50 protein-coding genes and 1 tRNA gene (1 of these 51 running past the window's edge) are annotated in these 57671 nt (G+C 65.2%); 36 read left to right on the top strand and 15 right to left on the bottom strand.

Annotation, left to right across the window (positions count from 1 at the left end):
• Window positions 1–320 precede the first annotated feature (320 nt).
• A complete protein-coding gene (locus tag DFR50_RS21730) occupies window positions 321–2357 on the top strand; it encodes a peptidoglycan DD-metalloendopeptidase family protein (protein ID WP_245428024.1) in 2037 nt (678 codons plus the stop codon).
• Here the strand turns inward: DFR50_RS21730 and gluQRS are convergent.
• Complete coding sequence (gluQRS, locus tag DFR50_RS21735; protein ID WP_113891369.1) at window positions 2350–3243, bottom strand: tRNA glutamyl-Q(34) synthetase GluQRS; 894 nt, start codon at window positions 3241–3243, stop codon at window positions 2350–2352. The genes DFR50_RS21730 and gluQRS overlap by 8 nt on opposite strands.
• Between gluQRS and DFR50_RS21740 the strand changes: the two genes are divergently transcribed.
• Window positions 3242–3982 carry a DNA-3-methyladenine glycosylase family protein gene (locus DFR50_RS21740; protein ID WP_245428026.1) on the top strand — a complete coding sequence of 247 codons (741 nt, stop codon included), beginning with the start codon at window positions 3242–3244 and terminating at the stop codon, window positions 3980–3982. The genes gluQRS and DFR50_RS21740 overlap by 2 nt on opposite strands.
• A gap of 34 nt (window positions 3983–4016) precedes the next feature.
• Entirely contained in the window at window positions 4017–4712 is a 696-nt protein-coding gene (locus tag DFR50_RS21745; protein WP_113891370.1) for an alpha/beta hydrolase, read from the top strand.
• A 301-nt stretch (window positions 4713–5013) separates the two neighbouring features.
• Here the strand turns inward: DFR50_RS21745 and DFR50_RS21750 are convergent, their stop codons facing one another.
• Entirely contained in the window at window positions 5014–5589 is a 576-nt protein-coding gene (locus DFR50_RS21750; protein WP_113891371.1) for a YceI family protein, read from the bottom strand.
• A 9-nt stretch (window positions 5590–5598) separates the two neighbouring features.
• Window positions 5599–6459 carry a hypothetical protein gene (locus DFR50_RS21755; RefSeq protein WP_113891372.1) on the bottom strand — a complete coding sequence of 287 codons (861 nt, stop codon included), beginning with the start codon at window positions 6457–6459 and terminating at the stop codon, window positions 5599–5601.
• 111 nt (window positions 6460–6570) lie between these two features.
• On the opposite strand from DFR50_RS21755, the gene DFR50_RS21760 reads away from it, so the two are divergent.
• The gene (locus DFR50_RS21760; protein ID WP_113891373.1) at window positions 6571–7500 is read left to right on the top strand and encodes a LysR family transcriptional regulator; all 930 of its coding nucleotides are present in this window, start codon (window positions 6571–6573) and stop codon (window positions 7498–7500) included.
• Between the two features lie 109 nt (window positions 7501–7609).
• Here the strand turns inward: DFR50_RS21760 and DFR50_RS21765 are convergent, their stop codons facing one another.
• A complete protein-coding gene (locus DFR50_RS21765) occupies window positions 7610–9544 on the bottom strand; it encodes a Do family serine endopeptidase (RefSeq protein ID WP_113891374.1) in 1935 nt (644 codons plus the stop codon).
• 243 nt (window positions 9545–9787) lie between these two features.
• A tRNA-Tyr gene (locus DFR50_RS21770) sits at window positions 9788–9872 on the bottom strand.
• Window positions 9873–10062: 190 nt separating this feature from the next.
• Here DFR50_RS21770 and rlmB point away from each other — a divergent pair.
• Window positions 10063–10920, top strand: coding sequence for a 23S rRNA (guanosine(2251)-2'-O)-methyltransferase RlmB (rlmB, locus tag DFR50_RS21775; RefSeq protein WP_113891375.1), 858 nt, complete (start codon window positions 10063–10065; stop codon window positions 10918–10920).
• Window positions 10921–11035: 115 nt separating this feature from the next.
• On the opposite strand, the gene DFR50_RS21780 is transcribed toward rlmB, so the two are convergent.
• Complete coding sequence (locus DFR50_RS21780) at window positions 11036–12031, bottom strand: 2-hydroxyacid dehydrogenase (protein WP_113891376.1); 996 nt, start codon at window positions 12029–12031, stop codon at window positions 11036–11038.
• A gap of 206 nt (window positions 12032–12237) precedes the next feature.
• Between DFR50_RS21780 and DFR50_RS21785 the strand changes: the two genes are divergently transcribed.
• From DFR50_RS21785 to DFR50_RS21795, 3 genes are read left to right on the top strand one after another with little or no spacing between them, the layout of a single operon-like run.
• Entirely contained in the window at window positions 12238–12771 is a 534-nt protein-coding gene (locus tag DFR50_RS21785) for an SH3 domain-containing protein (RefSeq protein ID WP_113891438.1), read from the top strand.
• A 32-nt stretch (window positions 12772–12803) separates the two neighbouring features.
• Window positions 12804–14129, top strand: coding sequence for an ActS/PrrB/RegB family redox-sensitive histidine kinase (locus tag DFR50_RS21790; protein ID WP_113891439.1), 1326 nt, complete (start codon window positions 12804–12806; stop codon window positions 14127–14129).
• A 46-nt stretch (window positions 14130–14175) separates the two neighbouring features.
• On the top strand, window positions 14176–14757 hold the full coding sequence (locus tag DFR50_RS21795) for an ActR/PrrA/RegA family redox response regulator transcription factor (RefSeq protein WP_113891377.1): 582 nt from the start codon (window positions 14176–14178) through the stop codon (window positions 14755–14757).
• A gap of 430 nt (window positions 14758–15187) precedes the next feature.
• Here DFR50_RS21795 and DFR50_RS21800 read toward each other — a convergent pair whose 3' ends face one another.
• On the bottom strand, window positions 15188–15838 hold the full coding sequence (locus tag DFR50_RS21800; RefSeq protein ID WP_147262843.1) for a 3'-5' exonuclease: 651 nt from the start codon (window positions 15836–15838) through the stop codon (window positions 15188–15190).
• A 565-nt stretch (window positions 15839–16403) separates the two neighbouring features.
• Here DFR50_RS21800 and DFR50_RS21805 point away from each other — a divergent pair.
• The 4 genes from DFR50_RS21805 (at window position 16404) to DFR50_RS21820 (ending at window position 22387) form a co-directional block, all read left to right on the top strand.
• Window positions 16404–17576, top strand: coding sequence for a substrate-binding domain-containing protein (locus tag DFR50_RS21805; RefSeq protein WP_113891379.1), 1173 nt, complete (start codon window positions 16404–16406; stop codon window positions 17574–17576).
• A 63-nt stretch (window positions 17577–17639) separates the two neighbouring features.
• Entirely contained in the window at window positions 17640–20195 is a 2556-nt protein-coding gene (locus DFR50_RS21810; RefSeq protein ID WP_113891380.1) for an ATP-binding cassette domain-containing protein, read from the top strand.
• 4 nt (window positions 20196–20199) lie between these two features.
• A complete protein-coding gene (locus DFR50_RS21815; RefSeq protein WP_245428028.1) occupies window positions 20200–21249 on the top strand; it encodes an ABC transporter permease in 1050 nt (349 codons plus the stop codon).
• 70 nt (window positions 21250–21319) lie between these two features.
• The gene (locus DFR50_RS21820) at window positions 21320–22387 is read left to right on the top strand and encodes an SDR family oxidoreductase (RefSeq protein WP_113891381.1); all 1068 of its coding nucleotides are present in this window, start codon (window positions 21320–21322) and stop codon (window positions 22385–22387) included.
• Between the two features lie 189 nt (window positions 22388–22576).
• Here DFR50_RS21820 and DFR50_RS21825 read toward each other — a convergent pair whose 3' ends face one another.
• Entirely contained in the window at window positions 22577–23434 is an 858-nt protein-coding gene (locus DFR50_RS21825) for a 3-oxoadipate:acetyl-CoA acetyltransferase (protein ID WP_113891382.1), read from the bottom strand.
• A gap of 146 nt (window positions 23435–23580) precedes the next feature.
• On the opposite strand from DFR50_RS21825, the gene DFR50_RS21830 reads away from it, so the two are divergent.
• Entirely contained in the window at window positions 23581–24486 is a 906-nt protein-coding gene (locus DFR50_RS21830) for an MBL fold metallo-hydrolase (protein WP_113891383.1), read from the top strand.
• Between the two features lie 160 nt (window positions 24487–24646).
• On the opposite strand, the gene DFR50_RS21835 is transcribed toward DFR50_RS21830, so the two are convergent.
• Together DFR50_RS21835 and DFR50_RS21840 are read right to left on the bottom strand one after the other, a co-directional pair.
• On the bottom strand, window positions 24647–25360 hold the full coding sequence (locus DFR50_RS21835) for an SDR family NAD(P)-dependent oxidoreductase (RefSeq protein ID WP_113891384.1): 714 nt from the start codon (window positions 25358–25360) through the stop codon (window positions 24647–24649).
• 72 nt (window positions 25361–25432) lie between these two features.
• On the bottom strand, window positions 25433–27334 hold the full coding sequence (locus tag DFR50_RS21840) for a flavin-containing monooxygenase (RefSeq protein ID WP_210208999.1): 1902 nt from the start codon (window positions 27332–27334) through the stop codon (window positions 25433–25435).
• A 392-nt stretch (window positions 27335–27726) separates the two neighbouring features.
• Here DFR50_RS21840 and DFR50_RS21845 point away from each other — a divergent pair, with 392 nt between their 5' ends.
• The 4 genes from DFR50_RS21845 (at window position 27727) to DFR50_RS21860 (ending at window position 32180) form a co-directional block, all read left to right on the top strand.
• Window positions 27727–29199: an NAD-dependent succinate-semialdehyde dehydrogenase gene (locus DFR50_RS21845; RefSeq protein ID WP_113891385.1), complete on the top strand. Its 1473-nt coding sequence runs from the start codon at window positions 27727–27729 to the stop codon at window positions 29197–29199.
• On the top strand, window positions 29196–30440 hold the full coding sequence (locus DFR50_RS21850; RefSeq protein ID WP_113891386.1) for an iron-containing alcohol dehydrogenase: 1245 nt from the start codon (window positions 29196–29198) through the stop codon (window positions 30438–30440). Before DFR50_RS21845 ends, DFR50_RS21850 begins: the two co-directional genes overlap by 4 nt.
• Before the next feature lie 104 nt (window positions 30441–30544).
• Complete coding sequence (locus tag DFR50_RS21855; RefSeq protein ID WP_113891387.1) at window positions 30545–31234, top strand: GntR family transcriptional regulator; 690 nt, start codon at window positions 30545–30547, stop codon at window positions 31232–31234.
• Window positions 31235–31460: 226 nt separating this feature from the next.
• Window positions 31461–32180 (top strand): SDR family NAD(P)-dependent oxidoreductase, encoded by a 720-nt coding sequence (locus DFR50_RS21860; RefSeq protein ID WP_113891388.1) that lies wholly within the window; start codon window positions 31461–31463, stop codon window positions 32178–32180.
• On the opposite strand, the gene DFR50_RS21865 is transcribed toward DFR50_RS21860, so the two are convergent.
• From DFR50_RS21865 to DFR50_RS31570, 3 genes are read right to left on the bottom strand one after another with little or no spacing between them, the layout of a single operon-like run.
• Entirely contained in the window at window positions 32174–32491 is a 318-nt protein-coding gene (locus DFR50_RS21865) for an IS1096 element passenger TnpR family protein (protein ID WP_113891389.1), read from the bottom strand. The two genes, DFR50_RS21860 and DFR50_RS21865, sit on opposite strands and share 7 nt — an antisense overlap.
• Window positions 32382–32636: an IS1096 element passenger TnpR family protein gene (locus DFR50_RS33385; RefSeq protein ID WP_113891390.1), complete on the bottom strand. Its 255-nt coding sequence runs from the start codon at window positions 32634–32636 to the stop codon at window positions 32382–32384. The genes DFR50_RS21865 and DFR50_RS33385 overlap by 110 nt, the downstream gene beginning before the upstream one ends.
• 31 nt (window positions 32637–32667) lie before the next feature.
• Window positions 32668–32973 (bottom strand): transposase domain-containing protein, encoded by a 306-nt coding sequence (locus DFR50_RS31570; protein WP_147262844.1) that lies wholly within the window; start codon window positions 32971–32973, stop codon window positions 32668–32670.
• A gap of 292 nt (window positions 32974–33265) precedes the next feature.
• Between DFR50_RS31570 and DFR50_RS21875 the strand changes: the two genes are divergently transcribed.
• The 12 genes from DFR50_RS21875 to DFR50_RS21930 all read left to right on the top strand — a co-directional run bounded on the left by DFR50_RS21875 (window position 33266) and on the right by DFR50_RS21930 (window position 48541).
• On the top strand, window positions 33266–34300 hold the full coding sequence (locus DFR50_RS21875) for a sugar ABC transporter substrate-binding protein (RefSeq protein WP_113891391.1): 1035 nt from the start codon (window positions 33266–33268) through the stop codon (window positions 34298–34300).
• 49 nt (window positions 34301–34349) lie between these two features.
• On the top strand, window positions 34350–35345 hold the full coding sequence (locus DFR50_RS21880; RefSeq protein WP_113891392.1) for an ABC transporter permease: 996 nt from the start codon (window positions 34350–34352) through the stop codon (window positions 35343–35345).
• Window positions 35346–35347: 2 nt separating this feature from the next.
• On the top strand, window positions 35348–36307 hold the full coding sequence (locus DFR50_RS21885; RefSeq protein WP_245428030.1) for an ABC transporter permease: 960 nt from the start codon (window positions 35348–35350) through the stop codon (window positions 36305–36307).
• Complete coding sequence (locus DFR50_RS21890) at window positions 36304–37830, top strand: sugar ABC transporter ATP-binding protein (protein ID WP_113891393.1); 1527 nt, start codon at window positions 36304–36306, stop codon at window positions 37828–37830. The genes DFR50_RS21885 and DFR50_RS21890 overlap by 4 nt, the downstream gene beginning before the upstream one ends.
• Window positions 37831–37890: 60 nt before the next feature.
• Window positions 37891–38649: an SDR family NAD(P)-dependent oxidoreductase gene (locus DFR50_RS21895; RefSeq protein WP_113891394.1), complete on the top strand. Its 759-nt coding sequence runs from the start codon at window positions 37891–37893 to the stop codon at window positions 38647–38649.
• A 445-nt stretch (window positions 38650–39094) separates the two neighbouring features.
• On the top strand, window positions 39095–40297 hold the full coding sequence (locus DFR50_RS21900; protein WP_113891395.1) for an ABC transporter permease subunit: 1203 nt from the start codon (window positions 39095–39097) through the stop codon (window positions 40295–40297).
• Between the two features lie 87 nt (window positions 40298–40384).
• Window positions 40385–41476: a substrate-binding domain-containing protein gene (locus DFR50_RS21905; protein ID WP_113891396.1), complete on the top strand. Its 1092-nt coding sequence runs from the start codon at window positions 40385–40387 to the stop codon at window positions 41474–41476.
• Between the two features lie 70 nt (window positions 41477–41546).
• Window positions 41547–42398 carry an ATP-binding cassette domain-containing protein gene (locus tag DFR50_RS21910; RefSeq protein ID WP_113891443.1) on the top strand — a complete coding sequence of 284 codons (852 nt, stop codon included), beginning with the start codon at window positions 41547–41549 and terminating at the stop codon, window positions 42396–42398.
• Between the two features lie 169 nt (window positions 42399–42567).
• Window positions 42568–43512 carry an ABC transporter permease gene (locus DFR50_RS21915; protein ID WP_147262845.1) on the top strand — a complete coding sequence of 315 codons (945 nt, stop codon included), beginning with the start codon at window positions 42568–42570 and terminating at the stop codon, window positions 43510–43512.
• Window positions 43513–43567: 55 nt separating this feature from the next.
• Entirely contained in the window at window positions 43568–44779 is a 1212-nt protein-coding gene (locus tag DFR50_RS21920) for a substrate-binding domain-containing protein (protein WP_113891398.1), read from the top strand.
• A 76-nt stretch (window positions 44780–44855) separates the two neighbouring features.
• Complete coding sequence (locus DFR50_RS21925; RefSeq protein ID WP_210209000.1) at window positions 44856–47414, top strand: ATP-binding cassette domain-containing protein; 2559 nt, start codon at window positions 44856–44858, stop codon at window positions 47412–47414.
• 50 nt (window positions 47415–47464) lie between these two features.
• Window positions 47465–48541 carry a glycerol dehydrogenase gene (locus DFR50_RS21930; RefSeq protein ID WP_113891400.1) on the top strand — a complete coding sequence of 359 codons (1077 nt, stop codon included), beginning with the start codon at window positions 47465–47467 and terminating at the stop codon, window positions 48539–48541.
• Between the two features lie 58 nt (window positions 48542–48599).
• Here the strand turns inward: DFR50_RS21930 and DFR50_RS21935 are convergent, their stop codons facing one another.
• Window positions 48600–49322 carry a TetR/AcrR family transcriptional regulator gene (locus DFR50_RS21935; RefSeq protein WP_245428032.1) on the bottom strand — a complete coding sequence of 241 codons (723 nt, stop codon included), beginning with the start codon at window positions 49320–49322 and terminating at the stop codon, window positions 48600–48602.
• Between the two features lie 253 nt (window positions 49323–49575).
• On the opposite strand from DFR50_RS21935, the gene DFR50_RS21940 reads away from it, so the two are divergent.
• The 6 genes from DFR50_RS21940 to DFR50_RS21965 all read left to right on the top strand — a co-directional run bounded on the left by DFR50_RS21940 (window position 49576) and on the right by DFR50_RS21965 (window position 55477).
• Entirely contained in the window at window positions 49576–50418 is an 843-nt protein-coding gene (locus DFR50_RS21940) for a transketolase (protein ID WP_113891445.1), read from the top strand.
• Window positions 50411–51397: a transketolase family protein gene (locus DFR50_RS21945; protein WP_113891401.1), complete on the top strand. Its 987-nt coding sequence runs from the start codon at window positions 50411–50413 to the stop codon at window positions 51395–51397. The genes DFR50_RS21940 and DFR50_RS21945 overlap by 8 nt, the downstream gene beginning before the upstream one ends.
• 11 nt (window positions 51398–51408) lie before the next feature.
• A complete protein-coding gene (locus tag DFR50_RS21950) occupies window positions 51409–52194 on the top strand; it encodes an SDR family NAD(P)-dependent oxidoreductase (RefSeq protein ID WP_113891402.1) in 786 nt (261 codons plus the stop codon).
• Window positions 52195–52347: 153 nt separating this feature from the next.
• The gene (locus DFR50_RS21955) at window positions 52348–53970 is read left to right on the top strand and encodes a flavin-containing monooxygenase (protein ID WP_113891403.1); all 1623 of its coding nucleotides are present in this window, start codon (window positions 52348–52350) and stop codon (window positions 53968–53970) included.
• A gap of 71 nt (window positions 53971–54041) precedes the next feature.
• Window positions 54042–54572, top strand: coding sequence for a hypothetical protein (locus DFR50_RS31575; RefSeq protein ID WP_147262846.1), 531 nt, complete (start codon window positions 54042–54044; stop codon window positions 54570–54572).
• 26 nt (window positions 54573–54598) lie between these two features.
• Window positions 54599–55477, top strand: a complete 879-nt coding sequence (locus DFR50_RS21965; RefSeq protein WP_113891405.1) for an N-acyl homoserine lactonase family protein — start codon at window positions 54599–54601, stop codon at window positions 55475–55477.
• 630 nt (window positions 55478–56107) lie between these two features.
• Here DFR50_RS21965 and DFR50_RS21975 read toward each other — a convergent pair.
• Window positions 56108–56647, bottom strand: coding sequence for a polysaccharide biosynthesis/export family protein (locus DFR50_RS21975; protein WP_245428034.1), 540 nt, complete (start codon window positions 56645–56647; stop codon window positions 56108–56110).
• Between the two features lie 365 nt (window positions 56648–57012).
• Here DFR50_RS21975 and DFR50_RS21980 point away from each other — a divergent pair, with 365 nt between their 5' ends.
• Window positions 57013–57671, top strand: partial view of an outer membrane beta-barrel protein gene (locus DFR50_RS21980; RefSeq protein ID WP_113891408.1) — the beginning only. Its footprint extends 763 nt past the window's final position; the window shows 659 of its 1422 coding nt (coding positions 1–659); it begins with the start codon at window positions 57013–57015; the stop codon falls past the right edge of the window.

Genomic DNA, 57671 nt, shown 5'->3' on the forward strand with positions numbered 1-57671 from the left:
GCAGGGAGGAGCCGCTCAGGAAGTTCCCGAAACCGAACCCCGCCCGCCACCGCGTCTCCGCAGCGCCGTCGTCGTCCAGTGGCAGCGATATAGGGCCGGGCTCGAAGGCTGTCAAACACTTTTTTGAACAATTTGTCACAGGCTGGTGACGAGGGGCGAAACCGGGCGGAATTCCGCGCCCGCCGCGCATTCGCCACGGTTCGGCGCGATAGGCCCCGGCGCCGCCTCGGTCGGTTGATTGCCTCGCCGCCGCGTCGGCGCTAACAGATCGGATCGCTTCCCGCGCTCTCGATCGCGGGAACGGAGCGGAAAGAACCGTTTTGACGACAGCTGCTCCCGCCTTTCCTCGTCTCGTCGCGCGGGGCGACCGCGCGGTCGCCGGCATGGAGCTCGGCGTCGAACCGCCCATCCGTCTGGGCGACGACCGCCTCGACCGCGCCGAACGCCGCAGAGCCTCGCTTCGCTGGCTCGCGGGCGCGGCGCTCACGGGCTTGAGCGGCGTCGCCCTGATCGGCGCCGCGCTCTATTTCGATCTCGACAGCCAGTACGATTTCGCCGACGCGCCGGAATTCGTCGCCAACGCGGCGCCGGCCGACTCGCAGGAAGAAGGCGTCAGCGGCGGCAAGGGCGACAGGTTGCTGCGGCCGGTCGACATCGTATCCGACAAGCAGACCTACAGCGTGCCCACGACCCTCAAGGTCGGCGACAAGGAAGTGGTGAGGGCGCGCGCGTTCACCCGTCTGCAGACCACCCTGACGCTCACGCCGACCGGTTTCGCCGACGCGGTGCCGCCGTTCAATCCCCTGAAACTCAGCGACCGGGCGACGACGGCGGACGCCGCGCCCGATCCGGGCCCGGTGCAGGACGACGCCGAAGTGGCGTTCCGCACGACCGACCTCACGCCGCAGGACGCCGCTGGCGCGACCGGCGAACTTTCGGCCGCCGAGGCGCAGGCGCAGATCGTCGAGACCCTCAAGGCAGGCCCCGAGACGCCGAAGGCGCCCCTGCAGCCGTTGCCGCCCCAGCTCATGCTGATGCGGACGAGCCAGGCCGGCGACCCGCTCGCCGCGTCGCTCGCCTATGCGACGGTCGGCAGCGTCAGCCCGAACGCGCCGTTCGCTTCGATCGAAGTCCGCATGATCCCGGAAAACGTCACCAACGTCGCCAAATCGGCCGGGCCGGACGACGCCTCGCCGACGGAGAAACTGGTCGCGATGCGGCACGGCGAATCCTTCGAGGACGTGCTCAGGGCCAATGGCGCGACCCCCGAGGCGGCCGCCGCGATCGTCGCCGCTTTCGGGGTGAAGCGCGGCGAATCCCCGGTCGGCGAGGGGCAGAAGATCCTTCTCCTGCCCGAGGAGCCGGGCGCGCGCGGCGACAGGCCGCGGATCGCCCGGGTCGCGGTCTACGCCGACGACCAGCTGAAGGCGACCGTCGCGGTCGACGATCGCGGAAACTACGCTCCCGTCTCCGCCAGGACCGCCGCCGCGCCGCGCAAGGCGCAGGCCGATTCGGGCGATTCGGGCGGCATGAGCCTCTATCAGAGCCTGTACGAGACGGCGCTGAAGCAGGGCCTGTCCAAACCGATGATCGAGCTCCTGACCCGAGTGTTCGCCAACGACGTGGATTTTCAGCGCTCGACGTCGGCCGGAGACGCGGTCGAGGCCTTCTTCTCGGACCCCGACGACCTCGACCCGCGGCCCGAGCTGCTCTACGCCACCCTCACCGTTCACGATCAGACGTACAAATATTACCGTTTTCAGGCGCCTGACGACAACAGCGTCGATTATTACGACGAGAGCGGCCGCTCGAACCGGAAATTCCTGCTGCGCAAGCCGATCGCCGAGGGCGACATCACCTCGCCGTTCGGCATGCGCTACCATCCCATCCTCGGCTTCACCCGCATGCACACCGGCGTCGACTGGGGCGCGCCGATCGGCACGCCGATCTACGCCGCCGGCAACGGCGTGATCATCAAGGCGGCGTGGGACTCCGGCTACGGGCGCCGGGTCGAGATCCAGCACGCCAACGGCTACGTCACCACCTACAACCACATGTCCGGCTTCGGCCGCGGGGTCACCGAAGGCGCCCATGTCGCGCAAGGTCAGGTGATCGGTTATCTCGGGTCGACCGGCCTTTCGACCGGGCCGCATCTGCACTACGAGGTCGTCATCAACGGTAATTTCGTCGACCCGATGGCGATCAAGCTCGCCCGCACCCGCGAGTTCGACGGCAAGATGCTGGCGGCGTTCAAGCGCGAACGCGACCGAATCGACGCGTTCCGCGCCCAGGCGCCGTCCGCCGCCGCCGAATCCGTCGACAAGCCCGCGACCGGCCTCACCGCCAGGATCAACTGAGCGCGACTTCGAACGCCGGCGCGTCTGCGCGGCCGAAGCCGAGCGCTTGGACCACCTCGGCGGCCGAGATCCCCTGCGCCCGCAGATCGGCGAGCGACGGCGAGCCGCGACTCTTCGCCAGCTTGCCGCCGGCCGGGTCGAGCACGAGACGATGGTGGCGATAGCGCGGCGCCGGCAGGCCCATGAGCGCCTGCAGGAGGCGGTGGACCGAGGTCGCGGCCAGCAGGTCGCGCCCGCGCACGACGTCGGTCACGCCCTGAAGCGCGTCGTCGACCGTGACCGCGAGATGGTAGCTCGCGGCGAGGTCCCGCCCGCCGAGGACGACGTCGCCCCAGGCCGCGGGGTCGGCGATCCGGGTCTCGGCCGCCGTCCCCTCGCCGTACTCGATCCAGGCGAGCGGACCCGCGACCGCGGCGAGGGCGCGGCCCATGTCCAGCCGCCGCGCCGCCTTGTCGCCACGCGCGAGTCGCGCCCGCCGCTGCGCGCCGGTCAGCGCCCGGCACGCGCCCGAATAGAGCGGAGCGCCGTCGGGATCGCGTCCGACGGCGGCGCGCGCGACTTCGGCGCGGCTGCAGAAGCACGGATAGACGAGCCCCGCCTGCTCGAGCCGGGAGAGCCGGGCGGCATAATCGGCCGTGTGCTCGCTCTGGCGCCGCGGCGCGCCGTCGAAACCGACCCCGAGCCAGGCGAGGTCGAAGCGGATGGCGTCCTCGTGAAGGCGCTTGCAGCGACTCCTGTCGAGGTCTTCAATGCGCAGCAGCAGCCGTCCGCCGGTCTCCCCGGCGCGGCGCTGGTTCATCAGCGCGGAATAGGCGTGTCCCAGGTGCAGCGCGCCGTTGGGGGTCGGCGCGAACCGGAAGACGGAGGAAGGGGCGGCCTCGGACATGGCGGACAAGCGGATGCACAAGCCCGGCCGTCGCGCAAGCCGCGGGAAGCCGCCGCCCGGCGCGCGGCTCTATCGTCCCGGGCCGCCGATCGCCGACGAAGCGAGCCTCGGCGCGGCCGTCGAAGCCCTTCGCGCGCAGGATCCCGAGCTGATGGCGCGGCTTCTGGCGGTCGCCGGGCCGCCGCCGCTGCGGCGGCGCGCGCCCGGGTTCGCCGGGCTCGCGGCGATCGTCGTGTCGCAGCAGGTGTCGGTGGCGAGCGCGCGCGCGATCCTCGGCCGGCTCGAGGCGCGCGTGGCGCCGCTCGACGCGGAGCGGCTGGCCGCGGTCGGCGACGAGGATCTCAGAACTTGCGGCCTGTCGGCGGCGAAGATCCGCGCGCTGAGGGCGGTGGCGCGGGCGATCGCCGACGGCGCTCTCGATCTCGATCGCCTCGCGGAGCTCGACGCAGAAGGGGCGCATCGCGCCCTCGTCGCCATCACCGGGATCGGTCCGTGGACGGCCGACATTTTCCTCATGTTCTGCCTCGGCCATCCCGACGCCTTCGCCGCGGGCGACCTCGCCCTGCAGGAGGCGGCGCGACTGGCGTTCGATCTCGAGGCGCGGCCGGACGCGGCGCGGCTCGAGCGCCTGGCCGAGCGCTGGCGTCCGTGGCGGGCGGTGGCGGCGCGCGTGCTGTGGGCCTACTACCGTGCGGTGAAGGCGCGTTCCGGGATGGCTCTCGCCGACGGTTCCAGCTAAGTCCGACGCCGGAAGTCGAAGTGGAGAGATTCCGATGAGCGTTGCGCTGGACGGACCGCGAATACAGGCGAGCGGCGGCAAGGCGACCGCGCTGGTCGTCTTCCTGCACGGCTACGGCGCCGACGGGAACGACCTGATCGAGATCGGCCATCAATGGCGCAAGCTGCTGCCCAACACGGCTTTCGTGTCGCCACACGCCCCCGACCGCTGCGCCGCCTCGCCCATGGGCCGGCAGTGGTTCGCCCTCGCCTCCACGGCGCCGGACGATCCGGCCGGCGGCGCGGAACGCTGGAACGGCGTCGTCAAGGCCCGGGGCGCGATCGACGCCTTCCTCGACGCCGAACTCGCGCGCCTCGGCCTCGACGAGTCGCGGCTGGCGCTGGTCGGTTTCAGCCAGGGGACGATGATGGCGCTGCACGTCGGGCTCAGGCGCCGACGCGCCCCCGCCGGGATCGTCGGCTATTCGGGTATGCTGGTCGGTCCCGAGCGGCTCGGCGAGGCCAAGGCGCGGGACGCCCGCGGCGCGCCGCCGCCGGTGCTTCTCGTCCACGGCGACCGCGACCCGCTCATCCCGGTCGACGCCCTGTTCGCGGCGGCCGACGGGCTGGCCGGCGCCGACATTCCGACCCAGTGGCACATTTCCTTCGGCGTCGCGCACGGCATCGACGGCGGCGGCCTTCAGCACGGCGGCCTGTTTCTCGCGCAGGCGCTTCGCGCTCCCAAGCGCTGAGCCCGCGACCCGGCGCCCGGGCCGTCGCGCGGCCCCCCCAAAAAAAAGGAGGCCGCCTTTCGGCGGCCTTCGAGTCTAGGGAGGAAACGCCCAAGGAGGGCATGTGCAGCGCAACCGCGCCGCACCCGACCTATCTAGTGCTGCACCGCAGCAAAGGCAAGAACTTTCGTTCCAGTTTGCGAGCAAAAGTTGCGGCGCCGATCAAAAATTCCCATCTAATCCTGAAAAGTCAAAGGTTCTTCGGCCACCAGTGATCGTCGGTCCGATTATCTCGAAAACGGGTGGCCAGGGAGCGGCTGTGTCAGCGAATGGCTTCGCTCTCGATGATCAGGTCGACCTTGTCGCCGATGTAGGGAATGTAGGTCTTCAGACCGAAGTCCGAGCGGTTCAGCGAGCCCCTCGCCGAGAATCCGACTGCGTCGGCCTTGTCGGTCGGGCGAACGCCCGCCTTGTTGAAGGCGACCTCGAGCGTGACCGGCTTGGTGACGCCGAGCAGGGTGAGATCGCCGGTGAGTTCGCCGGACTTGTCTCCCGTCTTCTTGAAGGTCTTGCCGACGAACGTCATGTCCGGGAACTCGGCGACGTTGAACCAGTCCGCCCCCTTGAGGTCGGTGTCGCGCGGGCCGAACTGCGACTGAAGGCTCGCCGTCTTGATGTCGACGCTGAGCTTGCTCGCCGCGGGATTGGCCGGGTCGAACGCGACCGCGCCGGTCGTGTCGCCGAACAGGCCGATCATTTTCGAAAAGCCGAGGTGGTCGACCATGAAGAGAACATGGGTGTGGCTCGGGTCGATCTTGTAGTCGGCGCCGGCGAACGCCGGAGCGGAGACGCCGAGAGCGGCGAACGAGGCGAGCGCGAGCGGTGCAAGGAAGCGCATGGGAAGTCCTCAGGTTGCGAGGGGATTGTCGTGACGCAGCAGCAGGAGCGCCACGATCACCGGCAGCGGTGACAGGATGGCCAGCCCGGACACGACCCATGCGACGACGGGACGCCTCTCGAGGGCGGGCGGCAGCAGGCGAGCAGCCAGCGGGCCGAGGAAGGGCGCGAGCGCGATCAGCGCCAGGGCGAAGGGATCGGCGTTGCGAGTGACGAGCGCAATGGTGTCGAGCGCGGCGAGGAGGCCGCTCCCGGCGCCGAGCATCGCCGCAGGACCGAGCCGGCGCGGGGCGAGAAACCCGTCCGCCGACAGCACGGCCGCGCCCGCAGCCAGCCCGAGGCAAAGGCCCACTCCGGTCGACGACCCGCCGAACAGCAGCGCCGGCGCCGACAGCGCGGAGACCGCCGCCAGACCCGCGAGCGCCGCGGCGCCCCCGCCCGAGGGTCGAGGCTCGGCCGCGAGGCGATCGAGGCCCCACAGCGCGAGACCACCGCCGAGGACGAGCGCGGGGAACAGAACGAGGCCGATCGAATCGGGATTGGCCAGCTTCGTCGACCCCACCCATCCGGCGGCGACCAGGGAAGCGAGCCCGGCGAGCGCCCAGCGCGGAAGCGATGCGAATGCGTCGAGGGCCAGCGCCGCCAGCGTCACGGCGACCGCGACATAAAAGACCTTGTTGGCGGCGCCGACGGGCGGGAAAGTCGGAATCTTCTGGTAGGTGACGACATAGGCGACGAGGAAGACGGCGGGCGCGGCGAGCGTCGCCGCCGTGCGCGACCCGCTCAGCCGCGCCGCGGCGGCGAACGCCAGCGCCACAATGACGCAGGCCGAAAGGACGGGCAGGAAGGGGCTGTCGACGATCGCGTCCATGGGCGGTTCCGAGAGAGGCGGCCGGGGCGCCGCCGCTACAAACCGGTACCTTGCTATGAATTGCGGGACAATTTACGATCCTGGCACATAGCTGTTGCGTTTGGAGCAACAATGGACCGATTCGCCGCGCTCGAAGCGTTTGTCAGGGTCGCGGAGACGCAGTCGTTTTCCGAAGCGGCGCGGCGCCTTCGCATCTCGAAATCGGCCGTCAGCCGGAGCGTCGGCGCGCTCGAGACCGAGCTCGGCGCGCGGCTGTTCAACCGCACGACGCGATCGCTGAACCTGACCGAGGCCGGCCGCGGCTATCTGGAGCGGGTGACCCGGATTCTCGCCGACCTTGAAGACGCCGATCGCGCTCTCGGGCGGCTTCAGGCGCGCCCGCGCGGGCGCCTCCAGGTCAGCGCGCCGATGAGCTTCGGGTTTCTCCACCTCGCCCCGGCCCTGCCGGAGTTTCTCGCCCGCTTTCCCGAGGTCGACGTCGAGATGGCGCTCAGCGACCGCTTCGTCGACCTGGTCGACGACGGCTTCGACGTGGCGCTGCGAATCGGCGCCCTGCCGGATTCGAGTCTCGTGGCGCGGCGGATCGCGCCGATCCGGCTGACTTTGTGTGCGAGTCCCGACTACTTCGGCCGGCGGGGGACGCCGCAGGCCCCCGACGAGTTGAAGGCGCACGAATGCCTGCGCAATCGGACGGTCGCGCGCGTGGAGGAATGGCGCTTCGTCGATCCGGACGGAAAGCCGCGCCTCGTCCCGGTCTCTGGCCGGGTCGGCGCCAACAACGGGGACGCGCTGCGGGCGATGGCGCTCGCCGGCGTCGGCGTCGCCCTGCTGCCGACCTTTATCGTCGGCCCGGACCTGAGCGCGGGCGCGCTCGTTCCGGCGCTCGACCGCTTCCTCGCCCAGGACCTCGCGATGAGCGCGGTCTATCCGCACTCGCGCCATCTGTCACCGAAAGTGCGCGCCTTCGTCGACTTCCTGGTCGAGCGGTTCGGCAGGCGGCCGTACTGGGACCCTGTCGATCGCGTCGACGAGACGGCCTGATCCGCCCAGGCGAAAAAAAAACGGGCCGGCCCCGCGAGGGGCCGGCCCGCCGAACGATCCGGCGAAGCGAGCGAAGGGGAGGCGCCGCCTCGACCGGACCGATCGGAGGTTACGAAACCGCGGTGGGCATCGCGATGAAATGCGTACCGTTGTCGTTCTTGACCTGCATCAGCACCGACTTCTTGCCGTCTGACTTGGCGGAGTCGAGCGCCGCGGCGACCTCGGAGGGATGCGACACCGACTTGCCGCCGACCGCCAGGATGACGTCGCCGGTCTGCAGTCCCTTCTGGGCGGCCGTGCCGTCGGGGTCGATCCCGGCCACGACGACGCCGCTCTTGCCGGCCCCCTCGACCGCGGTCGCGGGCTCGAGCGCCATGCCGTACTTCGCCATCGCGTCCTTCGGCCCCCGATCCGGAGCGTCGGCGCTCGCCTGGCGCTCGTCCGACAGCGAGCCCAGCGTGACCTTGACGGTCTCGGTCGAGCCGCCGCGCACGATCGTCAGGACGATGTCCTTCTTCGGTCCCAGCGCCGCGATCTTGCGGGCGAGGTCGTGGGAATCGGCGATCGAGTCGCCGTTGACCGCGGTGATCACGTCCCCGTCCTTCAGGCCCGCGGTCGCGGCGGGCGAATCCTTCTCCGCCTTGTCGACGATCGCGCCCTTGGGTTCCTTGAGCCCCAGGCTGTCGGCGATGTCCTGCGACACCGGCTGGATCTGCACGCCGAGCCAGCCGCGCGCGACCTTGCCGTTGTCCTTGAGCTGCGCGACGACGGTCTTGGCGACGTCGCTGGCGATCGCGAAGCCGATGCCGACGCTGCCGCCTGACGGCGAGAAGATCGCGGTGTTGACGCCGACGACCTCGCCCTCGGCGTTGAAGGTCGGCCCGCCCGAGTTGCCGTGGTTCACCGGCGCGTCGATCTGGAGGAAGTCGTCGTAGGGGCCGGCGCCGATGTCGCGGCCGCGCGCCGAAACGATGCCGGCCGTGACCGTGCCGCCGAGGCCGAACGGATTGCCGACCGCAATCACCCAGTCGCCGACGCGCGGAGACTGCGCGGCGAACGAGACATACTGGAAGTCCGAGCCGTCCTTGACCTTGAGCAGCGCGAGGTCGGTCTTGGGGTCCGTGCCCACGACGCGCGCCGGGATGGTCTTGCCGTCGGCGGTGGTGACGGTGACCTCGGTGGCGTGGTCGACGACGTGGTTGTTGGTCACGATGTAGCCGTCGGGGGAAATGAAGAAGCCCGAGCCCTGGGCCATGCCGGTGTGCGGGCGCTGTTCGTGGCGCTCGCCGTCGCCGAACTGCTGCGGCGCGCCGGGCATGCCGAACTGGCGGAAGAATTTCTCCAGCGGCCCGCCCTTCGGAAAGTTGGGCATGGGCTGGGCGTCGCCCTCGTCGTCGGAAATCTTGGTCTCGGAAATCTTGACCTTCACCGAGACGACCGCGCCTTTGACGTGGTCGACGACGTCGGCGAAGGACGCCGGGCCGGCGGAGGCCATGGGCGCGGCGGCGATGGCGGGATTGGTCGAGAGCGGCAGCGCCTCGATCGTCACGGCGCCGACCGCAGCGACTGCGACCGCCCCGAGCAGCGCCCCGCGCACGGACCGACCCGGACGGACGGAAAACAGATTGCCCACGTGTTTGAACTCCATGACTGTTGAACCTGGACGGACCGGAACGTGTCCGGCGCGATGGAGCCGTTCTACGTTTGCGGCGTTTGCGCTGCGGTTTCGGGGAGATGAACAGTTGGTAAGATCGCTGGGCGTGACGCGGCGGGAAGCGCGCACCGAGGGCCGGGGACGATCGCGGCCGCGCCGGCCTTCGGCGCGGCGCCGAGGCCGAATTGGTTCGCCGAAGCTCGAGGAGCGCACGACATCGTCTCGGTCGAGGGCGTCGTACGCGTCGATCGCCATGCCGTCGGCGAGGGTTTCGAACAGCGCCTCGATCGGGACGCGCGCGCCCGTGACGACGGGACGACCGCTCGACACGGCGGGATCGGAGACGATGAGATCGTCCAACGTCGCCGCCTTCCGGGTCTCGTCGATCATGGCGGCGCCCTGAACATTCGTCCCGATCGCGCCAGCATCGTGACGCCGAGCGAAGCCGTGGGGACAGCCGGTCGCCGGCCCTGGGTCGATTGCCCGGATGACGAGAGGCTCGGGAAGGGTCCTGTTGCTCGAACCCGGCCGCGGCTGAAAAATCAGACCGCCGGCTCGCCCGACGACACAGACCCCGAGCGGACCCGGCCAGGGGTCTCGCGCCAGCGGAAATCGAGGGTGGCGGGGCGAGGATGGTGGGGGAGGTAGGACTCGAACCTACGAAGGCTTAGCCAGCGGATTTACAGTCCGCCCCCTTTGCCGCTCGGGACACTCCCCCGCATCCGGTCGATCCGGACGACAACGCCTCGGGCAGGCCGAGGCGCGGTCGGCGGCTTATCTTTCCTCGACCCTCGGACTGTCAACTGGAAAATCGCGCCCGACGGCGCCGCGATCCGTCGCGCTCACTGGTCAGGGGTCCCGAACCGGCCTAGAGCTTCGTCCCGCACTCGAAGCCGCAAGGGCGTTCCATGACCCGCAACCGCCAAAGGCGCGGCGCCGAGCCGCCCCGGACATCCGACGAGCGCCGGCCCGGCGCTGCGAAGCCGCGCGCCGCGCCGCAGCCTGCCGCCGAAGCCGGGCGGGCGCGCGACCGGCCGCGGGAGCGGCGCGAACCGGACGTCGCCCGGATCTACGGCTTCCACAGCGTCGAGGCGGCGCTGAACGCGCCGCGCCGGGAACTGATCCGGCTCTACGCCACCGCCGCGGCGGCCGAGCGCCTGAAGGCCGCGATCGACGCCCGCGGGGTCGAGACCCGCATCGTCGGCCTGGAGGAGGTGGCCGGCCGCTTGCCGCGCGATTCGGTGCATCAGGGCGTCCTGCTGGAAGCGCGGCCGCTCGCGCCGATCGATGTTTCGGAACTGCCGGCGCGCGGACTCGTGCTGGTCCTCGACCAGATCACCGATCCGCACAACGTCGGCGCGATCTTCCGCACCGCCGCCGCCTTCGCCGTCGACGCCGTCGTCACCACCGAGCGCCACGCCCCGGAACTGTCCGGCGCGCTCGCCAAGTCCGCCTCGGGCGGGCTCGAACACGTGCCGATCTGCTCGGTGACCAATCTGTCGCGGGCGCTGACCGAAATGGGCGAGATGGGATACCAGCGCGTCGGCCTCGATTCGGAAGCGCCGACGACGCTCGACGCCATCCCCCTCGCCCGCCCGCTGGCGCTCGTGCTCGGCGCCGAGGACAAGGGCCTGCGCCGCCTCACCCGCGAGCGCTGCGACGCGCTCGCGCGCCTCGACCTGCCCGGCGCGATCCGGAGCCTCAACGTCTCGAACGCCGCCGCGATCGCGCTGACGCTCGCCTGGGGGAAAGTCGGGAAGGCGTGAACCGCCGCTACCGAAGCGCCGACGCGGGACGACCGGCGCGTCGGCTTCGTTGCATTCCGGGCTTGCGCGCGGTCCGTCGCTCGTCCCCGGCGGCGGCGCGCGCGGGGCGGTCCGCCTACAGCATGCTCGGCAGCACCCGGTCCGGCGGACGGTGGCCGTCCACGAACGTGCGGATGTTGATGATCACCTTCTCGCCCATGTCGGCGCGGCCCTCGTTCGTCGACGACCCCATGTGGGGCAAGAGGGTGACCTTGCTCGCCCGCGCGAGCGCGATCAGCTTCTCGTTGACCGCCGGCGCGTGCTCGAACACGTCGAGGCCGGCGCTGGCGAGTTCTCCCGCCTCCAGCATCCGCACGAGCGCGTTCTCGTCGACCACCTCGCCGCGCGCCGTGTTGATCAGAATGGCGTCCGGACGCAGGTGCTTGAGGCGGCGTGCCGACAGAAGATGGTAGGTGCCCGGCGTGTGCGGGCAATGGATCGAGACGAAATCCATCCGCGCCAGCATCTGGTCGAGCGAATCCCAGTAGGTCGCCTCGAGCGACTCCTCGATCTGCGGCGCGACGCGGCGGCGGTTGTGATAGTGGATCGACATGCCGAACGCCCGCGCCCGCCGCGCGACCGCCTGGCCGATGCGGCCCATGCCGATGATGCCGAGGCGCTTTCCGGTGATCCGGCGGCCGAGCATCCAGGTCGGCGTCCAGCCGCCCCAATGTCCGTCGGGAATGACGTGCGAGCCCTCGACCAGCCGGCGCGCCGTCGACAGAATCAGCGCCATCGTCATGTCGGCCGTGTCTTCGGTCATGACGCCCGGCGTATTGGTGACCGTGATGCCGCGTCTGAGCGCGCTGGTGACGTCGATGTGATCGACGCCGTTGCCGAAATTCGCGATCAGGCGCATCTGGTCGCCCGCCTGGGCGATCATGGCGGCGTTGATGTGATCGGTGATGGTGGGAACGATGACGTCCGCCTCACGCATCGCCTCGACGATCTCGGCCTGCGACATCGGCTTGTCTTCGATGTTGAGGCGGGCGTCGAACAACTCGCGCATGCGGGTTTCAACGAGTTCGGGCAGCCGCCGCGTCACGACGACAACCGGTTTCTTCTTGGTCATGAACGCCGCCCTTTCCGCCCTGCCTGCGCCTTTTTCGCTTTGGCTTCGTCTTCGAACATCGCGTCCACGCCTTCAAGCGGTTTACGCCCCGTTAACGCCGCACGCAGCAAATGGCGTCGCCGGCGACCGGCGGCGGGCTCGCGGGCCTGTCTAACAGATGGCCGGGCAAAGACAAGGATGGCCTCTCCGCCATCGAGGAATCCACGATGAACCGACGCCTCCGCACCAAGCCCACGCGCCGCCTGGCGCTCGCCGCCCTGTGCCTCGCCGCGCTGACGCCGGCTCTGGCTTTCGCCGACCAGGTGGGCACGGTGACCAGGCTGCCGCTGCCGCGCTTCGCGAGCCTCAAGACCGACCGGGTGAACCTGCGCGAGGGCCCGTCCAAGGACCACGCGACCAAATGGGTCTACCAGCGCGCCGGGCTGCCGGTGGAGATCACGGCGGAGTTCGAGATCTGGCGGCGGATCCGCGATTCGGAAGGCGCCGACGGCTGGGTTCTGCACTCGCTCCTCTCCGGCCGCCGAACGGCGCTGGTGACGCCGAACAAGAAGGGGGAGAGTTCCAAGATCTACGCCCGTCCCGCCGCCGGAGCCGACCTCGCCGCGACGCTGCAGTCGGGGGTGATCGTCAACCTGCGCAAGTGCGACGGCGACTGGTGTCAGGTCGACGGAGACGGTTTCAAGGGCTATATCGAGCAATACAAGCTCTGGGGGGTCTACCCCAACGAGAAGATTGAATGACGGACGGGTCGGGCAGCGTGAGTCATCGCGATATGAGCGCAGTCTTGCCGCCCGAGCCGGAGGGCCTCGGACTCGAAGCGCGGCGTCTGCGGCTCAACACCCTCATCGCCCTCAGGTGGCTCGCCGTCGCCGGCCAGACGGCCGCCGTCGTGATCGGCGTGTTCGGCCTCGGCCTCGGCTTCCCGGCGGTCGCCTGCTTCGCCCTGATCGCCGCCTCCGCCGCGCTCAACCTCGCGCTGCGATGGTTCTATCCGAAGAGCGTCCTCCTGAGCGAGCGCGACGCCACGATCTTTCTCGCCTACGACATTCTTCAGCTCGCGGGCCTGCTTTTCCTCACCGGCGGAGTGTCCAACCCCTTCGTCATTCTGCTGCTCGCGCCGATCGTCATCGCGGCCGGGTCGTTGCCGCTCGACCGGGCGCTTGGCCTTTCGGCGCTGGCGCTGGTCTGCGCGACCGCGCTGCTGCGCTTCAACCTTCCGCTGCCCTGGATCGGCGGCGGCGAGCTGGACCTTCCCCCGCTCTATGTCGCGGGGCTCTGGCTCGCGCTCGTGGTCAGCGCGGCGTTCCTGACGCTCTACGCCCATCGGGTGGCCGCCGAAACCCGCCAGACCGCGAGCGCGCTGACGGCGGCCGAGCTCGTTCTGGCGCGGGTCCAGCATCTTTCGCAACTCGACGGCCTCGCCGCCGCCGCCGCGCACGAACTGGGCACGCCGCTCGCGACGGTCGCGCTGGTGGTCAGGGAAATGGCGGCCCAGAAGCCGCACGACGAAGCGTTCGCCGACGACCTGAGCCTGCTCGAGGAATCGGTGGATCGGTGCCGGGCGATTCTCGGAAAACTGTCGGCGCCCGCGGATCTCTCCGGGCAGCCCATGGACGTGTCGAGCCCGGTGGAGCTCGCGGAGCTCGCCGCGGCGCCCCATCGCCTGCTCGGCATCGCCATTTCCGTCGTCGGCGAAGGGCCCGAGCCGCCGCCGAAATGTCCGCGCAACCCCGGAGTTCTCTACGGTCTCGGCAATCTGATCGAGAACGCGGTGAGTTTCGCCGAACGCGAGGTCAAGATCAGCGCCGACTGGACACGATCGACAGTGACGATCGTCGTTTCGGACGACGGGGCGGGATTTCCTCCGGGCGTGCTGTCGCGGATCGGAGAGCCCTACCTGTCGGAACGGGACCGGGCGCGGCGGTCGGAGAAGGCGGGCGGCGGGCTCGGCCTCGGACTGTTCATCGCGCGTTCGCTGCTCGAGCGGTCGCGCGCGAGCCTGCGCTTCGACAACGCCTCCCCGCCCGCGACCGGCGCCCTCATCACGGTGCAGTGGGCGCGCAGCGCCTACGAGGAGGGTCGACGCGGCGATAAATAGTCGATAAGATTTTGCTGGCGAACCTGTTTGCGTTAACACGGACGGTATGGACAAGGACGCATCCCACCAGTCGACGAGCCAGAGTCAGAGCGGCGGGGAGACCCTCGACAAGTCGCTGCTCGTCGTGGACGACGATCGCCTGTTCTGCGACAGGCTTGCTCGCGCCATGGCGGCGCGCGGTTTCATCGCGCGCACCGCCACCAACGTGTCCGAGGCGCTGGCCGCGATCGAGACGTCGCCGCCCGCCTTCGCCGTGATCGATCTGAGGCTTGGCGACGGCAGCGGCCTCGATGTGATGCGCGCTCTCAAGGCGCGGCGTCCCGATTCGCGCGGCGTCATCCTGACCGGCTACGGCGCGATCGCGACCGCGGTGATGGCGGTCAAGCTCGGCGCCTTCGATTACCTCGCCAAACCCGCCAACGCCGACGACGTGGTCGCCGCGCTGATGGCCGGCCGGCTCGACACGCCGGCCGAGCACGACCCGCCGATGTCGGCGGACCGGGTGCGCTGGGAGCACATCCAGCGCATCTACGAAGCCTGCGAGCGCAACGTGTCCGAGACCGCGCGCCAGCTCAACATGCACCGGCGAACGCTGCCGCGGATCCTCGCCAAGCGCGCGCCGAAGTAGGGCGCGCTCCCGGGCCGGGGCGGCCCGGGCGGTCGGCTCGGGGTCGAGGACCCCGATCTGCGCGGGACGTTCTCGGGCAGCGGCCTGCGGGAAGCCGCCGATCTCGGCGGCGACGGAGCGCGACGCCTTCGTCCCCCCTTCAGCGCGCCCCGCCGCCTGCTTCCGCTGTCTCGCCGGGCGCCGACAGCGGTCGATCCGAGCTGTCTCCCGGCGAGACGTCGCGGCTTGCCGCGTGATCATTTCTCTTGCGACAGCGCGACCGGATTGGGCCGCGCCTCGCGGGCTGTGGCAAGGACGATCCACCCTTCCGGCTCGGAGTATCAATTGTCGCGGTCGGGGAGCGACCCGAATGAAGTTTCGACGTTCACACAAGCGTTGCCCCCGGCGCGGCGCCGCGCCGCCTGTTGCGGACGGCGAGACTCCGGGCCTGTCAGGTCGACGCCCATGATCTCGGCGCGCCGCTCTCACCGTGCTTGAGTTGGCGCTCGAGCAGGATGAGCGCATCGGCTGTCATCTCGGCGTCCAGCAAGGCGCCGTGCCGGCCGTCTCTTTCGCTGCTGTCAATCACCAGACGATCGCACATCGCAGTCAGAGACCTGGTGGCGCCTGGGAAAAGCTGGGCGAACAGGACCTGAGTGCATAAGTAACGCTCGTCGGGGTAGGCGCTCTCCCCCCACGCGATCACCTTGGCGCGGGCGAACTCATAGTCGAGAAAACCTCGCTCGTTCTCGTAGGCGTGGGCCACGATCGGCGAGTCTCCAACGAAGTCTTTCACTCTTGGAAGGATGGTCGGGAACCGTGGCGCGTTCTTGAGTTCGGCGGGCCGAATCTTGTGGACCTTGATGGCATCGGGGTTGACTGGCCCATCGGGGTTGACCCGGGAACTCCACGTCTCGCCCTTGCGCCAAATCTCACCTTCGCGCAGCAATTCGACGAAACCGACTTCGATGACGACGCCAGGGGCTTTCCACGCGAAAGGCTGCTTGCGAATGAACTCGGCGCTCGGCGTCGGCTTGCCAGTCGTCTCGGCGTCGAAGACGACCAGCCGATCGAAACCGTCGAGGAAATTCGGCATGTACATCGCGGCGCTCCGAGTCAGCGCCAATTCCTACGCGTTTCTCCAATCGGCGTCACGGCGTCCGACCGAATGTCTCCGGTTTCGAAAACCGGATCGATGAGGACCACGCGAGGTTCGAGGTTTCGGCCCGGAGGGCCAGATCGTCTCTTGTCCCAATCCAGGCGATCGGCGCATCCTGGCGCTGAGGACGGACGGAGCCTTGCGGGTCGCGACCGCGAACGGCGCCAGTGGGCAAGGAAGCGGGTCTTGCTCGGAGACGCGGTTTTCGCCCTGAACGGAAGTTCGGCGGCGTCGCAGGGGTCGGCGCGCCATCTGTCCGTGCCGGGGGCCTCGCCCGTCAACCCAGTCTGATCGGCTTCCGCTGCGGATCGCGACGCCGATCTGGGATGAGCGCTCTGCACCGATCGACCTCCATCGGCGCCGCGGAATTTCCGCGACTCTTCGGCTCGACGACGGCCGTCTTGATCCTACAGTCATCTCGTATTATGGTAATACCCGTCAGGTGAAATTGCGCTTGCGTCACGCGGGCGGACTGAAGCCCAAGACGCAACGGCCCTTGGAGGAAACGATGAAATTGCTTGCGAAATGGTTGGTCGGAGCGGCTCTGGCCGCGGGGGCCGGAACTCTGCCGGGTCTCGCTGCGGCCGACGACGCCGCGGACATGATGAAGTCGCGGCTCGGCACGATCAGCGCTGATCCTGTGATCGCGGAGGCCTTTGCGCGCGCCGCAAAGCCGGTCACGCCGGAGATCCGGGCCAAGGCGCTGGAGTGCTGGAACAACAACGGCTGCGATACGGGCACTGGCGGCAAGATCAAGGTCGCCTACGCCGACGGATTCGGCGAGAACGTCTGGCGTCGCGTGACCGCGATGGAATTCATCGAACAGGCTCTGACCTATCCGGAGATCGGCCACATCCAATATTCGTCGGCGCGGGGGGACGCTTCGAAGGCGATCGCTGACATTCAGGCGTTTACCGCCCAGGGCGTCGATGTCATCGTCGTGTTTGCGGACCACGGCAAGGCGCTGGGGCCGGCTATCCGGGAGGCGAAGGACGCCGGCATCGAGGTCGTGCTGCACAACGGCACCGAGGCCGGAACGTCAGGCAAAGACTATCTCTCCAACGTCGCCGAGAACATCTGCCAGATGGGCAAGGAGTTCGTGAAGGCCGTGCTCGTCGGCAATCCGAACGCCAAATCGATCGTCGCGCTCGGGGGCACCCCCGGCAACCCGCTCAGCGCCTCCTGGCAGGAATGCGCGGAGAAGGAGGCTGCCGAACACCCCGGCGTCAAGATTGTCGGCAAGTTCGACACGAATTGGACTCAGGAAGGCACGTTCAACGCGGTCTCGGCGGCGCTGTCGCAGTTCGGCAAGGTCGACGGCTACATATACGAATATGCGGACGGCTTCCGCGGCGGGGTCCGTGCTTATGAAACGGAAAAGAAGCCCGAGGATTTCGTCGTTGCGCTGCGTACCGACGAGCAGGGTCTGTTTTGCGACTGGGAGGCCGCCGACCACGACGCCTTCAAGGTCTATTACTCGTCAGGTCAGAATTATCAGGCGAGAATTGCGCTGACCGCCGCGATGATGGGCAAGGAGGGCAAGACCGTTCCCGCCAAGATCGATGTCCCCTTCTCGATGAAACCCGTCCATAAGGGCATGTGCAACAAGGCGCTGCCGATGGAGATCTCCGTCTCGTCGCTCGTCGACCGCGACACGCTCGTGAAGATGTTCAGCAAATAGAATTCCACAGCAAAGTCGATGACCGGTCCGCCGGTCATCGACGCACGGTGAGGGAGGGCGGCGGTGTCGGAACTCGTGCTCCGTATCGAAGACGTGTCGAAGACATATCCCGGCGTTCTGGCGCTGGACCGGTTCAGCATCGATTGCCGGGCGGGAGAGGTTCACGCGATCCTGGGCGAAAACGGATCGGGCAAGACCACGCTGATGAAGATCGCCAGCGGGACGATTGCGCCGGACGGCGGCGTCGTCGAGATCAACGGGGCGAAGCTCGCCTCCGTCGATCCGCGTCTCGCCCGCCGGCTCGGTCTTGCGACCGTTTATCAGGATGATTCGCTCATCCGGGAATTGTCGGTCGCGCAGAATCTGTTTCTCGCCGCCCCCCCGGAGTCGGTCGCCTTCGGCGCAATGGTTCCCTGGGCGCGCGATCAACTGGCGCGCTTCGGCGTGCAAACCGATCCGACAGCCGCAGTTGGATCCTTGTCGCCGGCGCAGCGGCAATTCATCGAAATCGTGAAGGCGCTGCTCTCCGATCCGAAGGTCCTGCTGCTCGACGAGCCGACCTCGACGTTGGACATGGATGGGGTGCGAAAACTCACCGACCTCATCCACAAACTGACCGCGGGAGGCGCCGGCATCGTCTATGTCAGCCACCGGCTGCCCGAGATTCTCGAACTTGCGCAGCGCGTCACGATCCTGCGCGACGGCGTGCATCGAGGCACCTTTCCGATCACGGCCGAGGTTTCCGAGCACGACCTCGTCTCGCTCATGGTCGGTCGGGACATCGGCAGCGAATACCCGCCGAAGCCCGCGACGCTGTCCGACCGCGTCGTGCTCTCGGTACGCGGCCTTTCCGGCGATCTTTTCTCCGATGTGTCCTTCGACGCGCACGCGGGCGAAATCGTCGGCTTCGCGGGCGCCGAAGGCAACGGTCAGCGTGAAGCCCTGCGCGCGATTGTCGGCCTCGAGGACGCGCAGGGGGCGATTGTTTGTCACGGAGCCGCCGTCGACGCGTCCGCGCCGAGATCGGCGCTGGAGAGCGGGATCGTCTTCTTGAGCGCGGACCGGCCGGGCGAAGCGGTGTTCCCCGATCTCGGCGTCCAAAAAAACATGACGCTTTCGCGTCTCTCGGACTTCGCGCGCCTTGGATTTCTGTCGGGCTCCAACGAACGCGCCGCGGCCCGACTCATGAAGGCCGATTTCACCGTGGTCACCGCAAGTCTCGACAAGCCGATCAGCGGGCTTTCGGGCGGCAACCAACAGAAGGCCGTCCTCGCGCGCAGCTTTCGGGCCGGCGCTAAGGCCGTGCTGATCGACGAACCGACTCAAGGCGTGGACGCCGGCGCGCGGTTCGAGATCTATAAGGCGGTGCGCGAAAACATCAGCGGGAGCGGCGCCTGTGTCGTCAATTCGTCCGACGCGCAGGAACTCGCTGGCATCTGCGACAGGGTCCTGGTCTTTTCTCGCGGAAGAATCGTTCGCGAACTCAGGGGAGACGACGTCAACGAGGAGCGCATCGTCGCGAGTTTCCTCACCGTGCGCGACGCCAAGACCTTGAAGGAGCGATCAGAGCCGGCGGCGTTCTCGCGAATTCTTTCCGGCCTGATCCGCTACTTCGTTCACGGAAGCGAAACGTGGTGGATGCCGCTCGCATTCCTCGCCGCGTTGACGGCCCTCGTCGTCCTGTACGCCGCGTCGAAGAGCGACGTCTTTCTCCGCCCGATCAACCTTCGCCATATGTTGCAGTCCACGGCGCCGGCGGCGCTGGTTGCAATGGCCCAACTGAACGTGCTCCTGGTGCGCGGTCTCGACGTTTCGGTGGGCTCGCTGATGAGCCTTACCGTGGTCGCAGCATCGTTCCTGATCGCGTCCGACGTTCCGCTGCTCATGGCGATCCTCGGAACGCTCGGGTGCCTCGCCATCGGCGCCGTCGTGGGGTTGGCGAACGGATCGCTCGTCCGGTACGCGAAGATCAATGCGGTCATCACCACGATCGCGATGCTCAGCGTCTTGCAGGGCGTCGCGCTGATCGGTCGGCCCATTCCGGATGGCGCGATCGATTCCGGATTCAGCGAGCTTCTGAAGCGACATGTCGGATTTGCGCCAGTCTGGACCGCCGCGCTGATCGTGCTCGCGATTCTCGGCGATCTCTGGCTCCATCGCTCGCGCGCCGGCCTCGAAGTCAAGGCGACGGGGTTCCGCGAGGAGGCCGCGCGGCGCAACGGCGTCGCCGTCGGCTTCGTTCAGGTGCGCGCCTATGTCGCCGCTTCGGTGATGGCCGCGGCCGCCGGTCTCTTCCTCGGCGCCGAGGTCGGAGTCGGTCATCCGACCGTCGGCGAAAACTTTCCGCTGATGAGCATCGCGGCGGCGGTCCTCGGCGGAGCGGCGCTCGGCGGCGGCCGTGGGTCGTATACCGGCGCCTTCTTCGGCGCCTTCTTTTTCACGCTGATGATCAACGTCATTTCGATCCTCGGCCTCAGCGCCGCGGTCGGCGTGATCGCAAGCGGCGCGATGACTTTGATGGCGATCTTCTTCTACTCCGGGTTGGCGGAGGTCGACCGCTTGCTGCGCAGACTCTTTGCGCAGAGGCGACAACCGGTCGTGTCGACCCCTGCGGAGTAGATCGATGTCGGACCGCTATTTTGGAACCCGAACCCTGAAGGGCGACATGACCAACGTCGGCGCCGAATTGCAAGCCAACCCTCAGAGCCCCGCGGCGAAACCGCATGACAGGGCGCAGATCCCGATGCGCTTCGTCGCAATCTGGATCGGGCTCGGCGCGCTCATGCTCCTCAGTCGCATCTTCGTGCCGCCGAGCGTCGAATTTTCGACGCTGATGTCGGTCCTGCCCTTCGCCGCCTTTCTCACCTGCGTGACGATGGGCCAGACGCTGGTGCTGATGGGCCGCGGCATCGATCTTTCGCCGCCGGCGATCATCTCCCTGACCAGCACGACCTTGCTCGGGGTTTCCGGCGGTCATGACGACCGCATGTGGCTGGCCATCGGCGTGGCCTTGCTGGCGGCGGTTGCGGTCGGGCTTGTCAACGGCGTCCTGGTGGCCCTGGTCAAGCTCAACGCGCTGATCGTGACGCTCTCCACAGGCGCGATCGTTTCCGGCGTCACGCTCTGGTATCGCCAGAGCCTCGCCGCGGAATCCAAGGTTCCCGGCGCGCTCGCGAATTTCGGCGGCGCGCGGTTTATCGGGATTCCCACCTCGTTTTGGATCGTGGCGGCGTTGGCGGTCGTCATCGCGGTCATGATGAAGAAGACGGTCGTCGGGCGACGTTTCGAGGCGGTCGGCGCCAACCCTCGCGCAGCCTACGCCACGGGCGTCGAGATCATCCGCTATCAAGCGGGCAGCTTTGTCGTCGCCGCGCTGCTCTATGGCGTGGCCGCGATCTTGCTTTCGGCCTTCATCCGAAATCCGACGCTGGAAGTGGGCGCGCCCTATTTGCTCAGCCCGATCGCCGCCGCGGTGCTCGGCGGCACAGCGATCGCGGGCGGCATCGGGAACATGTTCGCCGTGGCCGGCGCCTCGCTGTTTCTGATCCAGCTCGACCACTCGCTCAAGATGCTCGGCCTCGCGACCTCGTATCAGCTCGTGATCCAGGGCGTCGCGATTGCGTTCGGGATGTGGCTGTCGGAAGCGACCGGCCGGGTCGGGCGGCGCTATTGACGCCGCCCGGGATCGACCACCGCTGCGCGACGGCGAGAGACCGTCGGTCTAAACCTGAGGAGGACCCGCCGTGGAGATCAGAGCGCTCATTGTTGGAGTGACCGGAATTGCGGGGAGAGGCGCGTCGCAGGCCCTGCTGGACGTGGGTGCGACTGTTTACGGACTCTCGCGTCACGGCGAGGGCGTCGTCGACGGCGCGCGCCATATTCGCGCGGACGTGTTGGATGCAAATTCGCTGGAGAGGGCGCTGTCAGGGCTCGAGCCGACCCATGTCTTTCTGACGACCTGGATACGGCGCGCGACCGAGCAGGAGAATATCGAGACCAACGCCGGGATCGTTCGGCGCACGCTCGAAGTCGCGAGTCGAGAGAACAGCGTTCAGCACGTCGCGCTCGTCACAGGCCTCAAACATTATCTCGGCCCGTTCGAATCGTACGCACGCACCGGAACTCTGCCCTTGACGCCAGTGCGCGAGGAGCAGCCCCGGCTCCCGACGCCGAATTTCTACTACGCACAGGAAGACGAGCTCTTTGCGGCCGCAGAGCGTTACAGATTCACCTGGAGCGTTCACCGGCCGCATACGATCATCGGCAAGGCGATCGGCAATGCGATGAACATGGGTACGACGCTCGCCGCCTACGCCTCGATCTGCAAGGAGACCGGACGGCCGTTCAAGTTCCCGGGTAGCGCGGCGCAGTGGAATGGCCTGACCGACATGACCGACGCGCGCGTTCTCGGCAAGCATCTCGTCTGGGCGAGCACTGAGGATCGAGCCAAGAACGACGCCTACAATATCGTCAACGGCGATGTGTTTCGGTGGAGCTGGATGTGGCCGCGCATCGCCGACTGGTTTGGGGTGCGTTGGACCGGTTTCGAAACGGAGCCCGCCCCGCTCGAAGCGCAGATGCAGGATTGCAGACCGATCTGGAAAGCGATGGCGGCCAAATACGGCCTGGTCGAAGCGGAACTCGATCGGGTCGCTTCGCCCTGGCACACCGACCTCGATCTCGGTCGCCCGCTCGAGGTGGTGACCGACATGGCCCTCAGCCGCAAACGCGGCTTCCTCGAATACCAAAGCACTGAGGAGTCGTTCCGCGATCTGTTTTCGCGGCTGCGAGAGGACCGTGTGATTCCGTAACGCCAGGCTCTACTGAAGCCGGCTTGCGAGCGGCCGCCGGAAGGCTGCGCTCGAGGGTGCAATTCGGGAACGCCGTGCTGCCGATGCAGCTCGGCGGCGGCGACGCGGGCGTCGGAGACAATATCCCGGGTCGAGCAGAAGCAATTCGTCCATCGACAGGTCCCCCGCTTTTTCGCTGACGCCGCGCGTTCATCCCACCCTGGCGGGTTGCGCCTGCGCGATTGGCCTCAGGCCGAGAATCGCGCGCGCCTCAGCCGGAGTGGCGACCGGGCGATCGTGATTGTGGCAGAGTTCGACGACACGTTTCACCAGGGCGGCGTTGGAGGGCGCAAGCGTGTTTCGATCGAGACGAACATTGTCCTCGAGTCCGGTCCTCGCATGGCCCCCCGCCGCCACGACCCATTCGTTCAGAACGATCTGGTTGGCGCCGATGCCGGCGGCGCACCACTCCGCGCCCGGCATCAGGCGCTTCGTCGTCTCGATGTAGAAGTCGAAGACGGCGCGGTCGGCCGGCATGGCGTTTTTGACGCCCATAACGAACTGAACATAGACGTTTCCCGGAATGCGGCCGTCGGCGTTCATCTCCGCGGCTTTGAAAATATGGCTGAGATCGAAGGCTTCGATTTCGGGCTTGACCGCGTGGGCGCGCATCTCCCCAGCCAGCCAGTCGACCAGATCCGGAGGGTTTTCGTAGACCCGGGTCGGAAAGTTGTTCGATCCGACGGCGAGCGAGGCCATGTCGGGCCGGAGCGACAGCATTCCACCGCGGTCTTTGCCGGACGCCGCGCGCCCGCCGGTCGAAAACTGGACGACCATGCCGGGGCAATACTTCACGACGCCCTCCTTGAGCCGGGCGAAGCGCTCGGGGTCCGAGGTCGGGTTCTGGTCGGCGTCCCGAACATGGGCGTGAACGATCGCGGCGCCGGCCTCGAAGGCGGCCTGCGCACTCTCAATTTGTTCGGCGACCGTCACCGGGACTGCCGGGTTGTCCGATTTGCGAGGCAGGGAGCCCGTGATCGCGACACAGATGATGCACGGTTTCGACATCGCGTTTCTCCCGAGGTCCAGGCCAGCAGGCCCTTGATCGATTTCAGTCTTATGGTAATACAGTATTACGGCCATGACAAGCGCCAGGCCGAAGCGAAAGCGCGGCCGCGGCGTGACTGTGCGCGGCCCTCAGGAGGAAGAGTTCCATGAGCGCACCCCTTCTCGGCACGCAAAACGCGGGATGGCATCGGTTCAAGATCGGCTCGCTCGAATGCACCGCCCTCTGGGACGGCTACATTCACCACGCCTACGACGGCCTGTTTCCCAACGGCGATCCGGCCGAGCTGCTGCGCCTGAAACAGGCGTATCGGCTTCCCCTCGACCACATTCCGATGGACCTCAATCCCGTTACGGTAAACACCGGCGAAAAGCTCTGCCTGATCGATACCGGGATGGGGCGCACGTCGACGATGTTCGGCGACAGGATGGGACGCCTGATGGAGAACCTGCACGCCGCCGGGATCAAACCGGACGAGATCGATGCGGTCTTGATGACCCACCTCCATCCCGACCATTGCTTCGGCCTCATCGACCCGGATGGCGCGCCGGCTTTTCCGAACGCCGAACTGTATTGCACCGAAACCGACTGGGCCGAGTGGACCAACGAGGACAATCTCAAGCGAAACGATTTTCGCGCCCCGTGGACGCAAGGCGCGCTCGCAGCGGTCGCGCCCTACCGCGGCCGCCTGACGCTGTTTCAGCCCGGCGCGACCTTGGCGCCGGGGCTTGCGACGTTTTCGGTGTCGGGGCACGCGGCGGGAATGGTCGCCTATATTTTCGAGAGCCAGGGACAGAAGATCGCCTTCACGGGCGACGTCTGCCACCATCAGGTGTTCGACCCGCATCACCCCGAATGGTTCTTCCATATGGACTACGACACCAACCCGCAGGAGGGTGCAAAAGCCAAGGCTGCGATCTTCGCGAAGGTCGTATCCGAAGGCATCCGGTATCACGGCTACCACTTCCCCTATCCGGGTCTGGGCGACATCGCTCGGGTCGAGGACGGCTCCTATCGCTTCCATGAGGAGGCGGCGAACCCGCGTCTGCTCTGAACGACGACGCGCGCCCCGGCGTGGTCCTTCGCGGCCCCGGCCCCGGCCGGCGTCTCTCGCCGGGGGCGGCCTCCGCCGTTCGCGAAACGGCGGCCGCTCCGCGTCAAATCCTTCGCTCACGCTCGTGTCGCACCCGAGAGAGCAAAACGATCGGCGCGGTCTAACCGACGGTGACGCCGCCGCAGACGAACAGCGTCTGCCCCGTCACGAAGCTCGAATCGTCGCTGCAAAAGAAGCTGACCGCGTTGGCGACGTCCTGCGGAGTTCCCATTCGCTTGAGCGGGATCGAGGCGATCAGGTCCCTCGTGGACTGGGAGTCGGGCGAATTGTTCTGCCAGAAGGCGGTCGTGGCGATAGGGCCCGGCGCGACGCAATTGACGGTGATTCCGTCGCCCGCGAACTCGAGCGCCCAGGTGCGCGCCATGGCCTGAAGCGCGCCCTTGCTCGCGCTGTAGAGCGTGCGATTCAGCTTCCCCAGCGTGACGCGGCTCGTGTTCATCACGATGCGTCCACCGCCGAGCCGGCGCATCGCTGGAACGAGCGCCTTCGCCGCGACGAGCGCGGTGCGCGTGTTCAGATGCATGATGCGATCGAAATCGTCGACGTCGACCGCGTCGAAGGCGGCCGGCGCCACGATGCCGACGTTGTTGATCAGCGCCGTGACCGGATAGTCGGCGGCGATCTCGGCGAAAGCGGCTTCCGCGGCGGCGCGGTCCGAGAGGTCGACCTGCCGCGCATCGGCCCGCAGACTCTCGGCCTCGGGCTCGACAACGTCGAGAACGACAACGCGATAACCATCCTTTTGAAGGCGCTCGGCGATCGCTCCGCCGATGTTCCGCGCTCCGCCCGTAACGACCGCACATTTGTCCGACATGCCGAAAAATCTCGCTCTGGTCTTTTCGTTCTCGATCAGGTCGGGCCGGCGCGAGGCCGGCCCGGCATCCGTTCACGCCGCGCGGGCCTTGGCCGGAGAGAGGGTGTACCCCTTGTACTCCTGGCTCGCGCAAAGCTCGGCGTGTTTCATGTATTCGCCAAAGCCGCCCATATAGAAGCTGACCGCCTTGACCTTGCCGGGTATGTTGGCCCCGGACACCCACCAATCGATCTTATGAAAGAGCGTCATCTCCTCGATGCGCTTGCATTCGTCGAGCCACGCTTGCTCGGCTTCGGGCGTCGCCTCAATCGTCTCGATGCCGTTGTCGATCGCGTACTTGATGGCCTGCGACACCCATTCCGCTTGCCATTCGATCGCCGGCGGCTGATTGGTGAACGGCCCGGGAGGTCCGTAAAGCGAGAACATGTTCGGGAAGCCGGCCGCGGACAGCCCGAGGAAGGCCCGGGGGCCCTGGGCCCAGTGATCCTTCATCTTGACGCCGTTGCGGCCCTGGAAGTCGATGCGCGTGAAATTGCCGGTGACCGCGTCGAATCCCGTGGCGAAGATCACGTAATCGAGTTCGACCTCGCCAGCCGAGGTGCGGACGCCCTTCTCGGTAAACTCGATGATTGGATTCTGGCGGATATTGGCGACCGTAACATTGCTGCGGTTGATCGCCTGATAGTATCCATTGTCGCAGAGCGGACGGCGCGCGTAGAGATCGGTCGGCGTGACCGCCTCCAGCTTCGCCGGGTCTGTAACGATCTGCGCGATTTTCCGGCGGATGAAGTCGGCGGCGGCTGCGTTCGATTCGCGGTTGACCGCAATGTCGTTGAACGTTCCGAACATGAAGTTGAATCCGCCGCCGTCGCGCCACGCCTTCTCGAAGACGCGCTCGCGTTCCTCCGCCGAAACTTCCATTGCGCCGACCTTCGCATCTTCAAACGCGAAGACGGTCGCGGATTTGCGAACGCGGTCGAAATAGGGCTCGAGACTGTCGGCGATCCCGTCGAGGAATTGGGGGTCGAGCGGATGATTCTGCGCCGGCACGGAATATTGCGGGGTGCGCTGGAACAACGTCAAATGTTCGACCGTTGCGGCAAGTTCCGAGACGACCTGAACGCCCGTCGAGCCATTGCCGATGACGCCGACTCGCTTGCCGGCGAAATCAATCGGCTCGTGCGGCCACCTGGCGGTGTGCAGCACTTGCCCCTTGAAGCGCTCCTCGCCCGGGAACGGCGGCTTGTTGGGCGCTGAGAGAATGCCGAGGCCGGTGATGAGGAACCTCGCCGAGAAGCGATCGCCTTTGTCGGTCTCGATGTCCCAGCGGCTCGTCTTCTCGTTGAAATGCGCGGACAGCACCGCCGTCGAGAAGATGATGTTTTTGCGCAGGTCGAAGCGGTCGGCGACATGCTCGAGATAGGCGCGAATCTCGGATTCGCGCGGATATCGCTCGGTCCACTTCCACTCACGGTACAGCGTGGGGTCGAAACTGTAGCAATAGACCCAGCTTTCGGTGTCCGAGCGCGCCCCGGGATAGCGGTTCCAGTGCCAGGTGCCGCCGACGCCGTCGGCTTTGTCGATCACCCGGGCGTTGAGCCCGAGGCTGTTCTGCAGCTTGTGCAGCATGGCAAGGCCGGCAAAGCCCGCGCCGAAGACGATGGCGTCAAGCTTCTGCGGTTCTTTCTTCGCGGTCTCGGTTGTGCTCACGGCATACTCCTCCTGAGAATCAATTTCGGCGCGTCGGCATGGCCGGCGATCGGACGGTCGGTTGCGTGCGGCTGTGGGTCGACAGGGCCTCTGCCTGGCCACAGCGAGATTCGCTGTCGCCGCGCCGTTGAATTGTCGGAGAGGTCCGAATTTCGCGGATCGGCTGGTCGACCGCCCGCTCGAGGCTCCTTGTCGCCAGATGCAATCGCAGCCTCCCAACTCGCCCCGCTCTCGGCGGCTTCCCGACGACAGGCCCGTCGCCACCGCGCGCGTTCGCTACGGCCGTCACGTCGTTGATACGGTATTATCGTAATACCGTCAAGCGACCCATGCGGAGAATCGGCTTGGACCGGCTTCGCGACGCGTTGAGCGAGGAGGATCGGGTGAGCGCCGCGCTTCCCCGTCGGGGCGTGACGTCATCCCAGCGCTAGGCGGATCCCGCTCGGGTCGCGAATAGCACGCTCGGCAAGGGGGATTCCTCGAGGCGCATGCCCGTCGGGTTCGGCCGTACAACGGCGGAGCTCATGGGACACCCCGCGCTCTTGCGCTTATGATATTACAGTATTACAGTCATAGGCTCTTACGGAGCCAAGAGCTTCGATGGAGGACTCGCCTGCCGCGAACTCTTCGGAACAGCCGCACAACGGAGCGCACTTGTGAATTTCCAAGCTTCAGGGATTTCGCTTCCTCAAACCAGCCTGTTCATCGACGGGGAGTGGCGCCCCGGCGCAGGCGTCTATCCGCTCTTCAACCCGGCTGACGGCGCACAGATCGCGGACATCGCAAACTGCGACGCGACTCACGCGCTCGCCGCGCTCGACGCCGCGGCGCGCGCGCAGCCGGGTTGGGCGCGCCTGGCGCCGAGGGCCCGCGCCGACCTGATGCATGCGGGGCACCGGCTCATGCGGGAGCGCGGCGCTCAATTCGTCCATACGATGACGCTGGAATCCGGCAAGCCGCTGACCGAGGCGCGAGCGGAGTTCAATCTTTCCGCCGACTTCCTGCTCTGGTTCGCTGAACAGACCGCGCACATCCACGGTTCGTTTTCCAACGCCTCACACGGCGGATTTCGGGTCGTGACGACCCATCAGCCGGTCGGCCCTTGCCTCTTGATCACGCCGTGGAACTTTCCCCTGCTGATGATCGTGCGCAAGGCGGGCGCGGCGCTCGCGGCCGGCTGCACGACCGTAACGAAGTCGGCCCAGGAAACGCCGCTGACCTGCGCGTTGTTCGTCCAGACGCTGATCGACGCCGGTTTCCCAAAGGGGGTGGCCAATCTGCTCCACACGACCACGCCGTCCGCCGTTTCCGAGACGTTGCTCAAGGACCGCCGGCTCCGCAAGGTGAGCTTCACCGGCTCGACGCGCGTCGGAAGCCTGCTCTTGCGGCTCGGCGCCGACAACATCGTCAACACCTCTCTCGAGCTCGGCGGCGACGGACCGTTCATCGTGCTCGCCGACGCCGATGTCGATCTCGCCGTCGACCACGCGATCATGTGCAAGTTCCGCAACGCCGGCCAGGCCTGCGTCGCCGCCAACCGCATTATCGTGGACCGCGAGGTCGAGCCGGACTTCACCGACAAGTTCGTCAAGAAGGTGAGCGAGCTCAAGGTGGGGGACGGCATGGATCCGGTCGATGTCGGCCCGATGATCTCGGCGCGGCAGCGCGACCGCCTCTTCGACACGATCAACCAGTTGACGTCCGCGGGCGGCAAGGTCCTGACAGGCGGCCGCGCGTTGCAGCGCCCGGGCTATTTCTTCGAGCCGACGGTGGTCCGGTTCGACGGCCCGAACCCGGTCATGTGCGACAATGAACTGTTTGCTCCGATCGCGACGGTCTTCCCCGTCGAAGGACCGCGCCAGGCGCTCGAATTCGCCAACACCTCGAATTACGGTCTGGCGTCCTACGTATTCACGCGCGACCTGACCCAGGCGATCGCCATGGGCGAGCAGCTCGAGTTCGGCATGGTCGGTATCAATCGAGGCATCATGGCGGAGCCGGCGGCGCCGTTCGGCGGCACGAAGTGGTCCGGAATCGGTCGCGAGGCCGGGCACGACGGCATCTACGAGTTCCTGGAAACGAAATACATGGCCCTGACGGTCGGAGAAATCGAGGAGGCGCTCAAGTGACCTTGGATAACCGATTGGGGCTCGGCTTCGTCCGCCAGCCCAAATTCGTCCTGTTCGGGCCCGGCCAACGTCGGCAACTCGGACTCATGGCGAAGGGACTCGGCCGCCGCGCTCTGGTCATCACGGACGAACGGATGGCGACGACTGCGGAGTTCAAGGGCATGCTCGAGAGTCTGTCTCGGGAGGACGTGGCCGCCTCGGTCTACGACAAGGCGCTCCCCGATCTTCCCCGCAGCAACATCGTCGAGGTGGTGTCGCTTTTTCGCGACAAGGATGTCGATCTGGTTATCGGCGTCGGCGGCGGAAGCTGCATGGACCTCGCGAAGACCGCGTCGATCGTCCTCGCCAACGGGGGCGACGTCCGCGACTACTATGGCGAGTTCCGTGTGCCGGGGCCCGGTCTTCCGATCATCGCGGTTCCGACCACGGGGGGAACCGGCGCTGAAGTGACGAGCATCGCCGTCATCTTCGACGACGAAACGAATATGAAGATGGCGATCACCGACGCCCACCTGGAGCCGACGGCCGCGATCATCGACCCCGAGCTGACGCTGACGTGTCCGCGCGGCCTGACGGCCGCAACCGCCGCGGACGCGATTTCGCATCTCGTGGAAGGTTTCACCGCCCGTCCCAAGAACCCGACGCCCGAGGAGCTGGCGACGAAGATCTACGTCGGCAAGAACCGGATCACCGACATCTTCTGCATCAAGGGGCTCGAGCTGATGAACCGGTCGGTTGGCCGCGTCGTCGCAGATCCCTCCGATCTCGAGGCGAGGTCCGACGTGATGTTTGCAGCCTATTGTGCAGGCATGGTCATCAACACGACCGGCACAGCGGCCGCGCACGCGATCCAAAGTCCGATCGCCGCGTTCAGCCACGCCCCGCACGGCTTCGGCGTCGGCGCGCTCTTGCCCTACGTGATGCGCCTGAACCTGCCCTATTGCACGAGCGAATTCGCCGAGATCGGCCGCGTGCTCGGCGTCGCCGCGCCGGACCAGCCGGAGCTACGGCAGGCTCGAGCCGGCATAGCGCGCATCGAGGAGCTCCTCGCCGCCCTCGGAGCGCCGCTCGACCTCAAGGCCATCGAGGTCAGACCGGAGAATTTCCAGACAATCGCGGAATCCTCCCTGAAGGCGAGCCGCCTCGTGCTGAACAATCCGGCGCCCATGACCATGGAGAGCGTCATGGCGGTGTTGCGGCGTGGCTATGACGACGATCGCAGTTGGTGGACCGCGCCGTGACGCCCTTTCGACCAAACATGCGCCGAGCGTATTTTGTGGGCGATTTCAACTCGCGCTTTGGCCCATCTCGTAGTACTGTATGACGATCGCCAAAGGGGCTCGAAATGGTCGCCAGCACAGTCATACCTCGTACCGCCGCGCCGCTGCGACAGCAGGTCGTGCGCGTCATCCGCGAAGATATTTTGAACGGAAAACTTAGCCCGGGCCAGCGCCTGATCGAAACGACTCTCTGCGAGGCCTATGGCGTCTCCCGCACTGTGATCCGGGAAGCGCTGCGTCAATTGGAATCGGAGCGGCTGATTACGGTTCTGCCCAATACCGGGCCGATCGTTACGGTGCTAACCGACCCGGAAATCCGCGCCATCTACGTCGTGCGCGCGACCCTGGAGGGGCTCGCCGGCAAGCTGTTCGCCGAGAATGCGACGGCCCAGGATTGCCGAGCCCTCCTGAGGCTGCGCGACCGACTCGACAAGGAATATCGCCGTGGCGACGTCGACAGCCGGGAGGCTATCAAAGCTGAATTTTACCAATTGTTGCTGAAAGGAGCCGGCAACGAGGTCCTCTCGGAGCAGTTGCACATGATCCATGCGCGAATCGCGATGTTCCGGCGATTCGCGTTCATCAACGAGGCGCGCATCGAGCCCTCGATCCGGGAGCTCGAGACGATCATCGCCGCCGCGGCGGAGAAGCGTGACCCCCTGGCGTCCTGGGCGGCTTGCGAGCACCACATCGTGATCTCCGGCGATCTTGCGATCATGGAATACGCGAAAGTCGGAAAGGCGCTGGCTTCGTGAGCGGACTTCGTCGGATTTCTCATGTGAGCCGGTAAAGCGCCCGGAAAACCTGGCCGGCAGCGCGAAGAACTGACAAAAACGTCGGCGTCCGGCGTCAAACCGATTGACGTATGACCGTATTATCGTAATACTGATAGCGTGAGCGGACGCTGCGACCGAACCCGCGGCGACGGCAGTCGGCCGGAAGCCGCGCAAAACTATCGGCTCGCGTCGGTTGGAGGAATGCATGAGGCTCAAGGACAAGGTTGTGCTGGTCACCGGCGCATCGCGTGGCATCGGTCTGGGGATGGTCAACCGATTTGCCGAGGAAGGAGCGGTTGTCATCGCCGGCAGCACCAGCAACCCGCCGGACGTCTATCCGGCCGCGGTCGAGGGTGTGGTCCAGGATGTCGGCAAGGAGGAGGACTGGGCGCGGGTCATCGATCACATTCTCGCCCAGCACGGCCGGATCGACGTCCTCGTCAACAATGCCGGCATCATCGCCTATTCTCCATTGCATGAACTGACGATGGACGACTGGATGCACGTGGTTCGGGTCAACCAAACCGGCGTCTTCCTCGGCATGCGCGCGGTCGTGCCGCCGATGCGGAAGCAGAAGTCGGGTTCAATCATCAATGTCTCGTCTATCTGGGGCAACAGCGCTGTTCCCGGCGCACACGCCTATCACGCGACCAAGGGAGCGGTTCGCAACATGACCAAGAACGCGGCGATCACCTACGTCGCCGACGGAATCCGCGTGAACTCGCTTCATCCGGGCTTCATCGACACGCCGTTGACCCAAGCTCAAGATCCTGCGGTCAACGCATTCGTCGTCGCCGCGACGCCCATGAAGCGCGCAGGCACCCCTTACGAGATCGCAAATGGGGCGCTTTTCCTCGCGAGCGACGAAAGCAGCTTCATGACCGGAGCGGAGCTGGTGATTGACGGAGGCTATCTCGCTCAATAAGTCCGTGTCGTCTGGGCGCGCAGCTCGGCGAACGGCGAGGAGTCGGGTTTGGCTCGACCTGTCTCGGCGAGGATCTCCGGCGCCCTCTCGTATCCCGACGGCCCGCCACAGTCTTCGGGCGGGCAGCGGCCTGTGGCTTCGAGCAGCAGAAGGACCGGCTCGCCGTCGGTCGCCGGCACGATCTTGTCGCGCTTGACGGTGTCATCCCGGCGTCGCCGAAGCCATCGAGGCAACTGAACGTCTCGCGGCGGGCGTCGGCCGGGCCGGAGCGGCGGCGAGATGCGCCATCTTGGCGTCGTTTGGCCCATCATGGATGCCGTCCGGATCGGGTTCGCCCCAGCCGGCGCCGCCGATGCGGAACTCGTAAAGGGGCATCTTGGTCCAGCCCATGGCCGCCTGGATCGCCAGACGGAGCCGGTCCGGACGGATATCGGCCGGCACGACGACGCCTCGCATGACTTTGGGCTCGACATGTCGAGCGTGATCTTCAGCGCGCGGCGGACTTGGACATGGGCGCAATTTCAAGCGCCCGGGCGCTCCGGTTCCAGAGCAAGAGCGCGTCGAAGCGGCTTGCCGGATGGTCGCCGACGCGGGCGGTCAGATCGGCGAGATCGGCCACTGGGTTCACGCTGTTGAGCTTACGGCTCTGGATCAGGCTGAAGACGAACGCGGCGCAGGCGCGGCATGGACGACGATTTCGCGCAGACGATGATCGGGCGGCGGGCGACGATTGCCCAACGCGGCGCGCGCGCCGACGACCCTGTCCGGGTCGTTCGCGCTCGGCGATCGCCACGCGCCTCGGATCTTGTAACCGGCTCACGATTGACGTAGACTGAGCGAACGCTCGCTCGATAATGGGCTGGATGGAGGCTATGACAAGGGGCCGTCCCCGATCTGACGCGTCGTTGACCGGCGCGCGGAATGGGGCGCGGGAAGCATGAACACCTGGCTATGGCAGCCTTGGGGTGGCTGAAACCTTTCCAAAAGAGCCGGCAGCAAGGTCATATCAAAAAGCCAGGCGCCCCCAGACGGGCTTGTCCTCGGCGGATAACTGTCGAAAGACAGAAGCAACGGGAGGAAGAGAAATGAGAAATTCCAGATTGTTCTCAACGATTGCCGGCGCTCTGTTCGCGGGAATCGTGACATCAACTGCCGTTCTGGCTGACCCTTCAACCAGAATTGGCATTGTCGCGCCTGGGCCTCACCCGTACTTCACGCAATGGGATGCGGCCGGTCAGCAGGCGGCCAAGGACTTCAATATCGGCGTCGTGGACTACCGTGTGCCCGCCAAATGGGAGCTTGCGGCGCACAACGCCTTGCTGGAAAGCATGGCCTCCCAAAACTATAACGCATTTCTGATCTTTCCGGGCGATCCCGTCGCCACCCGACCGACGGTAGCCGACCTTGTCGGCATGGGAGCGCCCGTGATTTCGCTGGCCGGCTGCCTTCAGGATCCGAGCGACGCCGCGTTCTGCTTTGCGACTGACAATACGGTCGCCGCCTATGACGCCGCAAAGCTCTTGATCAAGGAGATGGGCGGCAAGGGCAAGATCGTCCACTTTGCCGGCTTCCTGACCGATCCCAACACGAAGGTGCGCATCGATGCGATCGCGCGTGCGGTCGCCGAAACCAACGGCGCCGTCACGGTCGTCGACAACATCACCGATCTCGACGTGCCCGAGGCGGCGCAGGACAAGATCAACGCGTTCCTCGCGACCCAGGGCAACAACATCGATGGGATCATCACCACCGCCTGGATCCCCTCGGTCGTCGCCGCGACCGCGCTGCGCAAGATTGGCGACAAGCGCATCAAGATGATCGGCCTGGACAACGACGACCTTCTGATGGCGGCCATCAAGGACGGCTACGTCTCCGGAACGGTCGTCGAGAACGCGTTCGCGCAGGCCTACGTGGGCTCGTTCGCGGTCGATAAGCTGCGCACCGGCTGCAAGCTGCGCGACGACGCGCCATGGAAGAACGCCAACCGCAGCGCCAAGCTGATGGATAGCGGCACGGTTTATGTGACCGCCGCCAACCTCGACACCTATCACGACATTCAGAAAGACAAGGCCAAGGGTCTGCTGGCGAGCTTCAAGTCCGCTTACCTGAAGTGCCCTTGAGCCTCACAACCGGTCAGGCTTCGTTCCAAGCGGTCGGGAGTTTTGAAGAATGGCTGTTGGCCGCTCCTCCAGGAGTCAGCCGAACGAGGAAGCATCGACCGCGCTCGGTCTGTTGCTGTTGATCGTAATTGCCTTCGCGGTCTTTTCCTGGACCGCGACCGGCTTCGCCTCGCCCTATAACCTCTACACGCTGACGCGAACGGCGGGGCTCAACGTCCTGCTCGGGCTCGCCATGATGGTCGTGATCGCCACCGGGGGTCTCGACCTTTCGGTCGGCGCGACCGGCGTCGCGTCGGCAATGTTCGCCGGCTATCTGATGCAAGACTTCCGCTTTCAGATGGTCATTGCGATCGTTGCGGCGCTCTGCTTCGGCGGAGCGCTCGGCTTCTGCAACGGCTTCGTGGTGGTGTTCGCGCGTGTCCATAGCTTCATTGTGACGCTCGCCTCCATGAGCATCATCTTTGGCGCGATGATCGTGCTCACAAAGGCCGAGTCCGTTCGCGACCTGCCGGCGTCGTTTCTCGCGCTCGGAAAAATCCGCTGGTTCGGGTATCTCTCGCCGATGCTGATTGTGAGCGTCGCCATCGGGGCGCTGATCGCGATCATGCTGCGCTGGACCGACCTGGGGCGCGAGATTCTCGCCTCCGGCGCGAGTTCGCGCGCCGCGACCCTGTCTGGCGTGAGAGTTGGAAGTCGGATCATCACGGTCCATGCTCTCTCGGGCATGCTGGCCGCGGCCGCCGGCGTCATGTTGTCCATTCGCAACGGAGCGATGGTGCCGTCGATGGCCGGAAATCTCGGCCAGGAATGGCTGCTTCCGGCTTTCCTTGCGCCGGTTCTCGGCGGGACGTTGCTCAGCGGCGGCCGAGCCTGGGTGCTGACGACGGTCCTTGCGGCGCTGTTGGTCACGGAGCTCACGAGCGGCATGCTGCTCATGGCGATCGGCGAGTTCTGGGTTCAGTTTGCGCTGGGTTCGGTGCTGCTCCTCGCGGTTCTGCTGGAGAAGGGGCGCAGCACGCTGATGGGAACGGGCGAGGGGATCTGATCTTGGCGAAATCGATATTGCGCCAGGAATGGCTCGGGCTCGCGGTGATCGCCGTCCTCGGGTTTGTGGTCATGGCCACGCTTCGGCCCTCGTTCCTCACTCCTTTCAACCTCTTCGTATTGATGAGCACCTTCGCCCTCGCGACGCTGATCGCGCTCGGGCAGATGGTCACCCTCGCGGTCGGCCAGCTCAACCTCTCGCTCGGCTCGGTCGGCGGCCTCGTGGCCGTATCGTTCGCCGGACTGATGGATGTATGGCACTGGTCGGCCGCGCCGAGCCTCATGGCTGGTCTCGCGCTCGGGGCGCTTGCGGGCGCGCTGAACGGGATCCTGATCGCGCAATTCGAGCTTTCGGCCTTCATCGTCACGCTCGCCACATTGGCGATGTTCAAGGGACTGAACCTCGCGCTCACCAAGGCGCAGCCGTTCTACCACATCGACAGGATCGTCAGCGCCTTCGGCAACGCCTCGATCGGCGGACCCATTCCGGCCGTGCTGATTCCGACTGTGATGGCGACGGCGGTCGTCGCCTTTATCTTCTATCGTCTGCCCATTGGACGACAGATCCTGGCGGTCGGCGGCAACAGCAGCGCCTCCGAACTGTCGGGCATATCGAACAAGCGGGCGGTCATCACCGCCCACGTGATGTCGGGAGCGCTTGCGGGCCTCGCCGGGATGGTGGCTGTCGCGCGCCTGCAACTCGGGCAGCCGACGATCGGCGAGGACTGGTTGATTTCCTCCTTCGCGGCGCCGGTGATCGGCGGCGTCGCGTTGACCGGGGGCCATGTCAGCATCGTCGGAACGCTCCTCGCCGTTGTCATTGTCGCGCTCATTACCCAAGGCCTGGTGCTGTTCGCCGTCGATCCCTTTTACGTCCAGCTGGTCCTCGGGGGACTCATCCTGGTCGCGGTCGGGCTCAACAGCCTGCGGTCGCTGCTGCCCATCGGATATTCTTCGCTGTGACCCTCGCGCTCGAACTCCAGGGTATCGTCAAATCCTTCCCGGGCGTGATCGCGCTCAATGGGGTCTCGCTGGCGGTCGAGCGGGGAAGCATTCACGCTTTGATCGGCGAGAACGGCGCCGGCAAGTCGACGCTGATCAAGATCATCACCGGCGTTCACCGGGCCAACGAAGGAACCATCAAGGTGGACGACCGGATCGTCCATTTCGTGAACCCGCGCGCCGCCAGTCGCGAGGGCATCGGCGTCGTTCACCAAGAGCGCAACTTGATCCCGCGATTTTCGATCGCCGAAAACATCGTCCTCGACCGGATCGCCGCGAAGACCTTCGCGCCGATCAACTATCGGGAAATCAACCGTCTCGGCGAACAGTGGCTACGGCGGCTCGAACTCGACCTGGACGTGCGCCGGCCGGTGTCTTCGCTGACCGCCGCGCAGGCGCAGATGGTCGAAATCGCACGCGCGCTGTCGCTGCAGTCCAAGGTGCTGGTGCTTGATGAACCGACGGCGTCGCTTACCTCGCATGAAGCGGAGGCGCTGTTCAGGGTCTTGCGCCAGCTGCGCGACCAGGGCGTCGCGATCCTGCTCGTGAGCCACAAGCTGGAGGAGATTGAATCGCTCTGCGATTGCGTGACTGTGCTGCGCGACGGCCGCAACGCCACGTCGAGTGGTCCGCTCGCCGGCTATGACCGGGCGGCTCTGGTGCGCGCGATGGTGGGGCGCGACTTCGCTCTCGAACAGGCTGCGCGCATCGGCTTTACCTCGACGGCCTCGAACTCGGTTCCCGCGCTCGAACTCGACGGCGTCTCGACCAGTCTCGGTCATCGCGACATCAGCCTGTCCGTCGCCCGCGGTGAAATCGTCGGCCTCTATGGACTGGTCGGCGCGGGCCGCACCGAACTCGCGAAGTCCATCATCGGCCTTCATCCCATTGTTTCGGGTGAACTGCGCGTCCACGGCCGCGCGGTCCGAATCGGAGACGTCAACAGCGCCGTCCATCGATACAGCCTCGGCTACGTGAGCGAAGACCGAAAGGCCGAGGGCGTCATCCTGATGCACAGCGTGCTTGCCAATGCCGGGATTACGATCTGGGCGAGGTTGCGGGGCGCGCTTCGCCTGCTGTCCGACAGCCGGATTCTCAGCAATGTGGATCCGCTCCTGCGACGATTGGACGTGAAGGCCGCGTCTCGCCATGCGGCGGTGCGCAATCTCTCCGGCGGCAATCAGCAGAAGGTCAGCATCGCGAAATGGCTCGCGGCCGGGGTCGAGATCTTGATCATCGACGAACCCAGCGTCGGCATCGACATTCGCACCAAGGCCTATCTTCACCAACTGATCATGAATCTGGCCGACCAAGGGACCGCCATCCTTCTCATCTCCAGCGATCTGCCCGAGATGGTTGCGCTCGCGGACCGCATCCTCCTGATGAAGGACTTCCGGCTGGTCAGTGAAATCGCAAACGACAAGGACTACACCAAGATTTCAGCCGACATCATGAGCCGAATTCAGGCCGTTGCGTTCGACTAAACTGACAGTTTTGGATTCCGATCGAAGCGCTCTTCAACCCTGAAACTATCCGAGGCGGCAATGTCAAAGAAACTGGAAAGCAAAGTCGCATTGATCACTGGCGCGGGCTCGGGAATGGGCCGGGCCATGTGTCTCGAGTTCGCGCGTGAAGGGGCGCGCATCATCGCGGTCGATTTGAACCTGGATTCGGCGAAGCGCGTGGAGTCCGAGCTCGGCGGCGGCGACGCGTGCCTGGCTCTGGCCGGCGACGTTTCCAACAGCAAGTCCGTCGCCGATTTCTGCGGACAGGCTCTCGATGCGACCGGCCGCGTCGACATTCTGGTGAACAATGCCGGGATCCTCGACAACTATGCCTCCGTCACGGACACGAGCGAAGAGCTGTGGGACCGCATTATCGGCGTCAATCTCAAGGGCATGTTTCTCGTCTGCCGCGCTCTGCTGCCGGCCATGGTGGAGCGCCGATCTGGCGTCATCATCAATCTCGGTTCGATCGCGGGCTTCGTCGCCGGCGGCGGCGGCGCCGCTTACACGTCTTCGAAGCACGGCGTCATCGGGTTCACGCGGCAACTCGCCTTCGACTACGGCAAGCTCGGCGTTCGGGCGAACGCGATTTGCCCCGGCGCCGTTGAAACCGGCATGACAAAGGACATTCTGGCCTCCGGCGATATGGCGGTCATCGAGAGCATCAGGTCCGTTCCAGCGGGGAGGCATGCGCAACCCGAGGAAATCGCGAAGCTCGGCCTTTACCTTGCCTCGGACGACTCCTCTTTCGTGCATGGCGCCGCCATGCTGATCGATGGCGGTTGGACCATCAAGTAAAGAGGCGCGCATCGGCGCACGGTGCGATCCGGCGTCTGAAAAATCGTCCGCGTGGCGGCGTCGGTCGCATCAGCGAATTCGGTGCGCGGGGCCTGTCCTGCCGCCGTTCACCGAACCTGCGCCAGGCAGTCCAGACCAAGCCTGGACCAAGCGCCGGCGGCGTCGAGGCGGCAAAGCGAACGCCGTCTCGTCGCCCTCGCAGGGATCCGCCCGCCTCTGAGCCCTCGCGGCCAGCGCGCGAGGGCGATCGCGAACGGAAGCACCTGTCAGAATCCCGGTCGCCCGCTCATTTGCCTGGTTGCGGACGACCGGCAACTGAAATATAGTGAGCGGGCGCTCGCTAGAAAAATCGCTGGGAGACGGCCATCGTCGATGGCGCCCGAGGAAACGAGGCCGTGAGTGCATCACTCATGTTCGAGGCGGGTTCAGCCGCCGGGAGTGCGCCATGAGCGCTGAGCAAGTGAGCGGTTTGTCACCGTCTGGACGAGCGCCGCTTGTTTCGCGCGCCGCGGCGTTGCTGGCCGGAGATTGGCGCTACGTTCCCATCGCGACCGCAATCGTCTTGATCTGGGCCTTCTTCGCCCTTCAAAACCCGGCCTATCTGACGCCTCGCAATCTCTCGAATCTCTGCCTGCAAAGCGTCGTCACCGGCTTGCTTGCGCTGGGACTCGTACCGGTCTTGCTTGTCGGCCAGATCGACATGTCGGTTGCAGCCATGAGCGCGGTTGCAGCAACCATCACCGGGCAATTGCTGCTCGTGGAGCGGGTCTCGGTCTGGCTTGCGATCGCCGCGGGCGTTCTGTTCGGGGGCTGCGTCGGATTTCTTCAGGCCCGCTGGATCACCTGGACCGGCACGCCGGCATTCCTCGTGACGTTCGGCGTGTCGCTGGCTCTCGCCGCGCTTCAGTTGCATCTCTTGCCGGTAACGGGACAAATCAATCTCTACGGAACCGACATCGTCGTATTGGCCGGAGCCTATCTCCCTGCGGGTTTGAGCTGGGCCCTCGTGATCTTCGCCGTCCTCGCCTTCGCAGCGTTTCGGCTGTCGGCGTTCGTGGAATCCCGCGACGCAGGCCTGGAGGCGAGCGTGCGCAGCGTCGTACTGCCGACCTTTCTTGTCATGGTCGGCCTCGCCGTTGTCGTCGGAGCGCTCAACATGCACAACGGCGTGCCGATCGCTCTGCTGCTGTTCGTCGTGCCGATCATCGTACTCGTCTACATCGGCTCGCACACGAAATTTGGTCTTTACCTGTACGCAACCGGCGGTAACCCAAGCGCCGTCGCGCGCGCCGGCATCGACGTCGACCGCATTCGAATCGCGGCCTTCGTAATTTGCGGCATGTTCGCGGCTTTCGGGGGCATCGTCGGCGCTTCCCGCCTTCTCGGGGTGTCTGCACAGTCCTCGGGTATGGGAACGCTGCTCCTCGAGGCGATTACCGCCGCAGTCGTCGGGGGCACCAGTCTCTTCGGCGGCCGCGGCTCGCCCTGGTCGGCGCTCTTTGGCGCTCTGGCGATCACCAGCATTTCGAACGGCATCGACCTGCTCGGACTCGGAACGGAAGTGAAGCTCGCAACCCAAGGCCTGGTCCTGGTGCTCGCGACTTCGGTGGATTCGGTGGCCAACAAATTCGCCAACGATGCGCGGTGATCCCTCAAAGCGAGAGCGTTGAGGAAGCAAAAATAACGTGCAGGGGCCCAGTTGAAACCGGGAGTCCCGGCTGAACAGGAGGAACTGATGACGCGACTGACGAAGGCTTTGGCGGCGGCGTTCACGGCGAGTTGTATGGCGGCGGCTCCAGCGCTCGCGACGGACTCGGATCCGTCCCTCACCGGAACAGTCTATTTCATGCTGCCGAACTTCACGACAGTTCGGTTCGTGCAAAAGGATGGGCCAGATTTTGTCGCGGCGATGAAGAAGTACGCGCCAAACGTGAAGGTCGAACTGGTCAACGGGGAAAGTAATCCCGGAGAGCAGCAGGCGCAGGCCGAGGCCGCCATTACCGGCGGAGCCAAGGCGATCGTCTTGACGGCGGCGGACCCGTCTCTCGCCAGTTCGATCCTGTTCGCCGCGGACAAGGCCAAGGTTCCGTTGATCGCTTACGAGCATGAGGCGAGCGGCGGCCCTCTGACCTACTACACGGGCTTTGGAGCGCTCAAAGCAGGCCAGGCGCAGGGCAAGAACGCCGTCGCCGCCCTCTCCGACGGCAATGCCACCCCAGTCGCACGTCTCTACGGCAACACGGGCGACTTCTGGCAGCGCGCCACCAAGCAAGGGCAGGACGAAATGCTTGATCCGCTGATCAAGGCAGGCAAGATCAAGATTGTCTGTGAGGATTACGTGCCGAACTGGAACCCTTCCGAAGCGCAACGCATTATTGAACAATGCCTGACGAAGACGAACGGCGCCATTTCGGCAATCGTGGCCTCCAACGACGGCACCGCCGAAGGCGCTCTCGCGGCATTGGTATCGCAGGGGTTGGCCGGCAAAGTGAAAATTCTTGGCGGCTGCGACGCCAATGTCACGACATTGCAGAATATCCTGCTTGGCCTGCAAAATGGAACTGTCTTGAAGGACTATTCAACGCTCGCTGACGATGCCGCCCGACTTGTTGTCGCCGCGCTGCAGAACAAGAAGCCGGAAGACGGAGTGGTCAACGGTGAATTCGACAACGGCTTCGCGAAGGTTCCGGCCTCCTTCGCCGATGTCACGATGATCGACAAGTCCAATGTCGGCGACGTCGTCAAGGCTGGCGTTTGGTCCTGGAAGGACATTTGCGCCGGGCCGGCCGCGAAGACGCCGGAGTGCGCCGCCCATGCGTCGGACTAACCAGCAGACCAGCGTTGTTCAGCGCTTACATTGATCTTGGCTCGATTTGGGCGGCTACGGAGTGATGGCGATGGACGGGAGGGAGTTACGGCGGGACGCTGCTGCCCCGGTCGACGCCGACAATGCGCCGCTCATGCAGCTGAGGGGAATCTCCAAGCACTTTGGCGGCGTGACGGCGCTCGACCGGATCGAACTGAAACTCTTTCCAAGCGAAATCGTCGCAATCGTCGGCGACAACGGGGCGGGCAAATCGACGTTGATCAAGGCGATATCGGGCAACCAGCCGCCTGATTCGGGCACTTTCCTCTTCAATGGCAAGCTGGTCGAAATCAGAACGCCACAAGATGCGAGCCGTGTCGGCATCGAAACAGTCTATCAAGATCTCGCCTTGTGCGACAACCTCGACACGGTCCAGAATCTGTTCCTCGGAAACGAGAAGATCACCTCACTGCGGTCCGGGCGACGACTCAATCATGCCCTCATGGAGAGCACTGCGCGAGAAGCCTTGCGCGATATCGGAGTGGCGACGATCCGCTCTCTTCGCAGTCCGGTCGGCCGCCTCTCCGGCGGCCAGAGACAGGGCATCGCCATTTGTCGCTGCATCCTTCGCGATCCCAGGGTGGTGCTTCTCGATGAGCCGACTGCGGCGCTCGGGGTGGAACAGCGCCAAGGAGTCGTCCGCCTGATAAAGCGACTGAAATCGGAGAGCCGCTCGGTCATCGTGATCTCGCACGACCTTCATGACGTTGTTCTCGAGGTCGCCGACCGCATCGTCGTTTTGCGCCTGGGACGCAAAGTGGCGGAATTTCAGCGAACGGGCATCAACGCTTCCGATCTCGTCGCCGCCATTACTGGCGTACAGCACTTTGCCCGGGGAGACGTCCGCAGCGACACTTCAGCAAATCGGATGGCGAGAGAATGACCGGGGCGGAGGGCTTTCGGCAGATCGATCCGATGCAAGGTCCGCGGGTTCACACCCTCGTGCCGCGGTCATCGCCTCAGGAACACAACGCGTGCGACGGCTTGACGTCCTATCGCCGCGCCGCCAAGCTGTGTTTGTCAACATTAACGACACAGTTGGGGAGGACATCTTGAGGCTGGGGCGGTTCTCGGCCATTTGGGTCGCAACGGCAATTCTGTTGGGGGTGAGCCCATTTATCGCTTCTGGCAGTCTTTCTCAGGCAGCGATCTTCTCGATGCTGCCATTTGCCGCGATTCTGGCGCTCGTTGCCGTCGGGCAGACCCTGGTCGTACAGCAGCGCGGTCTTGATCTTTCGATCCCCGGCGCGATTTCTTTGTGCGCTCTTCTCGTCACCAAATTCCCAAACCAGTCGGACGCTCTGGTCCCGGTCGCAATCGCCCTCACCCTGTTTGGCGGCGCCGTCGTCGGGCTCGTCAATGGGCTCACAGTTGCGCTGTTCGGGGTCGCGCCGTTCGTCGCCACGCTCGGCGTCAACGCGCTGCTGCTGGGCTTTGTGCAATGGTATTCCGGCGGCTCGCCGACCGGCGCCGCGGGCGCGCTCAATCAATGGGCGCTCGCGACGACCGCTGGCTTGCCCAATACCGTTGTCCTGACGGTCGTCTTGATCGCGATTGCCCAGGCCATGCTTTTGTTGACGGTCAGCGGCCGGCGGTTCGAGGCTGTCGGAGACAATCCCGATGCGGCGCTTGCGGCCGGCATCCGTGTCTTGCGCTATCAAGTCGGCTCTTATGTTTTGGCCGGGGTTTGCTACGCGATCGCGGCCATCCTGCTTGCGGCCTTCTTGAAGACTCCCGGCGTGTTCATCGGAGACACCTATCTTCTGCCGTCGGTTGCCGCGGTCGTACTGGGCGGCACGGCGCTGACAGGAGGCGTCGGCAATGTCGGGGCGAGCGCGATCGCGGCCCTGTTCCTTACACAACTCGGCCAGTTGGTTCTGTCGATCGGCGCGCCCACCGCTGTGCAACTCCTCATTCAGAGCGGGGCGATCGCGGTCGGCATGGGACTTCGCGAGATGAATCAGAGTTTCTTGTTGCGATGGCTGCGACCGGGGTGAGCGCGTCACGCGGATGCCTGCGCAGCAGGCGACGGATCTTCGTTAGGGGCTGGATATGACCCGGCGCCTCGGGAAGGTAACTCAGAAAAAAGGAAGGGAGCGTTCGATGATGGATGAAATTGCAGGAGGTCGTACGACCGGAAGGGCGGGGGCAATCGGCCTGCGTCTTCGATCGTCTGTTGCTGCGGCGGTTCTGGCGCTCGGCCTTGCGCCGACCGGAGCCGCATGGTCGCAAGACAAGATGATGGCCACGGTCGGTCGAGTCGGAAACGTCGACGAACTCGTGACCATGGACAAGGTCTGCGGCACAAAGCCGATTCGCGTCGCCCTGGTCGACGGTTTCGGCGGCAATTCATGGCGGCGCATAACCCGCGCCGAATATGAAGACGAGGCGAAGAAGTGTCCCAACATCAAAGAGGTCCTCTACGCCGACGGGCAGAACAATCCCCAGAAGACCATTTCGGACATCCAGAGCCTCGTCGCCCAGGGCGTGGAGGCGATCGTGGTGTTCCCTGACGCAGGGCCCGCCATGCTGCCGGCTATTCGCGCGGCCCACAAAGCAGGCGTTGCGATCGTCGCCTACACCGCGTCGCCGGGCGGAAAGCCGGGAGTCGATTATCTCGACTTCGTCGCGCCCAATACGCCGAGCGACGGCTCCACTTGGGCGAAATGGGTCGCAAAGACCCTGAACGGTCAAGGAAAGGTTGTCTTTCTGGGCGGCACTCCGGGCAACCTGCAAAGCCAGGCCGAACTCGAGGGAATCAAGAAGGTTTTTGCCGACTTTCCGAAGATCGAACTGCTCGGCGGCGGACCGGTGGATACCAACTGGGACCCGGCGGAGACGCAGAAGGTCGTGTCGGGCCTGCTCACACGTTATCCGCAGATCGACGCGATCATTTCTGATTACGGCGGGGGTTCCGTCGGCGGCATCCGCGCCTTCATCAACGCCAAGCACCCCCTCGTGCCGTGGGCGGCCAACGACGCCAACGAGTTCGCCTGCCTGTGGCAGGAAAACAAGGCGGCCAATCCCAACTATCAGATGATGACGGTCAGTTCGCGCACATGGCTGGTTCGCGTCGCTCTGCGCAAGGCGGTCGCAAAAGCCGAGGGTGTCGACGATCCGGAGCCCTCGATCGTCAATCAGCCGATCGTCGAGGATTCGACCGATCCGAAGTTGCCGCCGAAGTGCGATTCGAGCCTGCCGCCGGACGCGATCTTCTCTTCGCAACTGCCCCCGGACAAACTGAAGGCGGTTTTCGCGCAGTAACGGATGAGGGTCATGGCGGCCTCTCCTGGAGACGCCGCCGTGTCTCGAATTCGAACCGATGAGGATGGGGCCACGCGTGCACGGTGGGATGTCGCAACCCGGGGCAGGGCAGGATCAGGACGACGGCGTTGCGCCCGAACGCGCGGCGCCTTCCGTCACGTTGCGCCTGAGTAAGGTCACCAAGCGCTTTTCGGGCGTTGTCGCCCTGAAGAATGTGTCGTTCGAAAGCCTGGCCGGAGAGGTGCACGCGCTCGTCGGGGAGAACGGGGCCGGAAAGTCGACCTTGATGGGCGTAGCGGCTGGCGACGTCGTTCCGGACGCTGGCGCGGTCGAGATCAACGGCGCGATGGTCGAGGTTTTCTCCTCGGCAAATTCCACACAGCGTGGTTTGGCGCTTGTCCACCAACACCCGGCTTTGTTGCCGGATTTGACAGTCGCCGAAAACTTGATCCTGGCGATGCCGTCGGCGGTTCGGTCCCAGATCCGCGGTCGCGCCGCCTGGGTGCGCGAGCGACTATCGCAATGGGACGCCGAGTTTTCGCCCAACGCGCGCATCAAAAGCCTGTCGATGTCCGAACAGCACCTCGTCGAGCTGATCAAAGCGACATCCTTCAATCCGCGGGTGCTCGTTCTCGACGAACCAACCGAACACATGGATCGCGACGGAATCGAGCTTCTGTTTCGCAGGATTCGAGCGACAACGGCCGCCGGCTGCACCGTGATCTACATTTCGCATCGGATCCACGAGGTCAAGGCGATCGCAGACCGGGTGACCGTCCTGAGGGACGGCGAGATCCGCGGCACGTTCAACGTTACGGATCTCGACGTTCAGCAGATCGTCAATCTCGTGGTCGGGCGCACGCTTCAATCCGCCTTTCCGCCCAAGGCCGCGATGATCGACGCCGAGGCCGAGCCGGTGCTTGCCGTCGATAGGCTGTCGGGCGCCGGATTCAACGCGGTCACGCTCCATGCCCGGCGCGGCGAGATCATTGGGCTCGCCGGGATCGAGGGCAATGGCCAGCGCGAGTTTTTGCGGGCGCTCGCTGGCCTCGTCCCGTCCTCGGGGCAGGTCCGGGTCAATGGCGAGACGCGCAATGTCTCGAGCCCGGCGGAGTCTCGCCGGGCTGCGCTCGTGTATGTGCCCCGCGAGCGCCATCGCGAGGCGCTCATGCTGTCGCTTTCGGTGGGAAAGAATATCGGGCTGATCGCGCTTGCCCGGAACGCGATCTTTGGCGTGATCGATCGCCGTCGTGAGCTCGCGGAGATCAACAACCAGGTTGCGGCTCTGTCGATCAAGACTCCACGACTCGAGACGCAGATCCAGAATTTATCCGGCGGCAATCAGCAAAAGGTGGTGATTGCAAGGTGCCTCATGGACCAGCCGGCGGTCTTGCTCGCTGACGAGCCGTCTCAAGGGGTCGACGCCGGCGCCCGCTTCGAGATCTACACGATTCTTCGCGCCGCCGCCTCGGGCGGCCGCGGCGTGGTCATTGCGTCGGCCGACGCGATGGAACTCGAGGGCTTGTGCGACCGCGTCCTGATTTTTTCGCGCGGCTCGGTGATCGCGGAGCTGTCGGGCGCGGAGGTGGTCGAACGAAACATTACCGAAGCGGCGCTGACGGCGACGGCGCTGCGCACCCGCGGCGCCGCCGCGCGGCGAGCGTCTCCTCTCATGAGCTTCCTCCAGGGAGACTATGCGCCGAGCCTCGTTTTGCTCGTGGCGATTTTGGCGCTCGGCGCCTTCGCTTCGTTCATCAGCCCGTACTACCTGACCAGCCGCAATTTCTCCAACATGCTGACGCTCCTGACCGCGACGACCTTTGTCTCGCTCGGACAACTGGTCATCCTCCTGGTCGGAGCAATCGACCTTTCGGTCGGGCCGCTGACCGGGCTCGTGGTGGTGGTCGCGTCATTCCTGGTCAACGACGGCGTATCCGTACCGTCCATTGTCGGGGGCTTTCTGCTGTCGCTCCTCGTCGCCGCCGCGGTCGGGTGCACAAACTGGTTTCTCACTCGCCGGGCTCGGATTACGCCGGTCATCGCGACCCTGACGACGTATATGGGACTGCAGGGCGTCTCTCTGCTCCTGCGCCCGGTTCCTGACGGTCTGTTCAATTCGGACGTCGCCGCCGTGATCGAGAGCCATATCGGTTTCGTGCCGGTCGCCTTCCTCGCCTGCGTGGCTCTTGCTGCGCTGCTCGAATATGGCTTGCGCCGCAGCCGCTGGGGCCTGACGCTGCGTGCCGTTGGGTCGGGCGAGGCAAACGCCCGCCGGGTCGGCGTCAATGTCGGCCTGACCTATTTCGGCGCTTTTCTTCTCTGTTCGCTGCTCACTTACCTCGGTGGCGTGATGCTGATGGCGCAGATCGGCGTCGGCGACCCGACCGCCGGAGTCAATTACACGCTGGCGAGCATCACGGCGGTGGTTCTGGGCGGCGCCAGCCTGTTCGGCGGCCGAGGCTCTTTCGTCGGCGCCCTGTTGGGAGCGACCCTGATCCAGCAAATCATCAACGTGACCACCTTCGTTCGGCTTTCTCCCGCCTGGCAGTACTGGCTGCTGGGAATCCTAACCCTCGTCGCCGCGATTCTGTACTCGCGCCTGGGCGTCCAGCGACGGACGACCAGCGGCTCCTGATCTCGCTGGATCCAGACGAGCAGTCGCTCTTTAGGAGTTGCAGACCCCCGATGCGCGTTTTCGGTTCTCCCCACCGCTACTACCAAGGTCCCGGCGTTTTCGACGAACTGGGTCCGATCATCGCTCCGTTCGGACCGCGTCCCCTGATTGTCGTCGACGCCTTGATGCTGGAAGCTCTCCGTGACCGACTTGAAGCGACGCTCGGGCGCGCCTCCGTGACGGCCATCGTCAAACCGTTCTCCGGCGAGATCACCTATGCCGCGATCGACGATCTGATCGCCGAGCTCGGGGGCGCAGTTCCAACTGCGGCCGTCGGCATTGGCGGGGGCAAGTCGCTCGACGCCGCAAAGGCGGTTGCGCTCAAACTCGGCCTTCCGGTGGTGACGGTCCCGACAATCGCCTCGAACGACAGCCCCACGTCATCCGTCATCGCAATGTACGACGCGTCCCACTCCTTGATTTCCGTGGACAAAATGCCGCGCAGTCCGGAGGCGGTGGTCGTCGACACCGCCATCATCGCAAGAGCCCCTGCCCGACTGCTTCGGGCGGGCATCGGAGACGCCGTCGCCAAGAAGTTTGAAGCGGAGGGTTGCCTTCGGGGAACCGGAAAGACTCCTTTCGGCACACGTCCCCTTCACACGGCGATGGTCATCGCCGACGCCTGTTACCAGACGCTTCGGGCTCACGCTGTCGATGCGCTCGCCGCCGTCGAACGGCAGCGGGTCGACGATGCCCTCGAAAGGGTCGTCGAAGCGACGATTCTGATGAGCGGGCTCGGGTTCGAGAACGGCGGGCTCTCCCTTGCCCATTCCATGACGCGGGGTCTCGTCAACGCCCGGGGCGCCCGCGACGCCATCCATGGGGATCAGGTCGCCTACGGCCTCCTTGTCCAGCTCGCGTTCGAGAACCGGCCGGACGACTTTCTCCGCGATCTTCTCGGATTCTATCGCGCAATCGGACTTCCGTCTTCGCTCACGCGACTCGGCATGGATCGCCCGACGGACGAGGAGGTGGCCGAGATCGCGCGCCTGACCATGACTGCGCCGCATCTCGCCAACGTGACCCCGACGGCGACCGAGAGCGGTATTGGGGAAGCTGTTCGTCGCGTCGAACGTTTGGCGGCTTGAACGACCGCTCACCCGGATCGCGACGATTGCCCGAGAGTGGGTCCGCAGGCCGGGTGTTTCAGGCGAGGTCGACTGGGACAGCCGGCGTCGGTTCCTTGGCCGAGATCGCGGCGGTGACGAAACTGATGACCGCCGCAATATAGGTGTCGATCGAAATGCCGCGCCTTCTGTACTTTGCCCGCTTGACGTACCAGTCTTGCAGCAGCGGCTTGATGAGGGCGGCGGTAAGGCCAACGTCAGACAGGGCAAAGATCCCCGCGGCGGCGCCTTGCTCGAGAACGCGCGCTATGATGGCCTCGGTTAGGGCTTCGCTGTCGATTGCAATCCGCCGTTCGGCCGGCGGGAAGGCTTTCGCCTCCATATAGGCGAAGACGAACCAGGGCTGCAGGGTTTCGGTCAAGCGGATGTGCGATTCAATCAACCATCGAAGGTGCGCGGCTGCATCGATTGTGACCTCTTGCGGCGGCTTGCTGAGGACGTCGGCCACCGTCGAGGCCACTTCCCTCAGAATCATCGAAAGAAGCATGGGCTTGCCTGAGAAGTACGAATAGAGCCCGCCCATGCTGAGGCCGGTCGTCTTCGCCAGGTCCCGCAGGGTCGTCGCCTGAAAGCCCTGCCTGTTGGAAAGCTTCAGCGTCGCATCGATGATCCGGGCGAGATTGGCCACCGCGATATGGGTTTTTTGCACCCGAATGGCGTCGCGATGCCGTTCCAAAATGCGCCCACACAGGACCTCCGTCGAGACGTTGGCCGTCAGTCCGTTTCGACTCGGGTAACTCACGGTGCCCTCTCGGCTCGCCTGTCGCAGTTGCAGCGTCCTTCTGAAATCATAGCACTTGCGTCCTTGCAAAAAAAGCGCGAGCGGAATAAAAGGAGCGAACGCTCGCTATATGCGGCTCGGGAGGAGCGCGTCGTGGTTCGCAACCGTTCGAAGGGCGCTTCCGTTTTCGAAGGCCGTTCGCCTCGGAAGCTCTCTCCAGAGCCACGGCCAAGCCGCGGAAGATCTCTCCTATCATGGTATGATCGTAACAATCATGTCCATTAAGAACCACCCGGCTTCCCCGCCCGATATTCCTGGTCTGCGCTCGAGAGCGCTCAATCTGCGTCGCAAGATGATGGCGATGGCCAGGGGTAAGGGTGAGGGGTACATCGCCCAAGGGCTTGGGATAGCGGACTGCCTGGCGGCGATCTACTTTCATGAGTTGCGCTACGATTCGGCCAACCCGACCTGGTCGGAGCGAGACCGATTTGTTTTGTCGACAGGCCATTACTCGATCGCAATGTATGCGACCCTGGCCGAGGCGGGCTATATCGACGCAGCCGAACTTCCGACCTATGGCCTGAACGGGTCACGCTTGCCAATGAGCACTTTTGACGATCTTCCCGGCGTCGAGGTGGTCGGCGGCTCGCTCGGACATGGCCTCGGGCAGGCGGTCGGCATGGCCATGGGGCTCAGGCTCGATGGCTCGGAGGCCAGAGTGATCTGCGAGCTGTCCGACGGGGAGCTGGAGGAGGGGTCGACCTGGGAGGCGGCGATGGCCTCGGCGACCTTCAAATGCGACAACCTCGTCGCGCTGATCGATTGCAACGGGATCCAGGCGGACGGCCCGATTACGGTGAAGATCGAGCCGGTGGCCGACAAGTTCGCCGCCTTCGGTTGGGACACCGCCGAGGTGAACGGCAACGACATGGCCGAGTTGGTCGACGCGCTGGCTCGGATGAGAGCGCGGGACGAAAAGCCCAAAGCAATCGTCATGCGCACCACCCCAGGATTCGGCGTGCCGACCATCATGAAACGAGAGCGTGCGCATTTCGTGAGGGTCGACAATAGCGAGTGGGATGCGCTCGTCGCCGAATTGGAGCGCGAAAATGGCTGAGGACACTTTTTCGCCCGGCCGCACCCGCGGCATGGGGGAGTTGATCGACATCTCCGGCAAGACCACGGAACTCGCGCCGTTTGGTCGAACGCTGGCGGAGCTCGGAACCGAGCGCCCCGAGATTGTGGGGCTCACCGCGGACATGGGACGCTACAGCGACATTCTGCCGTTCCGCGACGCTCATCCCACGCGTTTTTTCAATGTGGGCATGGCCGAGCAGTGTCTTGTCATGGTTGCCGCTGGCCTCGCCAAGACCGGCAAGATCGCATACTGCACCACCTACTCCGTCTTCATCACCCGACGCGCTTATGATTTTGTCGCGATCGCCGGCGCCCATTCAAAGGCGAATGTGAAAATCTTCGCCGGCATGCCGGGCTTGATGAACGGGTATGGCGCCACGCATCAGGCCACTGAAGATCTCAACATGATGCGCGGAATCGCGGACCTCACGATCATCGACCCCTGCGACGCGACCGAGCTCAAGCAGGTTGTGCGGGCCGTCGCCGACATTCCCGGCGCCGTCTATGTGCGCACCTTGCGCGGCAAAGTTCCGGTCGAACTCCCAGCCGACTACAGGTTCGAGCTTGGCAAGGCGAAGCTTTTGCGGCGCGGCGGCGACGTCGGGATCATCTCGACTGGCTACATGTCGGCGCGCGCGTTGGACGCCGCCAAAGCGGCCTCGGCCGCCGGAGTGGAGGCGAGTGTGCTCCACCTGTCGACGATCAAGCCGTTCGACGCCCGCTCGGTCCGCGACTTTGCACAACAGTTCCGTCGCCTGATTGTCGCAGAGAATCACAAGACGACAGGCGGGCTGGCGAGCCTCGTGGTCGAGACGTTGTATGATTCCGGAATCGTGAAGCCCATGATCAAGATCGGTCTCGCCGACAGTTTCTTCGAGTGCGGCTCCCAGGAATATCTCGAAGCCAAGTATGGCGTCGACCTGCCGCGATTCGTGAGGGCGATCGTAGAAGCGCGCTGAGGGGCCGTTCGATGGAATTGCAGGGGCGCGTGGCCCTTATCACCGGAGCGGCGAGCGGGCTTGGCCTCGTGGCCGCGAGAACCTTTGCGCGTGAGGGCGCAACAGTCGTCGTCAACGACTTGCGCCTCGCGCTTGCGCAGGAGGCGGCGCGCGGCCTCGGCGAGAACCATTCGGCAGTGGCCGGCGACGTCTCCAACGAGGCGCAGGTGAACGCCATGGTCGCCGAGGCGATCGACCGCCACGGCAAGATCGACATTCTCGTCAACAACGCCGGCGTGCCGGACATCTTTGCGCCCACCGTCGAGCAATCCCTCTCGCATTGGCAGCGCCTGATCGACGTCCATCTGACCGGAACCTTCCTTGTTTCCAAGGCGGTCGCGCCTTCGATGATTGCGCGCCGGTCCGGGGTCATACTCAATATGAGTTCGATCGCAGGGGTCCTGGGCTTGCCAGTGCGAACCGCTTACAGCGCGGCGAAGGCGGGCATCGGGATGCTGACGCGGGTCCTCGGCTGCGAGTGGGGACCGCACAGCATACGGGTGAATGCCGTGGCGCCTGGATACATTCGAACGCCGATGACCGAGAAGCTGATCGGCGAAGGCAAGATCGACGAGCGACGTATCCGCAAGCGTACCCCCATGGGAAGGATGGGAAGCGCCGAGGATGTCGCGGAGGCCTTGCTCTTTCTGGCCTCGGATCGCGCCCGCTTCATCACCGCCGCCACCCTTCCGGTTGACGGAGGATACTGCGCCTGGGGCGCGCCGAGCGACGCATTTCCGCTGGCTGAAGGCGAATAGGCGTCGTGGAATTCACCTAATCGCGGGTTCCACGGCTGGATTGCGGAGCAGGCCGCGGCGTGGTCGCAAAGCAAGAATGTTCAAGGTTACATCAACGTCTCGGCAAGACGGTTCGCCGGGCGAGATGGGACCGCATAACGGAGGAAGCACTCAATGACCGAGATCGCCCATTCGAGCCCCGATGTCACCGAGCTTGACGTTGCCGTGATCGGCACGGGCTTCGGCGGTCTCTATGCGCTGCACAAATTTCGCAACGAGCTTGGCCTCAACGTCCAGGCCTTTGATGACGCCGGTGACGTCGGGGGCACGTGGTATTGGAATCGGTACCCGGGCTGCCGCGTCGACACAGAGGCGACGGTCTACTGTTATTCCTTCGACAAAGACCTCGTACGCAGCTGGAAATGGTCGGAGCGTTATCCGCAGCAGCCGGAAGTGTTGGCCTACCTGAACACGGTCGCGACCAAACATGATCTCAGGCGCTCGATCAACTTCAACACGAGAGTGGTGAACGCCGAGTGGGATGAGACATCGCCAGGCTGGAAACTGACGACCGCGGATGGAAGGCGATACAAAGCCCAGTTCGTCGTCGAAGGGGTTGGTCTCCTCTCCTCGACCAACATCCCGAAGTTCACCGGCTCGGAGACATTCAAGGGCGAAATCATCTCGGCCTCGCGCTGGCCTCAGCGTCCCGTTGATCTCAAGGGCAAGCGCGTGGCCGTGATCGGCACGGGCTCGACGGGCGTTCAGGTGATAACGGCGATCGCGCCCGAGGTCGGTCACCTCTACGTCTTGCAGCGGACTCCGCAATATGTCGTCCCGCTCGGCAACCAGCATCCGCTTCCTGAGAAAGCGCTTCGCGCGATACAAGAGGATCCGGATGAGTTCTTCCGGTGGAATCTTAATACTGGCGCCGTGTTCGGTTTCCAGGAGAGCACGATTCCGGCGTTGAGCGTGTCGGATGCGGAAAGACAGCGCCTCTATCAGCAGGCGTGGGATCGGGGCAACGGCTTCGCTTTCATGCTCGAGACCTTCAGCGACCTGACGACCAGCGAGGAGGCGAACAAGACAGCGACCGATTTCATGCGCGACAAGATCCGCAGCACCGTCAAGGATCCGCAGGTCGCCGAGATGCTTTGCCCGAATGATTTCTACGCCAAGCGGCCGCTCGCGACCGACAACTACTACGAGGTCTACAATCGGTCGAACGTTACGCTCGTCGACGTGAAGGCGGACCCGATTCAGGGGTTTACCGAGCGCGGCATCCGGACAACCAGTGGAGAGATCGAACTCGACGTCGTCATCTTCGCGACCGGCTTCGACGCAGTCACCGGCAACTATCTGAAGATCGACACGACCGGCCGCGACGGTCAGAAGCTTCAGGACAAATGGAGGAATGGACCGAGCGCCTTCGCGGGCGTCGCGATCTCCGGCTTCCCGAACCTCTTCATGATCTACGGTCCGTTCTGCCCCTTTACCAGCCAACCGCTGGTGCATGAATGGCAGGTCAACTGGTTCGCCGATCTCGTGGTCCACGCGCGCGCAACCGGCGGCAAGACCGTCGAGGTCTCGCCAGAGACCGAAAAGGCGTGGGTCAAGGTGTGTGTCGATGGCGCCGCGGCGACCTTGTTCGCGCGCACCGATAGCTGGATCAACGGGACCAACATTCCCGGCAAGCCGAGGGCCGCAATGTTCTACATGAACGGAATGGCGAATTACATCAAGGAGATGAGCCAGATCGTCAACTCCGGTTACGCCGGTTTCGGCATCGGCGCCTGAATCGGGGCGGCGCGCGCTGGTTTTTTTTGCGCCGCGCCTCTCAACGCTGAACACAGAGAGGGTCTCTGGCAATGCGCTTCGCAAAGGAAACGCGCATCGGCGACGGCGAGGGCTTCCGGGCGTTTCCCGCCGACGCCGCTCTCGACGGTCGGACGGCGACTTACGTTCTGAAGGCGCAGGCGGGTTTCGATGCCCTGCGCAACGCGGCGGCGCAGCTTGCTGCCCTGCTCGTGTTGGTGTCGATTGGCAAGCGAGATCGTGTCCTTGACGAGCCGATCCTTGCGCAGGCCGAAACCGCATTCAAAGAAGCGGAAGACATCCTCGGTGCGATCGAGGCGCCCGCAGCCGCGGCTCACCACCACTTTCACCTTTCGCTCGCCCGCGAACGAATTGGCGAGGCCTTGCGAATTGCTCGGCAGGGTTCGCTGCGGATTGACGAGCCGTCGCTTGATCGGGCGCATCAGACGCTGAAGGCAGGGTGGCGGGAGATGCTGGCAGGGAGCAAGGCGCTGCCGGGCTTTCAGGTCGTCGATTTCAGCCAATCCTGCTGCGCGGCCCATCGAGGTCTTCGCGAGCGTCGGATCGAGCCTTGTAGCGGATAACCAAAAGAAGCGAAAGGGAGGCGATTATGAGCAAGTATTCCATTTGGGTTCTAGAGTACTGCCGCGTCGAAGAACTGCCGGCGAGCGCGGTCGTATACGGCGCCCATAACCGGGGAACGCTTCGGCTTCCCTTCTGTTACACTCTGGTCAAAGGACCGGACTTCGCGGCATTGATCGACGTGGGTTACAACGACGTGGACCACGGGCGCGAGCTGACCGAGATGTTCGGGATCTCGAATTGGCGCGACCCGCACACTGTCCTTGGCGAATGCGGACTGACCCCTGAGCAGATCACGCATGTGATTCTGACCCATGGCCATTTCGATCACATGGGGGGCACGGACCTCTTTCCGAAAGCAACGTTCTTCATTCAGGAAAGGGAGCTTTCGCGATGGGTTTGGGCGATGTCGATCGGCCGAAGGTTCCGGTGGCTCATGGAGGCCGTCGATCCTGGCGATGTTCTGCGCGTAGTCGAACTCGCACGCCAGGGCCGGCTCGTTTCTCTCGAGGGCGCTCTCGAAGACGTGCTGCCCCATATCGATCTTTATCCCGCGCACGAGAGCCACACGCCGGGCTCCCAATACGTGGTCATTCGTAACGACGGCAAACGCGACTCGGCCGACGTTTGGGTCATGGCGGGCGACCTGATTTACCAGTTCGAGAATCTGCACGGCAACAACGAAGCCGATCCCTACTATGTCCCGGTCGGGCTCGGGAGCGGCAGTCAGACCAATATGTTGCTGGCGATCGACGAGATGATCAAGCGCGCCGGCGGGGAGATGCGCCGCGTGATCCCGGCCCACGAAGAGGGACTCAAGACTGTGTTCCCTTCGCGGATTGCAGCGAGCGGATTGCGCGTGACCGAGATAGCGCTCGCGGATGGAGAGCCAAGTCGGGTGCGGTGAGCGCAAGCGACGAAAGTCCGCGCGCGCGCCGCCGCCTGAGCGGGTTGCGCATCGGCGCGCTCGATGCGCGGTCGGCAGCAGGTTGCGGCCGCCTCGGCCTCGGCCTGCAGGCGCTCGACGGCGATTTCCTCGACGAGCCGGGCGTTGCGGGCGAAGCCGGAATTGGCGCCCGCAACAGAATGCCCGCCCTCGTCCAGCGCGTCCGCGTCTGGCCGAGGGCGAGGGCGAGGGGGAAGTAGGAGAAGTCGAGACTGGATCGGCGACGGCTGCATCGCGATTTGCCAGCGGCAGGCCAATCTCCTCAACCGAGAAACCGGCGAGGAATTTCCGCATGGAGAGCGCGGCGCTCCGAGGCAGGCCGAATCGGTGCGCGCTTGTCGAAACGGCGTCGCGGCGCCGAGCGATTGGCGCTCGGGATTCGTAAACCGGATGGGATTGAGGACCAACGGCGGCATCGGGGTCCCGGTCTCGGGCGGGCGAAAGCGGGCCACGAGGTCGGGCAGGCGCTGGCGTCGAGAGCCGGCGCGATCGCGTCGGTGAGTTCGGCCTCGCGCACATCGCCGCGCTCCGGCAATGCGTCGAAGCCGCGCCGCGGCTGCGTCGGCGTGACGGATCGTCGAGAAGCGCCGCTCAGAAGTAACGCTCCGGCACCCGGATCAGGTCGCCCGGCAGCACCGGAATGGTCGGCGAAAGCGGATACTGCTTGAAGCCCGCCTCGCCGGAATGCTGGATCGATACATCGGACCGGCTCGCTCGATAGGTCGAGCCGCCCGCGAGCGCGATTGCGCTCAACACGTTCAGGCCGCCCTTGAACGGGTATTCGCCGGGCTTTTCCACCTCCCCGAGTATGTAGAAGGGCCGGAAGCTCGAGACTTCGACCGTCACTTTGGGATCGCGCAGGTACTCGCCGCGGAACGCCTTGGTCAACGCCGCCTCGAACTGCTTGTTGCTCAAGCCGGCCGCCTTGACCGTCCCGGCAAGCGGCAGGGAGACGTTGCCGCCCGGGTCGATCTCGTATTCTCCCGAAAGACGGTCCTCGCCGAACACCGTCACCTTGATCTTCTCGCCCGGCTGAAGGTCCGGCGCGGTCGTCGCAGCCGCGGTGATCAGCGCCTCCTGCTCGGTCGCCGTCGCCGGACCGAGGCTGTCGACACTCGCACAGCCCGACAAGACGGCGCTGCCGAACGCTGCTCCACATATGGCCCGCCAGATCTTCGACAACGTCAGACCCCGTGATCGCCAGCCCCAAACTAGTGGCCACATCTTCTTCAAGTCAAACAATTTGTAGAGCTTAGTCGACAGCGTAAACCATCTTTGTTATTGGCGAAAGATGAATCAGGTTTTCGAGTCTAGATTTCACGATAAATGAATGGTCACGAATTATTCCGTTTACAGAACTTCTGTTGAACGTCAATGACAAAGTCTACAAACGTGTTAAGATTACAAACTGGAAATCATGCGGACTTTTTTCTCTTGCGGCGTTTGTAGTGTGAGGATATTGGATTGTTCATGCGCAACCATTTCAAAGTTGCATCATGGATGTTTACTATGGCAACGCGCCCACTTGTTGGAGCCGGCTGCGGCCGGCGGAACGAAGCGTCCGGGCGGCGCTGCCGCTCGTGCTCGGCGTCCTGACGCTGGCGGGGATGGCGCGGGCGCAGGACGCGACCAACGCGGCCGCCGGCGGGTCGGGTTCGGCCGCCGCGTCTCGTTCCGACGCAGCCCTCGGAATCCAGGGAGCCCCCCTTCCGGCAAACGGTCTGGTCGTCGGCGGGTTCCTCGTTTACCCCTCGATCTTCGTCGGCGCGATCTACAACGACAATCTCTTCACGTCCGAAAACCACCGGGTGAACGGCATGGGCCTCGAGTTCACGCCGAACGTGGTCGCGGTTGACGATCAGGGGATCCACAAGACCACGCTCACGCTCAACGCCGACGCCACCGTCTATCCCGACGCGTCGCGCCCGCCCTTCACGAACACGCCGTCGCCGAACAACGTCACCGGGACAGCGTCTTTCGACCATGTCTGGAAGCCGACCGCAGACCTGACGGTCGACGTGACCGGCGCATTCACCCGCCAGAACGGAATTTTCGGGACATTCGGCGCAGCCGGCTCGTCGTTCGTCTCCTCGATCAACACGACCAGCACCGCGGCGCTGAACCAGAACTGGAATGAGGCGAGCGGCGCGCTGGC

This window comes from Roseiarcus fermentans (assembly GCF_003315135.1).
Classification (GTDB): Bacteria; Pseudomonadota; Alphaproteobacteria; order Rhizobiales; family Beijerinckiaceae; genus Roseiarcus; species Roseiarcus fermentans.

Bases quoted from the DNA above. Each gene is read 5' to 3' on its own strand.
- DFR50_RS21740 (WP_245428026.1), top strand. From the start codon at position 3,242: ATGGCGGACAAGCGGATGCACAAGCCCGGCCGTCGCGCAAGCCGCGGG.
- gluQRS (WP_113891369.1), bottom strand. From the start codon at position 3,243: ATGTCCGAGGCCGCCCCTTCCTCCGTCTTCCGGTTCGCGCCGACCCCC.
- DFR50_RS21745 (WP_113891370.1), top strand. From the start codon at position 4,017: ATGAGCGTTGCGCTGGACGGACCGCGAATACAGGCGAGCGGCGGCAAG.
- DFR50_RS21750 (WP_113891371.1), bottom strand. From the start codon at position 5,589: ATGCGCTTCCTTGCACCGCTCGCGCTCGCCTCGTTCGCCGCTCTCGGC.
- DFR50_RS21755 (WP_113891372.1), bottom strand. From the start codon at position 6,459: ATGGACGCGATCGTCGACAGCCCCTTCCTGCCCGTCCTTTCGGCCTGC.
- DFR50_RS21760 (WP_113891373.1), top strand. From the start codon at position 6,571: ATGGACCGATTCGCCGCGCTCGAAGCGTTTGTCAGGGTCGCGGAGACG.
- DFR50_RS21765 (WP_113891374.1), bottom strand. From the start codon at position 9,544: ATGATCGACGAGACCCGGAAGGCGGCGACGTTGGACGATCTCATCGTC.
- rlmB (WP_113891375.1), top strand. From the start codon at position 10,063: ATGACCCGCAACCGCCAAAGGCGCGGCGCCGAGCCGCCCCGGACATCC.
- DFR50_RS21780 (WP_113891376.1), bottom strand. From the start codon at position 12,031: ATGACCAAGAAGAAACCGGTTGTCGTCGTGACGCGGCGGCTGCCCGAA.
- DFR50_RS21785 (WP_113891438.1), top strand. From the start codon at position 12,238: ATGAACCGACGCCTCCGCACCAAGCCCACGCGCCGCCTGGCGCTCGCC.
- DFR50_RS21790 (WP_113891439.1), top strand. From the start codon at position 12,804: ATGAGCGCAGTCTTGCCGCCCGAGCCGGAGGGCCTCGGACTCGAAGCG.
- DFR50_RS21795 (WP_113891377.1), top strand. From the start codon at position 14,176: ATGGACAAGGACGCATCCCACCAGTCGACGAGCCAGAGTCAGAGCGGC.
- DFR50_RS21800 (WP_147262843.1), bottom strand. From the start codon at position 15,838: ATGTACATGCCGAATTTCCTCGACGGTTTCGATCGGCTGGTCGTCTTC.
- DFR50_RS21805 (WP_113891379.1), top strand. From the start codon at position 16,404: ATGAAATTGCTTGCGAAATGGTTGGTCGGAGCGGCTCTGGCCGCGGGG.
- DFR50_RS21815 (WP_245428028.1), top strand. From the start codon at position 20,200: ATGTCGGACCGCTATTTTGGAACCCGAACCCTGAAGGGCGACATGACC.
- DFR50_RS21825 (WP_113891382.1), bottom strand. From the start codon at position 23,434: ATGTCGAAACCGTGCATCATCTGTGTCGCGATCACGGGCTCCCTGCCT.
- DFR50_RS21830 (WP_113891383.1), top strand. From the start codon at position 23,581: ATGAGCGCACCCCTTCTCGGCACGCAAAACGCGGGATGGCATCGGTTC.
- DFR50_RS21835 (WP_113891384.1), bottom strand. From the start codon at position 25,360: ATGTCGGACAAATGTGCGGTCGTTACGGGCGGAGCGCGGAACATCGGC.
- DFR50_RS21855 (WP_113891387.1), top strand. From the start codon at position 30,545: ATGGTCGCCAGCACAGTCATACCTCGTACCGCCGCGCCGCTGCGACAG.
- DFR50_RS21860 (WP_113891388.1), top strand. From the start codon at position 31,461: ATGAGGCTCAAGGACAAGGTTGTGCTGGTCACCGGCGCATCGCGTGGC.
- DFR50_RS21865 (WP_113891389.1), bottom strand. From the start codon at position 32,491: ATGATGGGCCAAACGACGCCAAGATGGCGCATCTCGCCGCCGCTCCGG.
- DFR50_RS33385 (WP_113891390.1), bottom strand. From the start codon at position 32,636: ATGCGAGGCGTCGTCGTGCCGGCCGATATCCGTCCGGACCGGCTCCGT.
- DFR50_RS21875 (WP_113891391.1), top strand. From the start codon at position 33,266: ATGAGAAATTCCAGATTGTTCTCAACGATTGCCGGCGCTCTGTTCGCG.
- DFR50_RS21880 (WP_113891392.1), top strand. From the start codon at position 34,350: ATGGCTGTTGGCCGCTCCTCCAGGAGTCAGCCGAACGAGGAAGCATCG.
- DFR50_RS21895 (WP_113891394.1), top strand. From the start codon at position 37,891: ATGTCAAAGAAACTGGAAAGCAAAGTCGCATTGATCACTGGCGCGGGC.
- DFR50_RS21900 (WP_113891395.1), top strand. From the start codon at position 39,095: ATGAGCGCTGAGCAAGTGAGCGGTTTGTCACCGTCTGGACGAGCGCCG.
- DFR50_RS21905 (WP_113891396.1), top strand. From the start codon at position 40,385: ATGACGCGACTGACGAAGGCTTTGGCGGCGGCGTTCACGGCGAGTTGT.
- DFR50_RS21910 (WP_113891443.1), top strand. From the start codon at position 41,547: ATGGACGGGAGGGAGTTACGGCGGGACGCTGCTGCCCCGGTCGACGCC.
- DFR50_RS21920 (WP_113891398.1), top strand. From the start codon at position 43,568: ATGACCCGGCGCCTCGGGAAGGTAACTCAGAAAAAAGGAAGGGAGCGT.
- DFR50_RS21930 (WP_113891400.1), top strand. From the start codon at position 47,465: ATGCGCGTTTTCGGTTCTCCCCACCGCTACTACCAAGGTCCCGGCGTT.
- DFR50_RS21940 (WP_113891445.1), top strand. From the start codon at position 49,576: ATGTCCATTAAGAACCACCCGGCTTCCCCGCCCGATATTCCTGGTCTG.
- DFR50_RS21945 (WP_113891401.1), top strand. From the start codon at position 50,411: ATGGCTGAGGACACTTTTTCGCCCGGCCGCACCCGCGGCATGGGGGAG.
- DFR50_RS21950 (WP_113891402.1), top strand. From the start codon at position 51,409: ATGGAATTGCAGGGGCGCGTGGCCCTTATCACCGGAGCGGCGAGCGGG.
- DFR50_RS21955 (WP_113891403.1), top strand. From the start codon at position 52,348: ATGACCGAGATCGCCCATTCGAGCCCCGATGTCACCGAGCTTGACGTT.
- DFR50_RS31575 (WP_147262846.1), top strand. From the start codon at position 54,042: ATGCGCTTCGCAAAGGAAACGCGCATCGGCGACGGCGAGGGCTTCCGG.
- DFR50_RS21965 (WP_113891405.1), top strand. From the start codon at position 54,599: ATGAGCAAGTATTCCATTTGGGTTCTAGAGTACTGCCGCGTCGAAGAA.